The sequence below is a fragment of the Chryseobacterium sp. JUb7 genome, assembly GCF_024806495.1.
Classification (GTDB): domain Bacteria; phylum Bacteroidota; class Bacteroidia; order Flavobacteriales; family Weeksellaceae; genus Chryseobacterium.
On record NZ_JANUFF010000007.1, the window covers coordinates 115,343 to 173,013 of the forward strand.

Below are 57,671 nucleotides of genomic sequence, written 5' to 3' on the forward strand. Positions count from 1 at the left end.
AACCGTACAGCCGATCTCTTCTTCGAGATAATCTTTCATCCAAAGATCGTGGTTTCCTACAAAAAAATAAATATGAATTCCCCGGTCCTTCAGTTCTGCAATTTTTCCTAAAACACGGACATACCCTTTTGGAATCACATGCTTCCACTCATGCCAGAAATCAAACAAATCACCCATTAAAAACAAAACCTGAGCATCCTGCTTGATCTCATCCATCCAACGGATAAATTTCTCCTCACGCACTTTACTTTTTTTCGGATCAGGAGCACCAAAATGCTGATCTGAAGCAAAATACACTTTTTTACCAGGTTCTAAATTGATGGTTGTTTTTAACACCGTTTTGAGTTTTTATTGAGTAAATTACTGATTATCTTCTGCAAACCACTCTCCGTAAGAGTTTTCTGTTTCGTGAAGTTTAAGATAGGCCAAAGAAATTCCTTCCGGAAGTTTTGACTTAATTTTTGCTGCGATCGCGTATAACATATTCTCGCAAGTAGGCTGAAAAGTACAATAAATCACTTTATGCCCCTGATCTTCTAAACTTTCACCCAGTTCTTTATGAGGTGACAGTCCGTTGATCAACACGGCATGATCCCAGACATCCACAATTTCAGACTTTACGATGCTTTTGATATCTCCAAAATCCACTACCATCCCATTCTTAGGGTTCTCCAAATCATTTACAGGCTTCCCTTTCACTGTCACAAACAGCTTATAAGAATGCCCGTGCATATTTTTACATTTTCCGTCATAATTATACAGCACATGTGCCGTTTCGAATGTAAAAATTTTTGTAATACGTATCATAATGCAAAGATAGGATAAAAGAGGTTAAAAGAAAAAAGCTTAACATATATGACTTTTTCCTGAGTCAGGTTATAATGTATCCAACCAATCACCTTCCAGTCTTTTCACTCTTTTAGTTTCTTTATCCACAAAAACCCAAAGTGTCAGAGAATCCACAACCAGCTGGTCATTGCAGTAAAACTCTACTTTTCTTGGCTGACGAATTCCTTCGGGAGATTTCGGATATGTTTTTATCGTCATAATATCTCCTAAATACACCTGCTTTTTGTATTGAATATGATGATCGAGAAGCATCCAGATATCATTAGGAAAATCGGTTTTATGTTTCACAAAATCCCAATGCTCACCTGCAATTTCTTCTACCCAATGAACATACTGAACATTATTCACATGATTATTTCCGTCAATATATTCTTTTGTTACCTGTATTTGTTTTTCAAAAATCAAACTCATCTTCGTCAAATATTTACTCAAAAATAGCTATAAAAAGGAAAAACCTCCCCAAAACAGAGAGGTTTTAACAATAAAATTTATTTAAAATGGAACTTTTTAATAACCTTTTATGACTGTTGGTAAATCGCAAAGGCGCAAAAATATTATAAATTGTATATTTTAAGGCGCAAGGATTTTATCTTCGATAAAATTTACACTTATCTTACATTGACAATCATTGATTTTCTTGTGTTAAATCCCGGCACTTATACTTAATGAAACTGTGCTGTTTCTGTAGAGTCCTTCATCGCAACTGTTGCAGAAGAACCATTGGTTACAACATTCTGCACCTCGTCAAAATATCCTGTCCCTACAAAAGACTGATGCTTCACCGCTCTGAAACCCTGTTTTTGCAAAGCAAATTCTCGTTCCTGCAATTCAGAATATCCAGCCATTCCTTTTTCTTTATATGCTAAAGCCAGTTCAAACATCGCCGTATTCAATGCATGAAAACCTGCTAAAGTGATAAACTGGAATTTGTACCCCATTTTTGCCAATTCTTCTCTAAAATTTAACATTTCATCGACACTTAATCTCGCCGCCCAGTTAAAAGAGGGTGAACAGTTATAAGCCAACATTTTCCCTGGAAATTTCGCATGAATTCCTTCAGCAAATTTTCTGGCCTGTTCCAGATCAGGATTTGAAGTCTCCATCCAGATCAAATCCGCATACGGAGCGTAGGATAAACCTCTGTCAATTCCCTGCTCTACTCCATTTTTCACCATATAAAAGCCTTCGGAAGTTCTTTCACCTGTTACAAATTTTTTGTCCCTTTCATCAATATCTGACGTCAGTAAATCTGCTGCATCGGCATCTGTTCTGGCTATAATTAAACTTGGCACACCCAAAACGTCTGCTGCCAAACGGGCCGCAATCAATTTATTAATTGCTTCCTGAGTCGGAACCAGTACTTTTCCACCTAAATGACCACATTTTTTTGCAGAAGACAACTGATCTTCAAAATGGACTGCGGCAGCTCCGGCTTCAATCATTTGCTTCATCAATTCATAAGCATTCAGATTTCCTCCGAAACCAGCTTCGGCATCTGCAATAATCGGAACCAAATATTCTTTTTCAACACCACCGTTCACCGATTGAATCTGATCAGCTCTCAACAAAGCATTGTTTATTTTTTTAACGACAGAAGGCACCGAATTTGCCGGATACAGAGACTGATCAGGGTACATTTCACCTGATAAATTTGCATCTGCTGCAACCTGCCATCCTGAAAGATAAATCGCTTCCAGACCTGCATCAACCTCCTGTACGGCCTGATTTCCAGTTAATGCTCCCAATCCGGCCACAAAATCCTGATTATTGAGTTGAGTCCAGAATTTCTTAGACATTTCAGTTGCAATCGTATACTCTAATTTATAAGAACCGCGAAGTTTTAACACTTCTTCTGCTGTGTAAGGCCTTTTTACACCATTCCAACGTGGATTTTCCAGCCAGTCTTTTTCTATTTCCTGAATTTGTTCTTGTCTTGTTTTCATAATATTTTTGGTTTAGTTAATTGTTGCCAGTTGTTAGTGATTAGTTCTTAGTTGATAAATTCTCGATACGATTTTTCAAAATCTACCCGAGGTGACGGTTTGGTTATTATCTCTTTTTAAATAAAAGGATACGCTTTCAGTGTCAGAAATTCTTCAAAGTTTTCACAAAAAATCAGTTCATTGAAAAGTTCTTTAGCCAGATTGAATTTTCCATTTTTGAAACGCTGTTCACCCACATATTTTTCAATTCTTTCCAATTCTTCAAATTCCCATTGAAGAACCATCTCCCTTGTTAATGTTCGGTCATCACTTAAAACCGCTTCATTTTTCAGCCATTGCCAAATCTGCGTTCTTGAAATTTCCGCCGTTGCCGCATCTTCCATCAGATTATAAATGGCTGCTGCTCCAATTCCCATTAGCCAGGATTCGATATATAAAATGCCGACATTGATATTTTTCCGAACACCCTTTTCGGAGATTTCACCTTTGGAGATTTCCAGTAAATCATTTTCAGTAATCTGATAATTAAATTTTTTATCAATCTGATTTTTCGAAGGCATCCACTGGTCAAAAATATCTTTCGCTACAGAAACCAAGGCAGGATGTGCCACCCAAGTTCCGTCGTGACCGTTTTTCACTTCTCTTTCTTTATCATTTCTCACTTTTCCAAACGCCTGACTGTTTGCTTCATAATCATTTTTAATTGGAATCTGAGCTGCCATTCCTCCGATGGCATGAACATTTCTTTTATGACAAATTTCAATTACCCTTTTAGAATAAGCACTCATAAAAGGAGAGGTCATTGTCACCTGATCACGATCCGGAACAATAAATTCAGGAAGGTTTCTGAATTTTTTAATGAAAGAAAAAATATAATCCCAACGCCCGCAATTCAATCCCGAGCTATGATCCTTCAGTTCAAACAAAATTTCGTCAATTTGAAAAGATGCCGTGATGGTTTCAATTAAAACCGTGGATTTGACTGTTCCTTGAGGAATTTCCAGATAATTTTGAGAAAACACAAAAACGTCATTCCACCATCTCGCTTCTTTATAATGCTCTAATTTTGGAAGATAAAAATAAGGGCCACTTCCGTTTTCCAATAGCTGTTTTACATTTTTGAAAAAATAAATTCCAAAATCAATTAACGACGCCGATGCTTCTTCATTATTAATTTCAATATGTTTTTCATTTAAATGCAAACCGCGTGGACGAACCAGTAAAACAGCCGTTTTATCATTCAGTTTGTAGGATTTCCCCTGTTCCCCTGTAAAATCAATCTGTCGATTAATTGCGTCAGAAAGATTGATCTGCCCTTCCATACAGTTTTTCCAAGTCGGCGCATTGCTGTCTTCAAAATCCGCCATAAACGTTGAAGCTCCGGAATTCAGAGCATTAATGATCATTTTCCGGTCAACCGGTCCTGTAATTTCCACTCTTCTATCCAATAAATCCTCAGGAAGCGGGGCACACACCCAATCTCCATGCCTGATTTCTATTGTTTCAGATAAAAATTCCGGAAGAACTCCCTGATCGAATTCGAGCTGAGTTTTTTTTCTTTCTTCTAAAAGTTGTAACCTTCTTTGATTAAAGTTCTGATGAAGCTCAACTAAAAAATCGATTAAATCATGAGTAAAAAGTTCTTCAAACTGCTGTTGTGACTTTATTTTTAATTGCGTCTTGGTTTCCATAACGTATTGATTTTGTGATTCGACATTACAAACCTAAATAAAAATTTTCACATACAGCGAACGTTCGCTAAATTTATTTTTAAAATTATTATGCGAAAAATCGCTTCTAAATATTATATTTGAATTATGAATTCTGACAGCGACTTTATTAAAACGGTTTTCGGGCTAAAACTGAAACAGCAAAGGCAAAAAAAAAACTGGTCTCTGCAGGACCTTGCTGTAAAAACAGGATTATCAAAATCTTATCTCAATGAAATTGAAAACGGTAAAAAATATCCGAAGCATGATAAAATAATTCAGCTTTCAGAATCTCTGAATTGTACTTTCGATGATCTGGTATCTACAAAACTGGATAAAAGCCTGGCCCCTTTCAATGAAATACTGCAATCAGATTTTTTTAAAGAAGTCCCTTTAGATCTTTTCGGGATCAATAAAAATAACCTTATAAGCATCATCAGTGACGCGCCTAAAAAAGTAACCGCTTTTATTAACGCGCTGATAGAAATTTCGCAAAACTATAATTTAGGAAAAGAGCGGTTTTATTTTGCAGTATTACGTTCATTTCAGGAGTTATATGACAATTATTTCCCTGACATTGAGAAGAAAGCCATGCAGTTTTCTATAGAAAACCAACTTGAAATCAGCAAAAAATTACAATCCGACGCTTTGAAAAATATTTTGACTGAAAAATTCGGTTATACCGTTCAATCAGAAAATTTTGAACAATATGGAACGCTGGATAATCTTCGTTCTTTATTTATACCTGAAAAAAAATTACTGCTTTTAAATAAAAAGCTGGAACAAGATCAGGAAATTTTTATTCTCGCCAAAGAAACAGGATTTAATGTTTTAGAATTAAAAAACCGTCCAAATACCTATTCATGGCTCGATTTCGGAAGTTTTGAAGAGATTCTAAATAACTTTTACGCATCTTATTTCGCAGGAGCTTTATTAATTTCAAAAACAAAAACGATTGAGAAAACTTCAGAATTTTTCTTACAAAACGATTGGAAACCTATTAATTTTGAAAATTTAATTGAAGAATTTACCAATTCACCTGAAACATTTTACTACCGATTAACGAATATTCTTTCTTCTGAGCTAGGCATTAAAGATCTTTTTTATTTATGTCTGGTAAAGAAGAAAAACACCGATAAAATACAGATTTTAAAAGAGCTACACTTAAACCATCAACAGGCGCCTCATGCCAATGCGACCAATGAGCATTATTGCAGAAGATGGATCGCAGTAAAAAATCTACACCATTTAAAGGAAAATGAAACATTAACGGATGCACAGATTTCCCATTACAAAGATCAGGGAGTAAGCTATCTCGTGATTTCAACATCACAAAGAAATCCCTTTTCTGACGGCAGCAACCGAAGTTATTGTTTAGGTATCCTATTAAATTCTCAGACCATCAAAAAAATCAATTTTATAAAATCACCTACCCTTAAAACTATCAATGTTGGAGTAACCTGTGAGTCGTGCAGCATTGCTGATTGCGAAGTAAGGCAGGCTTCACCGATTCGACTGGAAAAAGAATATTTTAATGTCAGCATGAAAAATGCAGTCGAAAAAATAAAAAAAGATTTTATTGATTATTAAGCATTTTCAGGTTTAAACTTACATAAGTTCGTCAAAAAACCACAAAAACATTCTAAAATTCTAAAAAAGTATATTAGACAGAACATCATTTTTTTTAATTTATATTTTTTACCGATAAAATTAAAAAACCAAATCAAATAAATCAAAATAACACCAATTAACTAACATTAAGAAAAATATTTTAATAAAAACGATATTAAAATACGAAAATCACAAAACTTAGAAATATTTAATTTAATTTTGTAGAAAATTTTAAACACAAATGTTCCTTGATATATTTTTTCCGAATCGGTGTTTACACTGCAACAGAATTATTGAGCATAATCTAGTCTGTTGTAATGTATGCTTTGAAAAAATTCATTTCACCAATTTTGAATTTTCGGAAGATAATATTGTCAAAGAAAAATGTAAAACCTTTTTTCCGGTAGAAGCTGCCTCTGCTTTGCTGCATTTTGAGAAAAACAGTCTGACCCGGAAAATAATACACGAATTAAAGTACAGAAACAGAGAAAATATAGGAAAAGTTCTGGCAAACTGGACTACAGAGCGCTTAGATTTCAGACACAATCTACCCGATTTGTTGGTAACCATACCTTTACATGAAAGAAAATTAAGACAAAGGGGATACAATCAATTGCACACATTTACTGAAACTTTATCTGAGTTTTATAATCTTCCCTTCGATCATCAACTGATAAAAAAAAATTACAACTCTAAGGCTCAGGCTTTACAAAATAAAAAACACCGCCTAAAAACAGAAAACTTATTTTCACTCAACAAAAACCTCTCCGGCAAGCATATCCTTTTAATAGATGATGTATTTACCACAGGAAACACCATCGCATCAGTAGCATGGGAAATTCTTAAATCCGGTGATAATAAAGTAAGTGTTCTGGTGATGGCAATGGATGAATAAACAATTATTAATCAATAAAAAACAACACGTAATGAAGATTTTATTAACTATTTCGATTTTATTAACTTCTATTTTAAACGCACAAGTAGGGATAAAAACAGAAGAACCAACCAGAGATTTAGATGTGAATGGTTCATTGAGAACCAGAACAATAGAAGACAAATCAGCAGATATAAATTATGACAGAGTATTAATTGCTGACAGTAACGGTAATGTAGACTACGTTCCTAAAAGCCAGCTCCGTCAGCCTTATGCTGAATTATTTAATTTATCTAGTCTGCCAGCAGTAACTATTAATAACAACACAACCGCGAGTACAATAAGTACACAAACCATTACATTACAGAAACCGGCAATGGTAACCGTAAACTTTTCGGTTCCGATATCTTTATCCAGTGCAGCATCAGACGGAAGAGCAAGAATATTGAGAACCCATTTGGTTGTAGATAATACTGCGAGAGTGAAAGCAACCAATATATATTCTAACAACACCTCGTTTGGAACAAATCTTACCGGAGTTTATTACAACACAGGTTCATATTTTGTGGAATTGCCGGCGGGAACTCACACACTTGCCTTGGAGGGATTTTGCTTTGACAACACTCCATGTACACAAGGTGGATCACAGCCGGGAACAAATTTTCAGGCAATGGCTATTTATAACGAATTTTAGATAAATGATTAATTTCTCTATTTTTGGGAGTGTCCGATAATTTGGGCACTCTATTTTTTTACGAATTTATTAAGTAACACTATCTTATTTTTCTTAATTTTCCAGCAAACTAATTCTAATGAAAAATTTGATTCTATTGCATGGCGCTTTGGGTCACAGTGATATTTTTAAGCCTTTTACAGAAGAGCTTTCAAATTATTTTACAGTTTATGCCCCTTTATTTTCCGGGCATGGAAATATTGAAATACCGGACAATGGAATTACAATTGAAAAATATACTCAGGAACTAAAAGAATTTATTGATAACGAAAACTTAAATGATGTTTATATTTTCGGACACAGCATGGGTGGTTATGCTGCATTAAATTACGCAAGTCAATATCCTGAGAAACTAAATTCAATAATAACTTTGGGAACAAAATTCGACTGGACTGAAGAACAAGCAGTGAAGGAAAGCAAAATGCTGAATCCGGATATTATTGCTGAAAAAGTCCCCAAGTACGCCCAACTGCTGGAGCTTCAGCATGGTTCAAAATGGAAACAACTACTTCCCGCTATTGCAGAAATGATGATTTCTTTGGGCAAAAATCCTCCATTAAAAGATCAATTATCATCGATAAATATTCCGGTTCAGATTATGGTTGGGGATACAGACAATATGGTGACTATTGAAGAAAGTATACAGGCTTACAGAACTCTTTCGAATGCAAAATTAGCTGTAGTGCCAGATACAAAACATCCCCTGGACAAAGTACGACCCGGATTATTATTAGATTTAATGAAAGACTTTTGGAAAAACTCCCTTTCTTAATCTAAGAGATTTTTTAATAGAAAATGAGTATAAATTGATCGCTTATTCCCCGCTTCATCATGACATCAGCATTTATCGGAGAAGACAAAACTCATTATTTCATGAATATTAAATCAATATATGGTGACAATTTATATTAATTCTAAAATACAAATGCCCTCCCTCTCATTTTGTCGGAAATGTTGAAATGCTCAAATGATCAACTGCTTTTTTTTATAATGACAATCAATATTTAAAAACATAAGATAATACCTGACTTCATCTATTAAAAATTAGAAAAACCCTTAATAATTCACTTTTACACACCGAAAAAAAAACAATATAACACACAGGTTATTAGTAATATATACTATTTTTTCAATTTGAGTATTTCCACTGATTTAATTTTGTTTTCTAACTTCTACCTTTATCCTATCAAAATTAATAAAGACGTCTACAAACAAATTTTGACAGCGGTAACCGAAAAGCTTTTAGAGTAGGAAATACAAAATATTAATATCATGAACCCAATCAAATCATCAAAAATAGTGCTATTACAAGCTCAAGGAAAAGAAGTAGGAAAATATTTAAGCCACGGAAATGGACAAGTTTTTCTGCAAAATGGCATCCAGGGTCTGGGTGAGGTCTTTATTCTTGAAGAATTATCTAATGGTAGAGTTGCACTTAAGTGTATCAGTCGTGAGGAAGGCTTATATCTGAGTCATGCTTTTGACAAATTATGGTTACAAAACGGAATCCAGGGAGAAGGTGAAGAGTGGATACTGAAGGTACACAGCCCTAATAAAGTTTCATTTGACTGTTGCGGTAAAGAAGTTGGTAAAACACTTAGTCATGCCTTTGATAAAATGTGGCTACAGGAGGGATACCAGGGAGAAGGAGAACTATGGGAATTGTTAGATTAATCCACAAAACCCCAATAAAAAAACCATCATTTTAGTTTATTAAATGATGGTTTTCTATTTTTTAAAAGAATTATTTTAAGTCTGTTAAAATTATCTCTGAAGTTTTTCTCCGTAGCTCAAATCTCCGGCATCTCCCAATCCGGGTGTGATATAGCCTTTCGAAGTTAATTGTTCGTCAATTGCACCTACCCATATTTTAGCATTCGGGTATGCTTTTTCAATCGTTTCTACTCCTTGTTTTGAAGCAATAGCAGCAACAATATGAAGTTGAGTAGGATTTCCGTTTGTTAATAAATCTTTGATCGCTTCAATCAGAGAAGCACCGGTTGCCAGCATTGGATCAGCAACAATCAAAGGTCTTCCGTCGATATTCGGGCACGTTAAATAATCTTGTTTGATCGAGAAATAATCATTTGCATCGTGTTTACGATACGCAGCTACAAAACCACAGTCGGCTCTGTCTAAATAATTTAAAATTCCCTGAAACAATGGGACACCAGCTCTCAGAATCGTTGTAATAACGGGCTGAACAGCAATTTCATTTACTTTAATTTTATCTAAAGGAGTCTGAATTTCAATTTCTTTTTGCTCCAGTCCTTTACTGATTTCGAAAGCCGCAATTTCTCCGATTCTCTCCATATTTCTACGAAACCTCATTCGGTCATGTTGGATTTCAACATTTCTAAGTTCATTAATCCAAGTGTTAATCAGTGAAAATTGTTCTGATAAAACGATTGTATTCATTATTTTGCTAAGCTTTTATATAAATTTAATTATGAATAAAATCCCTCCTAGAAAATCTAAAAGGGATTGTAATTTATTTCTGTCTGAAATACACCTCAATTGGAACTCCGGTAAACCCGAATTCTTTTCTCAATTGGTTTTCAGTAAATCTTTTGTATGGTTCTTTTACGTACTGTGGTAAGTTACAGAAAAATACAAACTGCGGAGACGGTGTTGGAAGCTGTACGCAATATTTGATTTTAATGAATTTACCTTTGTTTGCTGGTGGCGGAGTCTGCTCAAAAATCGGAAGCATAATCTCATTCAATTTTGAAGTTTTGATTTTCTTCTTACGATCTTCATAAACAGTCATGGCCATTTCTACAGCTTTCAGAATTCTCTGTTTCGTTAATGCAGAAACAAAAAGAATAGGAATATCACTGAACTGGCCAATTTTATCTCTGATCGATTTTTCGAAATCTCTGATGGTATTGGTATGCTTATCTTCAACAAGATCCCATTTGTTCACCACGATCACGATACCTTTTCTGTTTTTCTGTGCCAAACCGAAGATGTTCATATCCTGAGATTCCCATCCAAGAGTAGCATCCACCATGATAATTACAACATCAGAATATTCAATAGAACGGATAGAACGCATTACAGAATAGAATTCCAAATCTTCATTTACTTTAGATTTTCTTCTCATCCCGGCAGTGTCTACCAACACAAACTCGTGACCAAATTTATTGTAAAGTGTCTGAATACTGTCTCTTGTTGTCCCAGCAACATCTGTTACAATATTTCTGTCGGCATCAAGCAAAGCATTCGTCAAAGTAGATTTTCCTACATTCGGACGACCGGCAATCGTAATTTTAGGAAGCCCTTCAAACGGATCTTTATAATCTGTAGTCGGGAAATCTTTAACCACATCATCTAAAACCTCACCCGTTCCTGAACCGGTAGCCGAAGATAAAGTATAGTATTTTTCGATTCCCAGCTGATAAAACTCTGTAGCAGCCAATTCTTCTTTAGCAGAATCAACTTTATTGATAACAATATAAACAGGTTTTTTTGATCTTCTCAACATCTCGTGAATCTCGTAATCTGTATCAGTAAGACCTTCTTCTACATTTAACATAAAAATGATAGACGTAGCTTCATCAATAGCCAACTGTACCTGTTTTGAGATTTCTCCCTGGAAAACATCATCATTATTCACATCGTAACCTCCTGTATCAATAACAGTGAAGTCTACGCCATTCCAGTCAGATTTCCCGTAGTGACGGTCTCTGGTAACGCCGGCAGTAGAGTCTACGATAGCTTCTCTTCTTTCCAGTAAACGATTAAAAAGTGTGGATTTTCCTACGTTGGGACGCCCAACGATTGCGACAATATTCGACATAAAAATGTTTAATAATCCTTTGCCTAAAGCTTAGGATAAGTTATTAATGGGTTTCTCCAACTTTTGGAGCCCAATTTTTTTGCAAAGATAAGGTTTTTATTTCATTCTGATTTTGACGATAAGAATGAAATAAGAGATCATCAGAAAATATAAAATGGAATATGAATTAAAATAACGGATACTGAACACCTATTTTAATATTTCCCCTAAAAAAACATTAAAAAATAATTCTTTGAATATCAATAAATAAGGGTTTAAACAAACATTTTCCGTTAATTATTTTTCCAATTCTATTTTTATTTTTAAAATAAATTATATAGATTTGCACCACCAAAAAATACAGACCTATAGTGTAACGGTAACACTCCGGTTTTTGGTACCGTCATTCGGGGTTCGAATCCCTGTGGGTCTACAAACCATCCTTTTTTAAGGATGGTTTATTTTTTTAGTAGCCCAAAATAAAAAAGGCAGCTTTAAAAATAAAGCCACCTTAGATTAATATTACGTTTTTGATTATTTTAAATCAAATCTATCTGCATTCATTACTTTCACCCAGGCAGAAATAAAATCATTTATAAATTTATCTTTCGCATCAGAACTGGCATATACTTCTGCAATCGCTCTCAATTCAGAATTTGATCCGAAAACAAGATCTGCACGAGTCGCGGTCCATTTTTTATCTCCAGTTTTTCTGTCAATACCTTCGTAAAGTTCGTTATCATTTGAAGCAGCTTTCCATTGGGTATTCATATCCAGAAGATTGACAAAGAAGTCGTTTGAAAGGACTTCGGTATATTTTGTAAAAATCCCGTGGGAAGAGCCGTCAAAATTTGTATTCAAGGCTCTCATTCCTCCTATCAATACTGTTAGTTCAGGAGCAGTGAGATTTAGCAACTGTGCTTTATCAATTAATAAAGACTCCGTAGAAACAGAGAATTTTTTCTTTGCATAATTTCTAAATCCATCAGCATGCGGTTCAAGATACCCCATTGATTCTACATCCGTTTGTTCCTGAGAAGCATCCATCCTTCCTGGTACAAAACCAACTTTCGCATCGCTACCGGCATTTTTTGCTGCTTTTTCAATGCCAACACCTCCCGCAAGAACAATTAAATCAGCTAATGAAACTTTTTTATTTCCAGATTGAGAATTATTAAAATCATTCTGAATATTTTCCAGCACAGATAAAACTTTTTGCAATTGCGTCGGATTATTCACCGCCCAATATCTTTGAGGAGCCAAACGAATTCTTGCTCCATTCGCGCCACCTCTTTTATCACTTCCTCTGAATGTTGAAGCTGAAGCCCAAGCTGTTGAAACCAATTCTGAAACACTTAATCCTGAATTTGAAATTTTATCTTTTAAAGAATCAACATCCTGATTATCAACTAAATCATGATTTACTTCTGGGATAGGATCCTGCCAGATCAATTCCTCTTGTGGAACATCCGGTCCTAAATAACGGGCTTTCGGCCCCATATCTCTGTGTGTCAGCTTATACCAGGCTCTTGAAAATGCATCTGCAAATTCTTCAGGGTTTTCGTAAAATCTTCTTGATATTTTTTCGTAGACCGGATCCAGTCTTAATGATAAATCCGTTGTCAACATGGTCGGTCTGTGTTTTTTAGCAGAGTCAAATGCATCGGGAATAATCTCTTCGCCATTTTTCGCAACCCATTGATGTGCTCCTGCCGGACTTTTAGTCAATTCCCATTCATTTTCGAAAAGGTTTTTAAAGAAATAATTACTCCATTCCGTCGGTGTTTCTGTCCAGGTCACTTCCAAGCCGCTGGAAATTGCATCGGTCCCTTTTCCTGATTTATAAGAGCTGTTCCAACCCAATCCCTGTGCTTCAATTCCGGCTGCTTCAGGTTCTTTTCCCACATGATCTGCAGGTCCTGCGCCATGCGTTTTTCCAAAAGTATGCCCACCAGCAATTAAAGCTACCGTTTCTTCATCATTCATAGCCATTCTTCCGAAGGTATCACGAATATCTTTTGCTGCAGCAATAGGATCAGGATTTCCATCCGGACCTTCAGGATTTACATAGATCAGTCCCATCTGTACAGCAGCCAATGGTTTTTCAAGATCTCTGGAATGTTTAACCTCAGAATCATCTTCTGCAGGAAGAACTCCATGCCCTTCTACTCCCGGCGAACCGTGAGCATAACGAAGATCTCCACCCAGCCACGTTTTCTCTGTTCCCCAATATACATCCTGATCCGGTTCCCAGACATCTTCACGACCTCCCGCAAATCCAAAAGTCTTGAATCCCATTGATTCTAAAGCAATATTTCCGGTAAGAATCAATAAATCTGCCCAGGAAATACTTCTTCCGTATTTCTGTTTGATCGGCCATAATAATCTTCTCGCTTTATCTAAACTTACATTATCCGGCCAGCTGTTCAAAGGAGCAAAACGCTGCTGTCCAGCTCCTGCACCACCTCTTCCGTCACCCACACGATACGTACCTGCACTATGCCAGGCCATACGAATAAACAACGGACCATAATGTCCGAAATCTGCCGGCCACCAATCCTGAGAATCTGTCATTAAAGCATGAAGGTCTTGTTTTAACGCTTCCAGATCGAGGTTTTTAAATTCTTCAGCATAATTAAAATCTTCATCCATCGGATTTGAAAGATTAGAATGTTGACGCAAAATATCAACCCTCAGTTGCTCGGGCCACCAATCTTTATTTTGAGTGCCCCCGCCTGCTACATTTTCTTTTTTCATAGTTCCGTTGTGGAACGGGCATTTACTGATGTCATTAGAATTATTTTCCATATCGTTTAATTTTTTTATGTTGATTTTTTTAGTTTAATTTTCTTCTTTAAGACTGAGCAAACTTACAACTGTTACAAAATAAATACAATCTATCGAAAATATTTTTACGATAGTTAAAAACAATAACAAATCTTAAATCATTGATTTCCCGACTGCATAGAGACAAAAAGTACAATAATGCAATTAAGGTAGTAAAATTTTACATTAAATTAAATAAGAATCAAAGACAAACAAACATATTTAGAATTATTCAAGCCAGTGTTAACAGTTTCATAAATTTTAGACTTTTTAATTATCAAAAATTTAATTAACTTTATCTGTTTACAAAACTTGAAATTAAGATATGAAAAAAGTATTAGTTGTATTTCTTGTGGCATTTATTATTATTCAGTTTTTTCCAATTGATAAAACCAACCCCGCTCCTACTCCGGGAATGGATTTTTTAACCATAAAAAATACCCCACCTGAAATTGCAAAACTGATCAGTACTTCATGCTACGACTGTCATTCCAATGAAACAAAATATCCCTGGTATTCAAATTTTGCTCCTTCCTCCTGGTTTCTGAAAAATCATATCAGCGAAGGGAGAAAACATCTTAATTTCTCTACCTTTGCAACTTACGAGCCTAAAAGACAGGCTCACAAATTAGAGGAATGTATTGAAATGGTTGAGAAAAAAGAAATGCCTCTGGAGTCTTATTATATAGGACATCAGGATGCAAAACTCACCGATGAGCAAAGAAAATTGTTAATTGACTATTTCAAGAAAGAAAAATCGGAAACCGAAAGAAAAATGGCATTTTAAAATTAATAAATCATGAAGGAGATCTGGCAGGAAAAACATATCGTATTTTTTGATGGAGACTGTGGAGTCTGCAATTTCTGGGTACAATGGATTTTAGAGAGAGATACAAAAGATCAATTTATGTTTGCATCTCTTCAGTCGGATTTCGGTCAAAATTTTTTATCCGAAAGAGGTTTAAAAACCAATGTTTTTAACACCATGTATCTTTGGAAACCCAATCAATATTATTTAATAAAATCTCAGGCAGTTTTGCAAATCGCAAATTTGCTGGGTGGCATTTATAAGCTCTCCGGAATTGGAAAAATGATTCCAAAAGCTATAAGTGATCAGGTCTATGATATAATTTCAAGAAACAGAATGAAACTGGCGAATCAGAAATGTTATCTGCCGACACCTCATCAAAAGAAGAAATTTATTGAGGTGTGATACTTACATTATAAATGCTTCGACAGGCTCAGCATAACATCGCTACAAAATAGCCGCAAAATATAAGAATATAGTATTAGAGTTGTCATGCTGAACTCGCCGAAGCATCTCTTCTAAAAAAAACAAAGACTGCTTCTGCATAGAAACAGTCTTCTTTATTTAGATATATTTTACATTTTTATTGATTCAAAGACCAGACAGAATAAGAATTTGGCGCACATTGAATTTTCACCCATTTATCAGCCTGTGTGGTTGGATACCAGCTTGAACTTCCCGTAAAATCTTTAATCTGCTGGCTCGTCCAATTCGTCTGAATCCATCTTTCCTGCCAGCTTGAAGAATTATTAATATAAACGACCAATCCGGGATTTCCATTGTAACCGTTTCTTCTTGCAATATATTCATCATTGTCCGTATACAAAATTGAAGTTGTTCCCGTAGCCTTATTGTTGTGAATCCAGATCAGATTGTTCAGCCTTTCTTTATTCAGCCACTCTTCATAATCCCTGTAGAATATTGTAGGATACCCTTCATGAGTCAGAATATAAGCATAGGCCAGCATTTTGTTGTAAATGACATCTGTATCGTGATTGGCAACAAAGGTTACGGCTTTATAAGGATTTCTTTTCCACATCATATCGTCATTGAGAGCATTTAAGTTTCCATTGTCAAATGCTTCATCCATTTTATAATACGCTGCAAAATCGAATACGGAACTGTTGGCATTATTGGCCCACCATTCCAAAGTATTGACATTAGAATCCCATAATTCACCAACAGAAAATCCACCTACATTGGAATTCCAGGTATTCACCACCCAAGGTCCGAAACCCTTCACATAATCAAACCTCCATCCATCAAACTTCATCACATTCTTATAATACTTCCCTACAGAATCATCTCTTCCCCACAACCAGTCCTGAACATAAGGATTCGCATGACACAGATCCGGGAAGCCGCCAAAAGCTCCTTCATCATTATTTCCGTAAGCATTTTTGTAAAAATCATTATAACTTCTTGGAAACTTTCCTGAAGCAATTCCTGAAAAATCAGTCCAGGTATTGGTTCCGGTAAAAGGATTGGCTTGCGATTGCCCGCCACTGTTGTGATTAATAACAATATCTGCATACACCTGCATATTTTCTGCATGAGCCTTTGTGATCAATGCTTCAAGTTCTGTTCTTGAGCCAAACCGGGTTTCCACACTTCCATTTTGGTTAAAATTTCCAAAATCATAGTAATCCGTCGGATCATATCCCATTGAATAGGCTCCGTTTTGTGCTTTTGAAGCCGGCGGCAGCCAGATGGCACCAACTCCTGCATTTGACCAGTCGGTTACTTTTCCTTTCACCGTATTCCACCAGTTCCCACCATCGGGAACATCCCAATAAAACCCTTGCATCAGAACACTTCCCCCCGGTCCGGCAACAAATTTTGCCTGAGCTGAAGTTCCTGTACTGAAAGGTCGCCCGTCATGTTTGGTAACATTCACTATTTTATCATGAATCTCCATTTGTTTTGGAGTTTCAGTAATGGCTTCATCCGCATTCTGACACGAATTTATAAAGCCCAAAGCCAGTAATGAAATTAATAAATGTGTTTTTTTCATATCGAAAGTTTTAATTATTAAAGCATTAACTAAATTACAATTTTATTAAATAAAATTCTATTCCGAGTGAAATATTTTCTTGAATCAATATTGATATTCATAAAATTATTATTTAAATCTTCATTAAAAAATTATAAACTTTAAAGATTTTCGGTACAATTTTTCCATTAATCCATATATTTGCAGACTATGGAATACAATACCCAAAAAACTCAGCTTCATTTGCCCGAATACGGCAGAATTATACAACAGTTGGTTGAACGTTGCAAAGAGCTTTCTACAAAAGAAGAAAGAAGCGAAATGGCAATGGCAATCATTGATTTTATGGGTCAGAGAAACCCTCAACTTCGCGATGAAGAAAATTATAAACATAAACTTTGGGACCATCTTTTTATTTTAGCCAATTATGATCTGGATGTAGATTCTCCATATCCTTTTCCAACGAGAGAAGAACTGGCAGAAAAACCAAAAAGAATGGAATATCCAAAACTTCAGGGTGATTTTAAATTTTACGGGAAAAGTATTCTTCAATTAATAGAAAAAGCAATTGAACTTGAACAAGGTGACGAAAAGGAAGCCCTGATCGAGGTTATTGCCAACAATATGAAGAAATCTTACAACGTATATAATAAAGAGCATGTAACGGATGATGTAATCTTCCGCCACTTGAAAGAACTTTCGGAAAACAGATTGGATCTTACCGGAATAGACTCTCTGGAAAAGAGTAAAATCTATTACACGACCAATAACAACAACCGAAATAATAACAACAATAACAGGAATAACAACCGAAACAACCAAAATAACAAAAGAAGACACAACAACAATAACAACAACAATAATCATAATAAAAACAGAAAGTAGACATGAGTGGAACATTTCAAATACGAGGAGGAAAAAGATTGCAAGGTGAAATCACTCCACAAGGAGCAAAAAATGAAGCTCTACAAATTCTTTGTGCCGTTTTATTAACTGATGAGGAAGTAAGGATTAAAAACATTCCTGATATCCACGACGTTAATCGATTAATTGAAATCTTAGGGGATTTTGGTGTAAAAGTGACTAAAAACGGGCACGGAGATTATACTTTCAAAGCAGATAAAGTTAATTTTGATTATATAAAATCAAGCGAGTTTAAAAAAGACGGAGCAAAACTGAGAGGTTCAATCATGCTGATGGGACCTATGCTGGCAAGATATGGTGAAGCCTACATGCCGACTCCGGGTGGTGATAAAATCGGAAGAAGAAGATTAGATACCCATTTCCAGGGACTTGTAGAATTGGGTGCAGAATTTCATTATGATGAAGACGAGTTCTTTTATTCCTTAAAAGCAAAAGAACTTAACGGTAAATTTATTTTACTTGAAGAAGCTTCTGTAACAGGAACAGCCAATATTGTAATGGCTGCAGCGCTGGCAAAAGGAAAAACAAGAATTTACAACGCAGCTTGCGAACCTTACCTTCAGCAGCTTTGTAAGATGTTGAACAGAATGGGAGCTAATATTTCCGGAATCGGGTCCAACCTTTTGACCATCGAAGGGGTTGAATATCTTCACGGAACTGAACATACAATGCTTCCGGATATGGTAGAAATCGGATCATGGATCGGGCTTGCAGCCATGACAAAATCTGAAATCACCATTAAAAACGTAAACTGGAATCAACTTGGCGTTATTCCCAATACATTCAGAAAACTGGGTATTGAACTTGAACAGAGCAATGATGATATTTTCATTCCGGCTCAGGAAAATTATAAAATCCAGAAGTTCATCGATGGCTCTATCCTAACTATTTCTGATGCTCCATGGCCAGGATTCACTCCTGACTTGTTATCCATCATTTTAGTGGTTGCTACACAGGCAAAAGGTAGTCTTTTGGTTCACCAGAAAATGTTTGAATCAAGATTATTTTTTGTAGACAAATTAATCGATATGGGTGCTCAGATTATCCTTTGTGATCCGCACAGAGCAACCGTTATCGGACTCAACCAGGAAACTCCGCTGAGAGGAACAACAATGGTTTCTCCGGATATCAGAGCCGGAAATGCCCTTCTTATAGCAGCGCTTTCTGCTGAAGGAAAATCAATTATCCACAATATCGAGCAAATCGACAGAGGATATGAGAATATTGACGGAAGACTGAAAGCTATCGGAGCAGATATTGAAAGAATTTAATTTTTTATGTTAAAATATTGAGACCACCTTTTTGGTGGTCTTTTTTTATAATACAAAGTTGCTTTGTCGGTTTTTGACACCATTCCATTCTGCCCTGCTTTAAGCCGTCAATTTCAGGACTCCTTCTTATTGAAATATTTTAAACGAAAGCTTTATTAAAATAAAAACGACTACCACAATAATTGTGACAGCCGTTTTTGTAATTAAAACTATATGAATCTCCCTCAGGAGTATTTTCTGCAGATATATTCTACAGTTGTACTCAAGAGTTTATTTTTATTCAGATAAAATTCCAGTTTTTCGAAATCATCTGAATTTACATTGATGTATAACTGAACGGATCCGAAACTAAGCCCATTCACATATTCTACGTTTGCTGACAACACCCGATGACATATCCCAAACTGATTATAAATGGTATTCATCAAATGTTCAAACTTCATTTTTCCATTTAATTCTACTTCAAGTATCAGTTCTTTTTTGGGCAGGTTTAGGTTGTTTTGTAAAACCTGCAGGTTTGGATTTGGTGTAATCATAACAAAACATTTTTTTGGTTAAACACTAGGATTTGCGCTCTGTTGCGTTAAATCTTTGACAAAAATATAAAAAATTATTAGTCCACCAAATTAGTAGACTAATATTTTTTAATTTTAACATAATTATTTTCTTTTTTATTTAAGTTTTGGTTAAAAACCTCACTTTACAGGAACAAAAAAGCGGACTAATGCCCGCTTATCTCCTGATATAATTATTCAAGCCTACTTCAATTCCTCAATTCTTTCCAGTTTATCAGAAGCTGCAAGACCGTTGGGATTGCAGCCAGGCTCACCTTCAGGAACCTTTAGACCTTTCTTTTGATAAAACTGCTCCCAAAAAACATTAGTTTTTCCTGTTTTAGGATCGATAAAAGTCATAGGTTCCAATTTGAAAATATGATCTTTTCTGAAAGCTCTTTCAATAAAATCTGAGCAGTAATAAGAGTTCTCATCTAAAATATAATTGAAATTATAGGGCTTTCCCAACATCGAATTGGCTTTTTCTATAGCAGAAGAAACCGTTTTCTGATATTCAGGCTTTAAACGATAAACCACTACTATCTGTCCGTCATCAGCCTGATCCTGTAAAAAATCTTTTAACAATTGTCTTTGGGAGCCTCCTTTTGGGGCAGCATGAAGAACAAAAAAGCCATTTTTACTTTTTTCAACAATTCCGATATGGTCAAAAGAGGCGTCTTTCTGTTTTTGGGTAACATTATTAATCGCACCCGAAAGCCCCGTTTCTTTTGCAGTAACAAAGAGTAAATCGCCATTTTTCAAACCTCTATTTTGATTTGAAGCACAAGAACTCAGCAGTAAAACTGTAACTAAGAAAAATACGGTCAGAATTTTATTTGTCTTAAAAAAGAAACCCTTTTTATTATTAATTTTCATGGTCTAAAATTACAAAATAGAATTCATTACTTTTGTGAAGCTACAGCAACCGCTATTTTAAATTTCAAAAACACGCTGATTTTATGCCTCATATCTTATTAGTTGAAGATGATAAAAGACTTTCGCGGCTTATCGCCACAGGTTTGCTTGAGCAGGATATGGATATCAGTTTTGCTTACGATGGCGAAAAAGCATACGAGCTCGCCTCTACAGAATATTTCGACCTCATCATCACCGATATCATTGTTCCTATAAAAAACGGATTGGAATTCTGTAAAGAAATTAAAGCCCTAAAACCTAATATTCCCGTTATTATGCTGACGGCATTGGGAACAACAGATGATAAACTAACAGGATTTGATTCCGGAGCAGACGATTATCTTACCAAACCCTTTGAAATGCGTGAATTGATCGCCAGAGTAAAAGTTTTGCTTAAAAGATTTTTACCGGAAAACCGTCTTACCTCAAGTATTTTAAAATATGACGGACTAGAAATGGATCTTAAGCTTAAAACGATTCACCGGGACGGAATAATTATAAAACTTACTCCAAAAGAATTCAACTTAATGCAATTCTTACTGGAAAATCCCGAAAGAGTACTTTCCAGAGCTGAAATAGCAGAAAATGTTTGGGAAACACGCTTTGATACCGGCACCAATTTCATCGATGTATACATTAATTATATCCGGAAAAAAATAGATAAAGATTTTGAAACCAAGCTTATTCATACAAAATTAGGCATGGGTTTTATTCTTAAAAAAGGCTACGAGGATCACTTATAGTAAAATACAAGGCAATGAAAACCAGAACAAAACTCACTTTACTTTTCACCATCGTAACCGCCGTTCTGGTAAGTATTTACGGGGTTGCTATCTATTATTTTTCAAAAGAAGCCAGAGAAGTTTCGTTTTATTCTGAATTAAAAAGTGAAGCCACTGCAAAAGCCAATCTTTTCTTCGAGGGAGCTCTGACGGAAAAGGAAATGCACAGACTTTACAAAACCAATATCCAAACACTGACTGAAGTACAGGTTGCTATCTATAATTCTGATTTTAAGCTTGTTTATCATGATGATTCCAAAGTAGATTATGTAAAAGAAGATCCGAGAATGCTTTCTTCCATTTTCAAGGAAAAACAAATTAACTTCTTCATCAATAAACTTCAGGCAACAGGAATTGTCTACACTCACAACGGAAAACAATATGCAGTCACTGCAGCAGCATATGACCAATATGGTTATCATTCAATTCTTAATCTACTGACCATCAGCATTATTATTTTCATCATTATTTTAATCCTCGTTTATCTTGCAGGCCTTTTTCTTTCTAAAAAAGCACTCCATCCTGTCGTGGAAATGGTCAACCAGATTAAAAACATCTCAGCTGGAAAACTTCAGTTACGATTAAACTATCAGACAGAGAAAGATGAATTTTATGAGCTTTCAAAAAGCTTTAACCAAATGCTAGAACGACTTGACCATTCTTTTTCTTCACAAAAAAATTTCGTTTCCAACATTTCTCATGAGCTTAATACTCCATTGGCGGCTATGACTGCCGAACTGGAACTGACTCTTCAAAAGGAACATAATTCAGAACAATATCAAAAAATTATTCAAAATACTCTGCAGGATGTTCAGAATATGAGTAAACTTTCTGCAAGCCTGATGAATCTGGCTAAGGCAAGTTATGATCCGTCAGAAATAAACTTTGAGGAAGTCCGAATTGATGAAATTTTGCTGGATTCTTACACTAAAATTATTAAAGAAAACCCTCATTATAAAATACAGCTCAACATCAACACTTCTATTGAGGAACAGCATCTCCTCCATAAGGGTAATCCTTATCTTTTGCTTGTTGCTTTTACCAATCTTATGGATAACGCCTGTAAATATTCTACAGATCATACATGCACTGTTGATGTCACTCTTATTTCTGAGCGTTTATCTATTGAATTCATCAATCAAGGTTCAAATATTTCAGAAAAAGATTATCAGAATATTTTCAAACCTTTCTACAGATCTGAAAACTCCCTTACTGCAAAAGGGTATGGAATAGGTTTATACTTAACTGAGAAAATCATCAATTTACATTACGCTCAGATTTCAGTATTGTCAAAAGAAAATTTTACAGTTTTCAGAATAATCTGGTAAATATTAAGAGTCTGTTTAAATATTTATCAGTCTCCGACGGCTAAAACTGATAAATTCAGACCGGAAAATCTAATACCTAATATATGAAGTGACGGTATCAGCCTAATTTCTATGATAAAACTATTTATATAGATCTTTTATTAGTTCATTACGACAAAACTCGGTGAATAATTTTATTTCTCAGCCCCATTTTCGCATCATTTTTCAATTCTAATGGGATTCTAATAGGATTCTAAAACAGCTCTAACCGTTTCCCGGAGATGCTATTTCTATTTTTGCAGCAAATAATAAAACCTATGGATCCTGATCCTTACAGTCAGTATAAACATTAAGCTTTTCTAAGCATACTTTTTCTGTATGCCTAAAAAGGCACGCAAAAAAAGAAAAAGTTATGAATACATTAGAATTTGCTATTCGCCTGCTTACGGCTCTTATTTTGGGAGCGAGTATCGGTTTCGAAAGACAATGGCATCAAAAAAGCGCAGGGCTGCGAACAAATACTTTGGTATGCCTAGGTTCAGCAGCATTTATTTTACTTTCTATTAAAATTGGCGGTGATGCCACCGGAAGAGTTGCTTCTTATATAGTAAGCGGCATTGGCTTTCTTGGCGGCGGTGTTATCATGAAAGACGGACTCACCGTCCGCGGTCTGAATACCGCAGCAACTCTATGGTGTTCGGCAGCAGTAGGCTCTTTGTGTGCCTCCGGCTTTCCTGTGGAAGCGTTTATTACCGTAGCATTCATTGTATCAACCAATTTATTTCTCAGACCGGATTTTTCTTCCCAAAAATCAGTCCGTAAAAAGAAGCTGATTGAAAAAAACAAAATAAATCCCCCTACAGAAATCAGTAAAAATACTCAATTCAATTAAGGTTATGAAAAGAATACACTTAAGCATTATCATTGCTTTAACAATGACTTCATGCAAAGAAAAGAAGTTTGAAAAAACAGAAGAAAACAACCTCATCATAAAAGAAAACATCATTACTATCCCCCAAAACAGTCCTATTTTAAAACAAATTCAGTTAAAAAAGGTAGAAAAAAAAGAATATTATAACACTATAACTTCAGTGGGTACAATAGAAGCTATCCCAGGTAATTATGCCGAGATCGCAAGTCCGTTTTCCGGAAGAATTATTAAATCTTTTGTGAAATTAGGCCAGAGAGTATCTGCGGGAAGTCCACTTTTCGAAATGCTTTCGTCAGATTATTTATCCGTTCAGAAAGAGTATTCCCAAGCCTTAAATGAATCTCAATTGGCAGAAAAAAAATATAAACGTCAACAAGACCTCGTGAAACATGGCGTAGGCGTGCAAAAAGAACTTGAGGAAACCGAAACAGAATTTAGAAATACAAAAAATTCATTATCAACTATTTCTTCAGCTTTAAGAGTTTACAACAGTAAAAATAAAAGAACTCTCGTTATTAGCTCACCCATAAACGGAACTGTAATGTCGAGCAAAATCGTCAACGGACAATATCTTCGAGAGGATGCAGAACCCGTAATGATTATCACTGAGCTTTCTAAAGTCTGGATTTCAGGCGAAGTGAAGGAAAAAGACATCCGTTTTATAAAAATCGGTGACGAAGTATCTGTAAAAGTCAACACTTATCCAGATCAGCAAATTATCGGGAAAGTATATCACATCAATGATTGGGTGGATGAAAGTACTAAAAGTATTAAAGTCTTAATAGAATGTGATAATCCGGACAGAAAATTAAAACCGGGAATGTTCAGTTCCATCACCTACTCTACGGATTCCGAAGAAGCAATCATCATTCCTACCAAAGCATTGATGCAGAACGGAAATCAACAGTATATATGGATAAAAACAGGCAAAAACCAGTTTAAAAAACAAAATGTTATCACTAAAGAATTCTCCGACACAGAGGTAAAAATAATTTCAGGCTTACAGTCCGGAGATATTATGATGACCGTTGGAGGCATTTATTTACTGGACTCTTTGAAATAATTAATAAGGAATTTATCACTCCTCACATACTTTTAGAAAAAATGAAAAAGTTATTAACACTCTCTATACAAAAGAAGTGGCTAATCTTAGCCCTCTTCATATTGCTCGGTTTTTTCGGATATTATTCATGGACAAAACTTTCCGTTGAAGCCTATCCTGACATCGCCGACACAACATCACAGGTTGTCACTCAGGTTCCGGGATTGGCGGCAGAGGAAATTGAACAGCAAATCACGATTCCGCTGGAAAGAGCTATCAATGGCTTACCCGGAATGCACATCATGCGAAGCAAAAGTACGTTTGGACTTTCCATGATCACCATCGTTTTTGAAGATGGAACTGATGATTACTGGGCACGACAAAGAATTCAGGAAAGACTGACAGAAATATCTCTTCCCTACGATGCCCAACCCGGATTAGATCCCCTCACCTCTCCTACAGGCGAAATCTACCGTTATATTATTGAAAGTAATAATTACAGTTTGAGAGAACTTACCGATCTTCAGAATTTTGTCATTATTCCGAAAATAAAAGAAGTTTCAGGAATTGCTGATGTGACAAACTTCGGGGGAATTACCACTCAATTTCAAATCGAACTTGATCCCAGTAAGCTTGAACAATACAACGTATCACTATCAGAGGTTACAGAAACAATTAACAAAAATAATATAAGCGCCGGCGGAAGTATGCTTCCAAGGGGTGATCTGGCGTATGTTGTCCGTGGAATCGGTTTAATTAAAAATCTTGAAGATTTAGGAAAAACAGTTATTAAAACAGAAAAAGGAGTTCCTGTTTATCTAGATGACATTGGAAATTTAAAATACGGAAATCTCGAGCGAAAAGGCATTCTTGGTTTTACAGACAGAACACGAAATTATAATGAAAGCGTAGGCGGAATTGTTCTTTTATTAAAAGGACAAAATCCCTCAAAAGTTTTAGACGGAGTACATGAAGCAGTGAATGAGCTTAATTCCAGTCTTCTGCCTGCAGGTGTAAAAATACACCCTTATCTTGACAGAACTGATTTGGTAAAAACTACCCTCACAACGGTTTCCCATACCTTAACAGAAGGAATTGTTCTGGTCATCATCGTTCTGATTGTTTTCCTCGGAAGTTGGAGAGGAGCATTGCTGGTGGCGATTACCATTCCGTTTTCTATTCTCATTGCATTTATATTAATGTATTTTACGAATATTCCTGCTAATCTTCTATCCTTGGGAGCTATTGATTTTGGAATTATTGTAGACGGTTCCATTGTGATGCTGGAAACTATTTTAAAGAAAAGAGAAGAATCTCCAACAGCAGATTTAAAAGAAAAGACAATCACACAGACGGTTATTGAAGTGGCAAAACCTATCTTTTTTTCCGGCATCATTATTACCACAGCTTATCTTCCTCTGTTTGCCTTCGAAAGAGTTGAAAAAAAATTATTTACCCCTATGGCATTTACAGTGGGTTACGCATTGCTCGGGGCTTTAGCCGTAGCATTACTGGTTATTCCGGGATTGGCATACATTATTTACAGAAAACCAAGAAAAATATATCATAACCGCTGGCTTGAAAAATTAAGCAACATCTATGAGAAAAAAATAGAATTCATCTTGTCAGCACCCAGAAAAATATTAATTCCGATTGCCGCCGTACTCATTGGGGCAGGAGTTTTATCCCTTACGGTCGGGAAGGATTTCTTACCCGAGCTGGATGAAGGTTCAATTTGGCTGCAGGTTCAGCTTCCACCGGGAATTTCATTAGACAAAGCTAAAGAAATGAGCGATTCATTAAGAGCAAAGACCATGAAACATTCGGAAGTTACCTACATCATGGTTCAAACCGGACGAAATGATGATGGAACCGATCCATGGACCGCCTCTCACTTTGAAGTTTCGATAGGAATGAAACCTTACAAAGAATGGAAATCCGGAAAGACAAAAGCAGATTTAATTAAAGAACTTTCGGAAGATTATAAAAAAATGCCCGGTTTTACGGTAGGATTTTCACAACCGATGATAGATGGTGTGATGGATAAAATTTCCGGAGCACATAGTGAATTGGTAGTAAAAGTATACGGTGACGATTTTAAAGAAACCAGAAATATTGCAGAGCAGATCCTTTCAACTTTAGAAAAAGTTCCGGGCTCAGCAGATCTGGCGATTGATCAGGAACCACCGCTTCCTCAATTGCAGATCGTCGCTGACAGAGACAAAATTGCCCAATACGGTTTAAACATATCGGATGTTACAGATTTAATTGAAGTTGCCCTTGGCGGAAAAGCCATTTCGCAGGTTTTCATAGGGAATAAAGTCTATGATATCTCGTGCAGATATACCGAAACAAGCAGAAACAGTCCGGAAAAAATCAGTAATCTGATGCTTACCTCAGCGTCAGGAGCTAAAATTCCACTTTCACAGGTTGCTGATATTAATTTGAACACTGGAGAAAGCACTATTACCAGAGAAATGAATAAAAGGCATCTTACCGTAAAATTAAATTTACGCGGAAGAGATTTAACCTCATTTTTAGATGAAGCCCAGAAAAAAATTGAGCAAAATGTACATTACAATCATGAAAAAAATCAAATCAAATGGGGTGGCCAGTTTGAAAACAAAAACAGAGCGTATTCCAGACTGGCGGTGATTGTTCCTGTGGTTTTATCCTTAATGTTTTTATTGTTGTATGGGGCTTTCAAAAGTTTCAGACAGGCATTGGTATTGATGACCATCATTCCATTAGCTTTATTTGGAGGAATGCTTGCTTTAAACATCAGAGGAATGTCATTAAATGTTTCTTCAGCTGTAGGCTTCATCGCATTGTTCGGGGTGGCCATTCAAAATGGAGTTATTATGGTTTCGCACATCAATACACTTCGAGAAAAAGATTACAATCTCAAATTATCCGTTATAAAAGGAGCAAAAGACCGCTTCAGACCGGTTCTAATGACGGCTTCGGTTGCGGTTATAGGGCTCCTTCCCGCTTCTTTAACTACAGGAATTGGTTCCGATGTGCAAAGACCTTTAGCCACTGTTATTGTCTATGGATTAATGTTTTCAACACTTTTAACCCTGTTTGTTCTTCCCGCCATTTATTATTTAACGGAATTCCGATTCCAAAATAAAACTCGACAAAATGAAATTTAAAACCATATATATCACGTTCTGCATATTGGGCATTGGTATAAAAGCTCAAACTACAGAATCAACCTTCAGTGAATACTTAAAGAATGTCAAAGAGAAAAACCTGAATATTGCGGCTCAAAAATATAATATCAACATCGCTGAAGCCTCTATATTAACGGCAAGTATACTGCCCGATCCCCAAATCGATATAGAAACGTCAAACAACGGCGTCGCTGCAGATTTGGGTTATACCATCGGAGCAGGAATAAGCTGGACACTGGAACTTGGACAAAAAAGAAAGGCCAGAATAAATTATGCGAAAAACGAATCAGAGCTGACCAAACTGCAATTTCAGGACTATCTGAGAAATCTTTTTGCCAATGCCACCATTGGTTATATTGAAGCTTTAAAATCCAAAGTTTTACTGGATGTTCAGAAAGATTCTTATGAAAATATGCTTCAGCTTGCTAAATCCGACAGTATACGGTATCAACTGGGAGACATTTCAAAAGTAACTTCTCAACAAAGTAAATTGGAAGCTTCTTCTCTGTTAAATGAAGTTTATCAACAGCAAAGCATTCAAAAACAGAGTGTCACCGCATTATCTGATTTTACAGGAGGTGATGTTACCGAAGAATTGCTTACTGGAAATTTTAATGCTTTTAACCGAAATTTCAGTCTGGATGAGCTTATCACCGAAGCACTGGCTCAAAGAGCGGATTTATTATCATCAAAGCAGAATATAAATTTAGCTAAAAGTCTTATTAATCTGGAAAAAGCAAACCGCGTCATTGATTTAGGCCTAAGTTTAGGTGCGCAACATAATACAGTTGCCAATAACGAAATTGCTCCGTCTCCGGTTTCCAATGCTGTAAACCTTGGAGTAAGTATTCCTCTGAAGTTTTCTAACCGTAGAAATGCAGATTTAAAAATAGCTCAGATGAAGCATACACAAGCCGAAACAGAGTATAAACAGATAGAAAATATCATCCGAATAGAGGTGACTCAGGCTTATCACCAATACAAATCCACTCAAAAGCAGATTCAGCAATTTGATAACGGAATACTGAACGATGCTAAAAGTATTCTGGATGGAATCAGTTACAGTTATCAACGTGGAGAAAGCTCAATATTAGAAGTTTTAAATGCCCAAAGAACGTACAATGAACTGAGAAAAAATTATTTTGAAATCCTCGCAGAAAATGCTGTTTCACTGATTGAACTGGAACGAAAATCGGGAATCTGGGATATCGATTTTTAATAAAAAATAAGCTCTGAATATTTTTAGAGCTTATTTTTTCAGTTTACTTTTAAATTGTGTTTCGTAGATCGAAATCCACTCTTCAACAGTCATTTTTTCAGCCATTTCAGCTAATAATCCGAAAGGGATATCCTCCATTTTTTTGAAACGGACACATGATTTCCCCATGTCCAGTTTTCTTTTTGAATGCTTGGGGAATTCTTCTACAAACCAGTTCAGCAATTCAGGCTTGGCATACATTCCCATATGATACAGGGCAATAAAATTCTTTTGAGAAGCCAGTCCCATAAATGGTAACGGAGATCCGGGCGTGCAATGATATCCTTCAGGATAAGTCTCCAACGGAACATCCCAGCCGATCATTCCATAGCTGATCCCTTGCTGAAAACCTTGCGGCAGATTTTCATTGATAATATCAAACATTTTTTTGAAAACCGCCTGTCTCTCTTCAGGAATTTTTGAAATATAGTCTTCTACAGAAATAGCAGGAATTTGCATTTTTTATATGTTTTTATCAGATTACTAATTTAAACTTTTCCATACATCAAACAAATAGTTTTTTACAAAAAAGGCAGCTATACATAGGGTACAGCTGCCTTTGGTTATATAAATCTAAAAATTAATTCTTAATAGCCTTCGTTGTGAACTGAGATCCGTCTTTAAATTTCAATGTCACTAAATACAGTCCTGAATTCAAGAATCTTAAATCGATTTCTTTTGTAGGACGATCAATCGTTCTCACTATTCGTCCTGAAACATCACTGATGGTAACAGCTGTTACTTTTTCAATTTCAGAAACATACAATACATCTTTAAAAGGATTAGGATGAATCGCTAGTTTTTTCTTATTGGCATCAACTTCAGAAGTAGATAGCTGAGCTGTTTCCCAATATACATCATCCCAGTAATAAGACTTGCTGTCGTTACCTCCTCTGATAGCCAATCTTGCATCTGCAGGAACGGTATTCGGAACAGCAACAGTATATTCAGAGCCTGCCGCCGTGTAACTTGTATTATTAATTGTTAAAGCCTGTATTGCTACAAAAGTACTTGCATCAGCCGTATTCGTTACGTATCCTACCGTTAAAGTTCCCGGGGCTCCACTGCTTACTCTTGCTTTAAGTCTTAGCTGATTGTTTCCTGAATTGATATTACTGAAAACAGGAAGTACAGTATAAGTCGGAGTCTGAGTTGCAGTCGTAAATTGATAAATATTTCTTGTCCCCGAAGCAGGAGTTGTAGACGTAATAGTTTGTGAACCTGTTCCTGCTAATCTGATCCAGCAATCCGGAACAATAGATCCTGTTGCATACGAATCAAAATTCTCAAACAGTGAAGTTACCGCTCCACAAGCTGTTTTAAAGTTTCCTGAGAACGACCATGCGCTTTGGCTCGTCGCGGAGCTGCAATTTGATCTTACCCAGTAATAATAAGTCGTATTCGGATTTAAGTTATCGATTAATCTTGTCGTTCCCACTACTCCCTGAATTGTAGGTGGTGTACCTGCTGTAGGAGCCGTATTGGTAGTGCTGTAATAAATATCATAGCTTACAGCTGACGCTGAATTAGGCGTCCACGAAACCTGAGCCGAAGTAGAAGTTAAAGTACCTACAGGCTGTAAAGTAGGGGCTACACAGTCTGAATAGGCATCAGCAGAAAAAGCAAAAATATTCGAAACCCCTGTTCCTCCTGTTTTTGTTACCATTACACTTTGGATCGGTTTTGTCTGATTGCCGGCATCCAACGTCAATAATGTCTGATATAATCTTGGGTTTGTCGTATTTGGTTCTAAAACATCATTCGTTCTGTTGATTCTTCCAATCCCCTGAATGGCAAAATTTGTTCCTCCATACCAGTCAGAAAGAGCCACCCCAGAAAAGGTCTGGCTTGTATTATCTGTAAAATTAACCTTTACTTCAACAGTAGAAGTACCACTTCCGCTTGTTGATAGCATATATAGTTTAAAAGCTGCTTTTGGAGAAGCAAAAGTCAATAATCCATTATCAGAAGTAGCAACCAGTTTCAGAGAGTTATTTGCACTTAAATTTCCCAGTTGAAAACTTAATCCCGGAGTAGAGGCTACTACAGTATTGATAATTCCGTCAGCTGGTATTCCGTAAGTAAGCGGAGTGCTGGAAGACGTCAACTGGTAATCTCTTGCTACAAAAGCAAATGAAACGCCATCCACATCCGAACTGGTAGATAAAGAAGAAGACCCTACACCATTAGCTATAACATCCGCTGTATATCCCGATTGTACAGGCATTGTCTGAAAATTTTGAGCCATCATCAGAGAGGCAGAAAAAAGAGCCGCAATATTCAAGGCTCCACAAAGTAGTTTTATTTTCATATTACTTATTATTAATGCCCTAAATTTATAAAAAAAATAATATAAAAACCATTTAGATAAACATTTTTCAAATAAAATTTACATTAATTAAAAAATCAAACAACCATTTAAATCAATTAAAATATATAAACAAAAATAATAAACAAATAAAACATAAAAAACATCAACAAAAACAAAGTATAAGTAAGAATATAAAAAACCAACACAAAACAGTAAAAATGAGCAGTATTTTAATATTGAGAAATTAAATCTTATTTTTGTCATACAAATTTTTGAACAATGCCGAATATTTCAAACAGAGCACAGCATATGCCAGCATCGCCGGTAAGAAAACTAGTTCCTTTTGCGTTAAAAGCAAAACAAAAGGGAATTAAAGTATATCATCTTAATATAGGGCAACCGGATATTGAAACTCCGGAAACGGCTTTAAATGCTTTAAAAAACATAGATTTAAAAGTATTGGAGTATGCTCTTTCTGAAGGAAATATCGAATACAGACAGGCACTTACCGAGTATTATCACAGTTTGGATTTCACAGATTTAACGCCTGACAACTTTATTGTAACCAATGGAGGGTCAGAAGCTTTAAACTTTGCGATTTCTACATTATGTGATGATGGTGACGAAGTGATCATTCCGGAACCTTATTATGCGAACTATAATGGTTTTACCAATGCATTCAATGTAAATGTTGTCGCTGTTCCTTCAACAATTGATACAGGATTTGCTCTTCCTCCGATCGAGGAATTTGAGAAAAAAATCACAGAGAAGACAAGAGCTATCGTTATTTGTAATCCTGGGAATCCTACCGGATATCTTTACACTCGTGAAGAGCTTCAAAAATTAGCCGAAATCGCTTTAAAATATGATATCGTTATTATTTCTGACGAAGTATACAGAGAATATGTTTACGATGGAAAACAGCAGATTTCAATGCTTGCATTTCCTGAATTAAGCGAAAATTGCATCATTATTGATTCAGAATCAAAACGTTACTCAATGTGTGGTGTAAGAATCGGATGTTTAATCACCCGCTCTAAAAAAATACACGATGCGGCAATGCTTTTTGCACAGGCAAGACTAAGTCCGGTTTTACTGGGACAGATTGCAGCTACAGCAGCTCACCAAAATGACGGTGCTTACATAAGAGCAGTAAGAGAAGAATATACACACAGAAGAAATATTCTGGTTGATTTGCTTAATGCAATTCCCGGAGTTATTTGTCCTAAACCCAAAGGAGCTTTCTATTGCGTTGCCGAACTTCCGGTAGATGACACTGAAAAATTTGCCCAATGGCTGCTTGAAAAATATTCTTTCAATAACGAAACGATCATGGTAGCCCCTGCAGGAGGCTTTTACAGCAACCCTGAGTTAGGAAAAAAACAGGTAAGAATCGCTTACGTTCTAAAAGAAGAAGATTTAAAAAGAAGTGCAGCTATTTTAAAAGATGCCCTTGAAAAATACAAATTAGAATTCAGCCTTTAATTTAAAACGATACAAAATGTCAGCAATAAAAAATCTTGGTTTGAAAATTTTCTCTCCGATGCTTTTATTGCTGATATTTTTTTCTTGTGATGACAAGAAACCCGAAAACACTGGCTCAAAAAATCCAAACGATATTATTTTTATACGTTACTCAGACATTGGAGGTGAGCTCGGAAACTACAAAATTATTAAAATCACAAAAGATTCTATTCAATTAGAAACGGGAATTACCAACAATAAAACCCATAAAGAATGGAAGTCTTCTATAAATTCTCAAGTTTGGAATCAACTTACATCAACCATTGATGTAAAAACTCTAGACAAAATAAAAAGTTCACCAAGCAAACAATCTGTCGACGGATTTGATGAAACTTTCCAGATCAAGACTGTTAAAAAATATCATGTTTATGTAAATGCATATGCTGACACCATTTATTATAAACAGCTTCAAAAATTAAAAGACCAAATTCAAAATATTCTTCCAACCGAATATAAATAAACCAATGCAAGAAAATTTTTCTCTAAAACCATACAATACATTCGGTGTTGATGCAAAAGCAAAATATTTCGCTGAAGTCAGCACTACTGATGAATTAAAAGATGTTCTTAGTTTTTCAAAAACCAACACTCTTCCTCTTTTATTCTTAGGTGGCGGAAGCAATGTATTGCTGACAAAAGATTTTGACGGCTTGGTTATTCAGCTTAATTTAAAAGGAATTTCAGAAGAAGTCCTGAATGAAAACGAAATTCTGATCACCGCAAAAGCCGGAGAAAACTGGCATGAATTTGTGATGCATTGTTTAGATAAAAATTTTGGTGGATTAGAAAACCTTTCTTTAATCCCCGGAAATGTAGGAACATCACCAATGCAGAATATCGGCGCCTACGGAACCGAAATTAAAGATATATTTGTATCATGCCGAGTTTTAAATCTGAAAACTCTGGAAATCGCACTATTCAACCTTAAGCAATGTCAATTCGGCTACAGAGATTCTATTTTTAAGCAGGAAGGAAAAGGAAAATATGTGATTCTCGAAGTTTCATTCAGATTAACGATGAAAAATCACAGAATCAAAACGGAATACGGTGCTATAAAAACCGAACTGGAAAATCTGAATATTGAAAAACCCACCATTCAGGACGTTTCAAGAGCGGTTATTAATATCAGACAAAGCAAACTACCCGATCCGAAGCAAATCGGAAACGCGGGAAGCTTTTTTAAAAACCCTACCATTCCTTTGACTCAATTTCAGGAATTGCAGAGAAAATTCGAAAATATTCAGGGTTATCCGAATGGAGATTTTGTGAAAGTTCCTGCCGGCTGGCTCATTGAACAATGCGGCTGGAAAGGAAAACAGATCGGCAATGTTGCTTCGCACAAACTACAGTCACTGGTAATCATCAATGCAACCGGAGAAGCTACAGGAAAGGAAATTTTTGATTTTTCAACAGAAATTATCAACTCTGTAAAAGAGAAATTCGGGATTGAACTGGAAAGAGAAGTAAACATTATATAAAATGAATAAGATGGCAAAAGATTTAACCGAAAAAGAATTCGGAAAACTCATTCAGAAACATATTTCTAAGATTAATTTCGTGAAGATCAATCTTGAAAATGAATCCTCAATATTTGGATTTATTACCAAAGCCTCTGATGATTTTTTAATGATCGAAGAAACAAATGACTTTTCCCTGGCAGGAATCAAAATTGTTCCTTATGCCAAAGTTACCAGTATTCGTAATGGTATTTCAGATAAAATTTCAAAGGTAATTTATTCAGAAGAGGGACTGATCAAGTTCAATCATAAAATTATTGACAATACATCTTTAAAAAACTACGAATCTCTTTTCAAGTCTATTAAAAAACAGGATTTCCACTGTATTGTTGAGAGTAAGAAAAAAGACAAAGATTTGTTTTCAATTGGGGAAATTTTGGAAGTTGGAGAAAAATCAGTTACCATTAAAAATTATGATCCAACAGGAAAATTCAACAAAAAACCTCATAAAATTTCTTTTAAAAACATTGAATTAATTAATTTTAATGACAACTACTCTACCATTTTCAAAAAGTATTTAAGAAAATAAATACAGAGTTAAAAAATAAAAAGACAGCTAAAATAGCTGTCTTTTACTGTATTATTGCTTATTCACATATAATATGCAATGCATTGGTAGGATCTGCTTCCACTAAATCTTCGAAACCTTGAATAGTACAGGCATCTAAACCATCCAGCTCTATCGTCCCAGTTCCCGTTACCGAACCTCCCGCATAATAAATGGTGATATCTCCCATCCCCACTTCAATACTAATTCCACAAAAACTCGAAGCCGTACCCGGTCCCGCCCAATCAATATAATTATCTACATCAACAATGAATCTACACCCATGATGTTTTCCTGAAGATTGCGCCGAATTCAGATTTATCTTAACATGTTTTCCCGAAGCTTTTACAAATCCAGTTTTTTCATCAATTGCAAAGGTATCAGCTGTGATCATTTTACCATCTTTTGTCTGTACGGTTCTTCCTTCTGTCTGTAATGAACGTTTTTCCGTGTGAGTATCTTCAATAGAATCATTGGAAACCGAGCACGAAACAATTAATAACGCTGCTATAGCCGAAAATAATAACTTTTTCATAGTATTAGGTTTAATTTATTTCGCTAAATTAATTTATTCTAAATAAAATTAATTATATATTTTACACATATGAAAAAAATTATCTCTTATAATTATGTAATAAATTAGAACAAAACCCTATTTTAGCTTTAAAATAAACACAATATGAAAATTGCTATCATCGGAGCCGGAAATATGGGGCTGTCATTTTCAAAATCATTTTTGAAATACGAACTGATAAAACCTGAAAATCTTCATTTAATTACCCGAAATGAATCTAAAATTTCTAAAATATCCGAAAGTTTTCCACATTCCAAAATTTCAACATTTGACAACCTTAGTGAACTCGATGCTGATTTAATTATTATCGCTGTAAAACCTCAGGATTTCAAAAATATTGCAGAGAATTTTCAGTTCAGGCTAAAGGAAAATCAAATGGTCCTCTCCATCATGGCCGGAATCAAAATCGAGAAAATTCAAAAATTATTAAACCACCCTTTGGTTGTAAGAGCAATGCCCAACTCTCCCACCCTTCTCGGAATGGGAATCACCGGCTACACTTCTGCAGAGGGGATTTCTTTCAGTCAGCTGATCAACATTGAAAGACTATTAAACTCCACCGGAAGATCTGTTTATCTGGAAAATGAAGATTTATTGGATGGCGTAACGGCACTTTCAGGCAGTGGTCCTGCCTATTTTTATTATATTATTGATGCCATGATCAAAGCAGGAATAGACATGGGAATTGATGAAAATCTATCTAAATTATTTGTAAAACAAACCATGCTTGGCGCCTATCACCTGATTAATAATTCCGATAAAAACTTGGAAGAACTGATCAAAGATGTTGCATCAAAAGGAGGAACCACGGAAGCTGCTCTGAAAACTTTTGAGGAAAATAATTTTAAAGAAATTTTAAAAAAAGGAATTTTAAATGCTGAAAAACGCGCTAAAGAACTAAACGGCTAAACCTTTTCTCCAGAAACTTACAGATCAACCATCCTAAATACACTCCAAGGGTATTTAAGATAATATCATCGACCTCAAAAATACCCATTCTTGTAAAATACTGCAGTCCTTCCGCAATCACAATAGCCGAAACAAATGTTATTATCAACTTTTTTAAATCTGAAAGCTGAAGAAGAATCCAGCCTAAAAAACCAAAAGGAATAAACATCACCACATTCCCAAGAACAATAATGATAATCGCCCTCCAGGAAATAGTTTCTTTGATAAACTTAATCGTTGTAAAAATAGGCTCTATGGTAAGAAGATTATCTTCATACTGAAACCTGCCCATCCCCCAAAACATGAGATAGAGCAAAAAGAAAGTATAGGGAACAATAATAATTTTATAAAATTTCTTTAACATCAATTGCAAATTTATTCATTTCAAAAACATTAAATTTGTGTGTTAAATAAATTTAATGAAATACGTTTTACTTACGCTCATTTCAGCGATGCTGTTGTCTATATCCTGGCCAACTTACGGTGTTCCGTTTTTTATATTTTTTGCACTTGTTCCATTATTGATGATGGAACACGGTGTCTCAAAGTTTTCAAATTACAGTAGAAAAAGCTGGGTCGTTTTCGGACTATCTTATCTGTGTTTTATCATTTGGAATATCGTCACAACAGGTTGGCTGTATGGTTCAAAAAACCCGGATGGAAGCCATTCCATGATGGCCGTTCTATTTCCTGTCTTGGTAAATTCTTTCTTATACTCATTGGTTTTTCAATGCTACCATTGGTACAAAAATGCTCAGGGAACTTATTGGGGACTTGGATTTCTGATCGCTATATGGATGAGTTTTGAAAAATTCCATCTGAACTGGGAACTGACATGGCCTTGGCTGAATCTCGGCAACGTATTTTCAGAATATCCGAAATTTGTTCAGTGGTATGACACCCTAGGAGCAACAGGAGGAAGCTTCTGGATCTTACTGATCAATGTTCTTATATTTTATACCGTGAGAACCTGGGAAGCCGGAAGAAAGAGAAAAGATTTGATCAGAAATACTTCAATCGTAGTAGGATTAATTGTATTTCCAATGATTATTTCTTTGATCAAGTATCAAAATTTTGATGAAAAACCTATCGGACAGGTTAATGTTTTAATGCTTCAACCTGACCTTGATCCGTATGCCGAAAAATATTCCAAAGACAGCTTAACAATTTTAAGTGATCTCTTGAAGCTCGCTGAAGACAATTCAAAAGGAAAAATAGATTATTATATCGCTCCCGAAACTGCTATTCCGGGAAGAGGATCTATTTCTGAAAATGCATTTGAGAAGAGTTTTCTACTGAATAACATCAAAGGATTTTTATCAAAACATCCGGGCTCTGTTTTTGCAACAGGAATTTCTTCGCACCGATTTTATACCCGTCAGGAAAACCTTCCAAAAGAAGCCTATCAGCTAAATCCGGGACTTTGGGTTGAAAGTTATAATTCAGCAGTGCAGATTGTTCCGAATAAAAAAGTAGAAGTTTATCATAAAGGAAAATTGGTTCCGGGCGTTGAAATATTCCCTTATATGAGTGTTCTGAAGCCTCTTTTAGGAGATGCCATGATTAATTTGGGCGGAACTGTTGCATCCCTGGGGACAGACAAAGAAAGAGTCGCCTTTTCCAACCCTTACAATAAAGGAAAAATAGCTCCTATTATCTGTTATGAAAGCATTTATGGAGAATTTGTAGGCGATTATGTAAAAAAAGGAGCCAACTTTTTAGGAATTATGACCAACGACTCATGGTGGGGCGTTACGGAAGGACATAAACAACTTTTATCATATGCCAAACTCAGAGCTATTGAAACCAGAAGAGAAATAGTGCGTGCAGCCAACAGTGGAATTTCTGCTCATATTAATGCAAAAGGAGAAACTACAGCCGATACTTTCTATGGAGATCAGACGGCTTTATTTTCAAAAGTAAATTTATACGACCAGCAGACTTTTTATACCAGAGCAGGAGATCTTCTTTCCAGAATTTCAATTTTTGCACTGGGCTTTTTATTATTCTATTTCCTGATTAAAAGAGCTCAGAATAAGCTGAAAAAAGCTTAATTTCATCTAAAAATTGCATAGAATTTCTTACTTAACATATTAAATTTTTAAATAATTAATTTAACCGAATTAAAATCATTCCTAAATAAAAAAGCAGCTTAGAAAATACAAGCTGCTCTTTGAAATAAAACTAGTTAGAGAAAAGCCAGCTGGACGTCTGGCTTTTCTCATGTGATTGGATGGATGTTCAATTATTTAATGATGAGTTTTTTGGTGACTTGTTGATTTTTTATGGTTAGTTTTAAAATATATATTCCTTTTGGCAAGTCTGATACGTTAACCGACTGATCATTATTTAAAATAACATTCAGTTTTCTTCCATCTGCAGAATACATTTCCAGATTCGAAATTTTTCCGCCTTTAATAAAAACTTTTTCAGTTGCCGGATTCGGATAAACTGAAAATTCTTTCTCCAGATTCACATCCTGTGCAGCTAATACATTCTGAACAGCAGGATCTGAGTAGGTTTTTGACGCATCAATAGACCGTACACTCCAATATACATTCTGAATTGAAGGATCAAGATCTAAGTACCAAGAAGGAGTTGTTACCACATATTTGGCAAGATCCTGTGCTCCGGGAGTAGATCCAACTTTTATTTCGTACCGTAAAGCACTGACTGGTGTTTTATCATCCGAAGCTCCGTTCCATGAAAAATCAAATCGATTATTGTTTTTGGAAACATTAAGGTTTGTAGGAGGCGAAGGTTTCTGATTGGCTTCCAGAGAAGCATTTTTAAAGATTTTTGTTAATGAAGGCATGTCCGAATCTGCCCAATCAAATCCGGACAAGAGAACATCAAGATGATGGTCATTATTATAGTCAAGTAGATGCACAAAACCAGGGCCTCCTAAATTATGCAAACCTGTAATTGTATTTTCTGTAAAATTTCCTGCTGAAGGATTAAAAATAAATGTTTTTACAACCCCGTCATTATTGTCATCATTTCCGGATACGATAAAATCATAATATCCATCATTGTTCAAATCTCCTGTACTCACTGAAGTTTCCGACATTTCAGGAACGACAATCTGTTGAGGAACCAACTGACCGGTCCCGTCATTCATTAACACGGCAAGATATCCCGCATAATTGTCATCCTGTGCAGAAACTACAATATCCTGATATCCATCGGCATTGAAATCAGCAAAATCCATTTTTCCATTAGCTAAGGGATTAAGCGTCTGAGACAATGTTAAAGTTCCTGCTACATTAAGGTAAGTTTTAAAAACAGCATTGCTATTTCCGTCATACCCCAGGATGATGAGATCCAGAAGATGGTCATTATTAAGGTCAATTACTTTGAAACTGCTGTTTTGAGTTCCTTCCAGCCATCCCGGAAATTTTTGAAATCCGGTTCCTGAATTTTGATAATAATCCAGATTATTGACAAAGCCTATCCCGTCAACATATTGAGTTCCGTTAATCGCATAATCCTGCTTTCCGTCATGGTTAAAATCAAAAACCTCCATAGAACCATAAATCTTTCCGGCAGCTTCTTCTTCCTTTACAAATCCCGAACCTGTATTTCTGAATCTGTAGTGTTTGTAATTTACTATATCTAAATAACTCAGCCCTGTCGAGATGATATCTGCCAGGCCATCATTGTCAAAATCAATAAACTTGATGTCTCCCAAATGATTGGCATTCACGCCAAGATTCGCATATACTGTAAAATCCGTCCCATTGCCTTTATATACTTCATTGTAGGTTGTATCTACACTTCCATCACCATCAGAATCAATTGCTCCGTTCATAACAATATCCTGAATACCATCTCCGTCTATATCTGCGTAATCTGCTGCAGGATAATAAAAATTAGCTGTATTAGACTGAATCTCAGTAAAATTCTGTGCCATCATTCCAATTGGAAGCATTCCCAAAAGAATATAAATCTTCTTCATGTTATTTTTATTTAGATTAATTAAAAACAAAGATATGCTTTTAATTCTCCTTCAAATGATTATCTTTACATGAAATATATCATTGCAAAGCGATACAGGTATTAAACAATATTTTTATTTTTAAATTCAATATTATTAATCAGCCACTTATTTGCAAATATTTTCCAAAAGATTTGTCTATCTAAAAAATTCTTCGTTATTTTGCAACCTCAAATATTATACAAATAAGAACATCGAGATATGTCAAGAATTTGCCAAATAACAGGAAAGCGTGCAATGGTTGGTAACAACGTTTCTCACGCTAATAACAAAACGAAGCGTCGTTTTGAAATTAACTTATTGGAGAAGAAGTTTTACCTTCCGGAGCAAGATAAGCACGTAACACTGAAAGTATCAGCTCATGGATTGAGAGTGATTAACAAGATTGGAATCGAGGAAGCTATTGAAAGAGCTACTAGAAACGGATTGATTAAAAAGAATTAATAAATCATGGCAAAAAAAGGAAACAGAGTTCAAGTAATCCTTGAATGTACAGAGCACAAAGAAAGTGGTATGCCAGGAATGTCTAGATACATTTCTACAAAAAATAAAAAGAACACTACAGAAAGATTAGAGCTTAAAAAGTATAATCCGGTTCTTAAAAGATCTACCCTTCACAAAGAAATCAAGTAATTTATAAAATATAATTTACCATGGCAAAGAAAGTAGTAGCAACCCTACAAAGCGGACAGTCAAAAAAAATGACTAAAGTTGTGAAAATGGTTAAGTCTTCTAAATCAGGAGCTTACGTTTTCGAAGAAAAAGTAATGAATGCAGACGAAGTAGACGGATTTTTAAAAAAATAATCCCTGCTTTATTTACAATATAAAAAACTACTCATATTTTGGGTAGTTTTTTTGTTATCTTTGCTTTAATCTAGCTGGAAGTCAGAAGCTGGATGCTGGAAGTTAATGGCAAACTTAGAAGCTAAGTTTGTAAACTTCACGCCTCCATCCCCCAGCTTCCATCATTAATTAAAATTCCGTAATTCATAAGATGAGTTGGTTTAAAAATATTTTTAAAAAAGAAGAAAAAGAAACTTTAGATAAAGGATTGGAAAAATCCAGTCAGGGTTTTTTTGAAAAAATGACGAAAGCCGTAGTCGGCAAAAGCAAAGTAGATGATGAAGTTCTGGATAATCTGGAAGAAATACTTATTGCTTCTGACGTAGGCGCATCCACCACCATCAAAATCATAGAAAGAATTGAGGAGCGTGTTGCAAGAGATAAATATGTAAGTGTAAATGAACTCGACAATATTCTTCGTGAAGAAATTTCAGGTCTTCTGCTTGAAAACCCTCATGCAAGAACAGGAAATATAGATACTTCTAAAAAACCATATGTAATTATGGTAGTGGGAGTAAATGGGGTTGGAAAAACAACAACCATCGGAAAGCTGGCTCACCAGTTTAAATCCGAAGGGAAGAAAGTAGTATTAGGGGCTGCAGACACATTTAGAGCTGCCGCAGTTGATCAGTTAGTTATTTGGAGTGAAAGAGTCGGTGTACCGATCGTAAGACAGGATATGGGGTCTGATCCGGCTTCCGTTGCATTCGATACTGTACAGAGTGCCGTTGCTCAGGATGCGGATGTTGTTATTATTGACACCGCCGGAAGACTTCACAATAAAATCAACCTGATGAATGAGCTTTCAAAAATTAAAAGAGTAATGCAAAAAGTGATTCCTGATGCACCTCATGAAATTTTACTGGTTCTTGATGGCTCAACAGGGCAGAATGCTTTTGAACAGGCAAAACAGTTTACAGCCGCTACTGAAGTGAATGCTTTGGCAGTTACAAAGCTGGACGGCACTGCAAAAGGCGGTGTTGTCATAGGAATTTCCGATCAGTTCCAGATTCCGGTAAAGTACATTGGTGTAGGTGAAAAGATGCAGGATCTGCAATTATTCAATGGTACGGAATTTGTTGACTCGTTCTTCAAGAAAAGATGATTTTAATCATGTTTTCCCTATATTAGTAAAAACAAACTCATTAAATATTCATCATTTAAAAAATTTACAACTATGGGATTCATAACATGGATTATTTTCGGGCTTATAGCCGGAGCAATCGCTAAACTTATTATGCCGGGAACTCAGGGAGGAGGCTGGCTTATCACTATTATCTTAGGAATTATAGGAGCATTCGTAGGAGGAGCAATCGGAGTATATATACTTCATTGGGGAGATGTAACTTCCTTCTGGAATCCGCGAAGCTGGATTCTGGCCATCGGAGGAGCACTGATCATCCTTTGGATTTACGGAATGGCAACAAAGAAAAGTAGTTAAATCTATTTTTTGATTATAAAAATGAAGCGGCGGATTTGAAATTCAAATCCGCCGCTTTCGGTACAATAATATAATTTAGTTAGTTTATTTTAATCTCGTAAGGCATTTCCATTTTCACTTCAGATTTTAATTTCTCATCTGTAATTTGCTGGAAGATTTCATAATTAGCCTTTCCTATTTTATTCTTAATTACTCTTGCAGAAATATCATCTTCATTTAAATCCTGGAAAATCTGCTCAAATGCTGTCATTTTCTTTGGATAGGTAGCAACGTTATAAGATTTTACACCTGCCTTTTGTGCAGCAAATTTTACAGCATCAGCAAGGCTTCCCAATTCATCTACAAGTCCGATCTGCTTTGCACGGGTACCACTCCATACTCTTCCGCCTCCTACACTGTCAATTTGTTCGAAAGTCTGTTTTCTGTTTTGGGTAACAAAATGAACAAATCTTTTATAAGTACCTTCTACACTTTTAGTCATCATAGTTACTCCATGAGGCGTAAGACCGTTTAAGCTTGAAAAATAAGCAGAATTGGCATTGGTAGCAACAATGTCGGAACGTATCCCGTTTTTATTAGCCACTTCTTTAAAATAAGGCATTACTCCGAAAACCCCGATAGATCCTGTAAGCGTATTCGGTTCAGAATAAATCTTGTCAGCAGCCATTGCAATATAATATCCGCCGGATGCAGCATAATCACCAAAAGAAACGACCAAAGGCTTCTTCTTCTTTAACTGCTGCAGTTCAAATAAAATCTCGTCTGATGCATTTGCACTTCCACCGGGAGAGTTTATTCTAAGTACAACCGCTTTCACTTTATCATTATCCTGAAGATCCTTAATATATTTAACGTATTTCTTAGAGTTAATATCATTATAGTCGTCACCACTGTTGATCGATCCTGAAGCATATAATACTGCTACTTTATCTCCAGATCCGCTTTCTTCTTCATAAGAAGCAATATATTTACCTAAAGAAATTTTATTCAGCTTATCTTTTTCTTTTAACTGCAGCTTAGATTTAATAATCTGATCATATTCGGACTGCTGGATTAATTTATCTGCCAGTTTATATTTTAATGTCAGCTCGGGAATCATTCCATATAAGCTATCAACTGATGTTCTGAACTGAGCTGTATCAATTTTTCGGGACACAGCCATCTTATCTGCTGTATTTTTCCAGAGATCATTCAAAAGCACACTTAGCTGCTCTTTGTTCTCAGGAGAAATATCGTTTCTTAAAAACGGCTCTACTGCAGATTTAAATTTCCCATGACGGATAACTTCTATTCCAATACCATATTTTTCAGCAAAGTCTTTAAAAAAAGTCACCTCTGTAGCCAATCCCTTTAATTCAATCATTCCTGATGGATTTAAATAATACTGATCAGCAACTGATCCTAAATAATAAGAACCCTGAGAAACATTATTTCCGTATGCATAAATGAATTTTCCACTTTTCTTGAAATCTTCAAGAGCATTTCTTAAATCATCGATTTGTGTAAGTCCGGCATTCAGATCATCTGCCTCGATACTGATTCCTTTAATATTATCATCTGTCTTTGCTTTATTGATTGCTTCCAAAGCTTCATAAATCAAAATACTTTTATTCTGATTGCTCATATTAAATATTCCGCCTTGCTCTTCAGTAGGGCTATCAATAATATGAGTATTTAAATTAATGGTAAGAACAGAATTCTTCTTTACCACTACAGATTTATCACCACTCATAGAACTAAATACGAGTAACATAATAAAAAAGAAGAAAAATACCACGCATAGTAAGACAATTGCCACTATATTTGCTAAGACATTTTTAAAAAAACTTTTCATAAATCAATCATTTTTCAATATGTCGCAACAAATAGCCGTTTTGTTACTGGGAAGTAACTTGGGAGATCCAAAAAAAAATATAGAAACCGCGCTGAAAAAGATCGAAAGTGGTGAAAATGAGATATTAAAATTAAGTGAATTTTTAATATCAGAACCCGTAGAATTTGTTAGTTCCAATATTTTTTGTAATATTGCAACAATAATATCCACAGACTTTTCGCCTATTCAACTACTTGATTTTATTAAAAGTATTGAAATTGAGATGGGAAGAATTAATGATTCAAAAATATCAGGAGGCTATACAGATAGACTAATAGATATTGATATCATTAAATATAATGAATTAAAATTTTCATCAGAAAGGTTAGAAATCCCTCATAAAAAACATCTTTTTGAAAGGGAATTTTCCAGGATTTTATTAAAAAATTTATTTGAATAAAACATAAAACATATTGTATGAAATTAGGTTTATTATTATTGGCCGCTTTGCCTATTGCTACTTATGCTCAGGACAGTATCGCTGTAAGTTCCACAAACGAATATCCGAATACTTTTTCCTCAGGTTCTGCCAATGTCCAACCTTTTAATACCAAGGCTAAAAGATTTAACGATTGGTCTATTTCAATCGGTGGAGGTGCTGCATTTATGGCTCACGCTGACCTTACGTCATTCTATGACAAAAAGATCAACTGGGGTTATAATTCATATGTCAGTTTAGACAAGCAGATCAGCCATACTTTTGGATTAAGCCTTATGTATCAAAGAGGAGAGACCAACCAAAAAGCTATGCTTGACGGACCGGCAGGAATTGCTGCAGGTGTTGCTGAAGCTAATACAAAGTACAACCAGGTTGCCTTATTGGGAGACATTAATTTGTCAAACCTTTTAAGAAGAGTTGATAACCACTCTACTTACAGATGGGCTTTCCACGGATATGCAGGTATTGGTGTTCAGGGATACAAAACTTCTTTGCATGACAACAACGAATTCAGATGGAGCGACGATCCTAAAAGAGTTCCTCTTTTTATCAAGCAAGATCTTGACATTAACTCCATTTTCTACCAGTTAGGAATTGGTTTAAAGTATAATTTATCTAACCGTGTCGACATTGAAGCAAGAACAATGTACATGATCAGTGGGGATGACGAATTTGATGGTGGCGGATGGGCTGGTCCAGCGGACTATGATCCAGCATCACAGGTTTCTAAATACAACATGATCAGCAAAAGAAGAACTGATAATGCTTGGACTGTCAACCTGGGAGTTTCTTTCAAATTAGGAAAACATCAGTCTCACTTAGCTTGGCATGATCCTTTACAAGAGGCGTACTACAGAGTCAATGTTCTTGAAAATGCATCAACAGACTTTGTTGTTTGTGAAAAAGGAGATCTTGATAATGACGGAGTATGTGACGATTGGGACAGAGAGCTTAATACTCCTGCAGGTGCAAGAGTAGATGGATCTGGTAAAGCCTTGGATATGGATCTTGACGGTGTCATCGATTTATACGATAAGTGTGTAACAGTTCCGGGACCTGTTGAAAACAATGGCTGTCCAACAAATAAATAAAAATCATTTAATTAACTAAATAAAAAATACACTATGAAATTAAGTTTAGCAATTGTAGCATTAGCTTTATCCGTACCAGCGGTAAGTTATGCGCAAGACTCAACTGCAGTAGTTTCAAATGGAGAGTACCCTAATACGTTCTCTTCGGGCTCTGCGAATGTTTCCCCATTTACAAACAAATCTAAAAGGTTCAATGATTGGGCGATCTCAATTGGTGCCGGTGTACCATTAATTCAATCTGCAGACTTAACATCTATAAAAAACGGTAACGGTAAAAACCTTTTTGGTTATTCTGCATATGTAAGTATTGATAAAGCTATTACTCATGCTTTTGGTATTAATTTACAATATGACAGAGGTGAAACCAGACAGGGTTGGTTTAATACTAAAAATGCCGCTCCTGCTAACGCTTCTGCTTACCAACAGGTTGCTGCAAGAACTCAGTATGATGCGATCTCTATTTTAGGAGATATTAACTTTTCAAACTTGTTGAGAAGAGTTGACAATCATTCTCCTTATAGATGGGCATTACACGGATATGCAGGTATCGGTACTATCGCCTACAGAGCTTACCAGAAAGATGAAACCGGACAAAAAATGGTTACTGAAATTAAACCTTTCCAGTTAGGTTCTATGTTTGCTCAGGCTGGTGCAGGTCTTAAATTCAAAGTTAACAGAAGATTAGATATCGAAGGTAGAGTAATGTATGTAATGACTGGCGACGATGAATTCGACGGTGGTGGTTCTAAATACAGTGCGATCAACCAACGTGAAGAGCAGGTTTCTGATAATTTCTTCAACGCAACTTTGGGTATTTCATTAAAACTTGGAAAACACGAGTCTCATGTAATGTGGCATGATCCACTTCAGGAAATTTATTATAAACTAGATGTTTTAGCTAACAAAAATCAGGATATCGAAGTTTGTAAGAAAGGAGATCTTGATAATGACGGAGTATGTGACGATTGGGACAGACAGCTTGATACTCCTGCAGGAGCTAGAGTTGATGGTGCCGGAGTTGCTCTTGATACTGATCTTGACGGTGTTATCGATCTTTACGATAAGTGTGTAACAGTACCTGGACCTGTTGAAAACCAAGGATGTCCTACAGTTACACCTCCAACAGGTGGACCTGTTGATGACACTACAAGGACTTTAGAAGGAATTGAATTTGATTTAAATTCTGACAGAATCTTACCATCTAACACTCCTATTCTTAACAACGCTGTTAACTATATCAATACATCGAATGGTAGCTATAATATAATTGGAGCGACTGATACGAGAGCATCTGATGCTTACAATCAAAAGTTATCTGAAAGAAGAGCAAACAGTGTTAAGAAATATCTAGTGAAGAGTGGTGTAGAATCAGGAAAGCTTAACGCAATCGGTAGAGGTGAAAAAGACCTTAAATATCCAGAATGTGATCCTGCTACTAAATGTCCGGAATGGAAAAACAGAGCAAACAGAAGAGTATACTTCGAAGCTAAATAATAAACTTTATTATCAATTATATCAAAGTCACGCCTAGCGTGACTTTTTTATTATAACACTTTTCATTATTTTTACCCTATGATTTCTCAGCAAGATTTTCAAGAGCTTAAATATAAAACCCTAAAATATTTTTGGGGTTATGACCATTTCAGAGATTCACAGGAAACGATTATTGATTCTGTGATCAATGAAAAAGACACTCTTGTTCTTTTGCCAACCGGTGCAGGAAAATCCCTTTGTTATCAACTTCCAGCTTTACTGAAAGAAGGTACATGCCTTATCATTTCTCCTCTTTTGGCATTGATGAAAGATCAGGTCAGCCAACTGAAATCAAAAGGAATAGAAGCAGAATATCTATCTTCAGAATTAGATGAATATGATGCCGAAACTATTTACGACCGCTGTAAGGAAGGTTTAACAAAAATGCTTTATATATCTCCTGAAAGATTGACAAATAAGCAGTTTATTCAGAATATTGAAGAAATACAGCTTTCATTTATTGCGGTAGATGAAGCGCACTGTATTTCAGAATGGGGTCAGGATTTCCGTCCAAGTTATCAGAATATAAAGGAATTCAGAAAAAATAACCCTAATATCCCTTGCCTTGCCCTCACGGCAACGGCTACTCCAAAAGTTCTGGAAGAAATCAAAACAAAACTGGAACTTAAAAATGTAACTATTTTTCAAAAAAGCTTTAAAAGAGAAAATATTAAAATTTTCTCAGAAGAAGTTTCCGATAAATTCCAACGAGTTTTTAATATTCTGAAATATACCAATGAGTCCGGAATTGTATATGTACGAACCAGAAAAGAAGCCGAACTTCTAACCGAATTTTTACATAAAAACCAATTAAAGCATGTTGATTTTTTTCATGCTGGGTTAACAACCAAAGAAAAAAATACAAGACAGCAAACCTGGAATGCCAGTAATAATAATGTATTAATTTCCACTAATGCCTTTGGAATGGGAATTGATAAAGACAATGTTCGTTTTGTTATCCACTACTCTCCTTCTCCGTCGATTGAAAATTATTACCAGGAAATCGGAAGGTCAGGAAGAGACGGCAAAAAAAGTTTTGCTTTTCTTTTATGGAACCAGCAGGAACTTCAGAACTTTGATCAGATATTAAAAAATCAGATTCCCAATAAAGCTGAATTTTTAAAAATCATCACCTACCTGTACTCCATTTTTCAGGTGGCCGAATTTGAATTACCCGAAAAGGTTTTCCAGTTGAATTTTAATGGGATTCAAAATTTCACAAAATTTTCAACAGCAAAAATTAAAAATGTCTTAAATTTCCTTCATAATCAGGAAATCATTTATTTTAATGATAATAAAAGTCTGTCTTCTTTACAACTCTTGATGCAGGCTGATGAAATTGACCAATTGCCTCAAAAAGACGCTTATTTTATCGAATTAATGCTTCGTTCTATTTCGGGAATCACGACTCATAAAGTAATGTTCAGCGAACAGCAAGTAAGTAACAAAATAGGAATAAGCATACATTTAATAAAAGAAAGATTAAAAGAGTTACAGCAAAAAAATTATCTTGAATACGTAGATGGAGCTCTGTCAAGCATCAAGTTTTTAAAACCCCGAGATGAGAGAATCATCAACAGTTCTTACTGGAAGCTTTTCGAACATATTCAAAAAAATAAAATTCAAAAGTGGGAAGAAATGAAATTTTTCATTGAAGATAATCAGTATTGTAAAATGAAATTAATTCTTGCTTATTTTGGAGAAAAAAATTCTAAAAACTGCGGTCAATGTACCGTTTGTGAAAAGAATAAGCAATCTATTTTCGGAAAAAATATTTCCGCACAATTACTTAATGCTTTAGCAAAAAGGCCCGCTACAATCGAAGAATTATCCATTCAGATGAGTTTCCACTCAAAAGAAAGTATTCTAGAAAATTTAATATTTCTGCTTGATTCCGGAAAAGTAAAAATGTTGAATTTCAGGACCTATTCGTTGACATAAGCAATGAGTAATCGGTCTCTGTAATTAGATCTCAATTTTTAATTTTTAAATCTTTTAATCCTTTAATAAAGACCTTATCTTTGCATTATGAAATCATTGAAAGTCGTATTCTTGGGTACTCCGGAGTTTGCAAAAACTTCTTTGGAAGCCATTCACCAATCCCATCATAAAGTGGTAGGCGTTGTAACAGTTGCTGATAAGGCTAGCGGACGCGGACAAAAAATAAATCAGTCTCCGGTAAAAGTATTTGCCGTAGAAAACAATATTCCGGTTTTTCAACCTGAAAAGTTAAGAAATCCAGAATTTTTAGAGGAATTGAGAAAATTAGATGCTGATGTTTTTGTGGTAGTTGCTTTCAGAATGATGCCTAAAGTTTTATTTGAAATGCCTACAATGGGAACTTTCAATCTACACGCATCTCTTTTACCCGACTATAGAGGAGCAGCACCCATCAATTATGCAGTAATCAACGGAGAGGAAAAATCAGGAGCAACCACTTTCTTTATTAATGAAAAGATAGATGAAGGTAACATTTTATTACAGGAAGAATTAATCATTTTGCCTGATGAAAATGCAGGAAGTCTTCACGACAGATTAATGGAAATGGGTTCCAAACTGGTAGTAAAAACTCTGGATGGACTGGCAGAGAATTCAATTATTGAAAAACCTCAGCCTCATGTTGAACATCCGAAAAATGCTTTTAAAATTTTCAAAGAAGATACCAGAATCGACTGGGCAAAAAACTCAAAAGAAGTTCATCAGTTTATCCTGGGAATGTCACCATATCCGGCTGCATTTACTACTTTAAAAATCGGAGAGGAGGAAAAAGGTTTAAAAATATTCGGCGGGAAATTTGAAATTTCAAATCATAATAAACCAGTCGGCAGTTTAGATATTTCAAAAAATGAATTTAAAATCTATACTCCGGATGGCATTTATTTTCCTCTCGAATTGCAGCTAGAAGGAAAGAAAAGGATGAATATCAAAGACTTTCTGAATGGTTTCAGAAATTTTGACGAAATAAAAATGGCTTGATATATCAAGCCATTTTCTATATTTTAATACAATCAATTGTTATAACTGTACCATCTCTGTCACCTCAACATCATATCCTCCAACCTGAGGTTTGATATCCGGATTTTGAGTGATTACTTTAAACTTATTAATTCCAAGATTCTTTAAAATCTGAGTTCCGATTCCGTAATCTCTATAATTGAAAGCGGCTGTCGGATGTTTTTGCTGTCCATCCTGATAATTGATAAACTGTTGTAGCTTTCTCAATGTATTTTCAGAATTCGAAACGTTATTAATGAAAATTATCGCCCCTTTTCCAGCTTCATTCACCATATTGGTAACTTTCTCCAATAAAGGTTTTTCACCATTATTCAGTCTTGTCAATACGTCGAAATAAGAATCAGAGGACTGAACTCTTACCAAAACAGGCTCATCAACAGTCCAGCTTCCTTTCGTTAAAGCAAAATGAATCTGATCATTAGAAGTTTCTCTGAAAGCACAGAAATCATAATCTCCATAAGCAGTTTTCACTTTTCTTTCTTCAATTCTTTCGATAAGATTTCCTTTTTTAAGCTGATAATGAATCAAATCTTCAATAGAAACGATTTTCATATCGTGCTTTTGAGCAAAAACCTGTAAATCCGGCAAACGAGACATTGAACCGTCTTCATTCATGATTTCACAGATCACACCACCTTCTTTCAAACCTGCCAAACAGGTAAGATCGATCGCAGCTTCTGTATGTCCTGCTCTTTTCAAAACACCTCCTTTTTTAGCACGAAGCGGGAAAATGTGTCCTGGTCTCATGAAATCTGTAGGTTTGGAATTTTCATCCATTAAAGCTAAAATAGTTTTTGCTCTGTCACCTGCAGAAATACCTGTAGAAGTTCCGTTTCCAAGAAGGTCAACCGAAACGGTAAAAGCTGTTTCTTTAGGATCGCTGCTTCTGCTTACCATTACTTCCAATCCCAGCTCATCACATCTTTTTTCAGGAAGCGGCATACAGATAAGCCCTCTTCCGTGAAGTGCCATGAAATTGATAATCTCAGGTGTCGTCAGTTCTGCAGCACAAAGAAAATCACCTTCGTTTTCTCTGTCTTCATCATCTACTACTATGATTATTTTACCATTTTTAAGGTCTTCAATAGCCTCTGGAATAGTATTTAATTTAATATCAGACATTTTTACTTTAAATTTTTGCAAAGATACTCATAAAAAAAGGCATCTTCCAATTAATATTACGCTTTGAATATTGAGTTTTTTGCATTTCTGAAAATATGATAAGACTCCAGTCTTTTCTGATGGTCGTAGATATGAGAGTTAATCATCAATTCATCAATATTAAATGTTGACTGAAAACTTTTAAGCTTTTCTTCAATTTCTGATTGATCACCGATAAAAGTATATCTTAACTTCTGTAAAACCATTGATTTTTCCATAGGTGACCAGATATCATCCATGTCATCAACCGGCGGAGCAAAAGGTTTCCTGTCATTTCTTACAATATTGATAAACGCCTGAAACAAAGTGGTTGACATTTTATGAGCCTCTTCTGATGTTTCTGCAGCAATTCCGTTGACACAGGCTAGAATATAAGGTTGAGCCAATTGTTTTGAAGGTTCAAAATGTTCTCTGTAGATACTGAACGCCATTTCCATTTGTTCTGGAGCAAAATGGCCGGCAAAAGCATACGGAAGCCCCAGCTCTGCCGCCAGCCACGCACTGTCTGTACTTGAGCCAAGAATATACAGTGGAATATCCAATCCTTCTCCTGGAATAGCACGAACTAAAGCATTCGAATTGTCTTTGGAAAAATATTTTTGTAGTTCTAAGATTTGTCTGGGAAACTGTTCGTTGATAATTGCTGGATTTCTACCCAAAGCCTGAGCAGTTAATCCGTCGGTTCCGGGAGCTCTTCCCAAACCAAGATCTATCCTGTTGGGAAAAAGAGATTCTAATGTTCCGAACTGCTCGGCAATCACTAGTGAGCTGTGATTCGGAAGCATGATTCCCCCCGATCCTACTCTTATTTTTTTTGTTCCGTTAGCTATAAAACCAATCAGAACTGAGGTAGCAGAACTCGCAATACTTTCCATATTATGATGTTCGGCAAGCCAGAATCTTTTATAATCTAAATTTTCAGTATAGTTTGCTAAAGATAAACTGTCCTGAAAAGTATCGTGAATCGTCTTATCCTGTTTTACAGGCGCAAGATCCAACACTGATATTTCAAAATTTTTCATATTTTAAATTTTAGGTCTAAAAACCTCACAAATTTAAAGCTAATATTTTGCATTAGTTACTTTTTGTAATTGATAGGATTGATTGTGTAGTTCAGGGAAAAACTATCATTATTTTTCAAACTATATTTTATAAATTTGAATATTAACAGCTCAAATATGAAATTTCTTTACACAGCAAGAGGAAAATATGATCAAAATAATTTTGATACCTTTACTTGGAATCAATATAAAGAATGGTCCGGAATTCATCATTTAGAAGAACTTGTCTCGTTAGATGGTATGCTCAACGAAGTTTTGGTAGAGCCTGATTATGATAATGAGGATGACTGGAACTTTATTCACATATCAGAAAACTTGCAAACAGGTTTTTTTACGGAATTAGATTTTGTATGTAAAAGGTTGTCAAAAACTGAAAACTATAATTTGCTTGCTGTTGTTATTGAACCTGCAGAACCATGTGAAAAAATAATATTACCTGATTATGAATTTATAGGTTACGACTTATTAGATCAAGATTTTTCAATAAGTGCATTAACGAATTGTGGAGGTTATTTTAATGAAACTTTTCTGCCATCTGAACTCAACAAAAAAGGATTACTCAATAATTATAATAAAGCATATTATATAAAAGAACAGCTCTTTAAAAATAATCCTGAAGAACATCATGCAGATACCAATGTAATTGCGGTGTGGCGTCATGAAATAATCGGATACTAAATAGAAAAGGATCCAGGCAAACGCTGAATCCTTTTTATATTTTACTTCCCTTTCTCCTTCTGATAATTAAAATGATTGATTAAAATTCTGATCTCGTTAAATTCAAACTTACTTGGCAATGCATTTTTCCATTCGGTCAGCGTTTCGTGCGGAGTTTTGTAGAATACATCTTCAAAAGCTTTAATCTTATCCGAAGTGATGACTCTTGAAATATCTAATAATCCCTGTTCAGCAAATTTTGCCAAATGCCCGATCACAGTTTCTTTTACCAAGCCTCTTTCCAGTGCAATTTCACCAATTGTTTTTCCCTGTTCGAACAATTGAAATGTCAGAACCTGAGACGGAACTTTTGCAATCTTCATGCTGATCTCCTTATCATTTTTTTCGTCTAAAAGTTTAGTTTCCAATAAATGAATCTCCTTCAGACTGTTCAGATACTCTTCGATATCTTCCAGCCAGACTCTGAATTCTTCGTTGTATTGTTTTAAACCTTTTGCCCCTTTAATTTCAGCATAAAATTCTTTCAGAGGATTAAAAACTTTATCCCGGATTTCTGTAAAAAAGAAATTAACGGCGCCTTTTGTTTTATTTTCAATTTCAGACCATTGTTCTTTCTGGTCAATAAACATATTTACCTTCTGAGAAATGACCCTTTCTAATTTTTCGAAGATTTTTCCCAGATTGACAATCTCGTGTTTCAGCTGAACATACAGCTGTTTTGTTTTTACATGATCAATGCTTTTCGTAACAATAGAAAGATTATTCCAGTCTTCCACTTCCTTTAAAAGCCATTGAGAATCTACTGTCCGAAGTACTTTTCTAATGCTGTAATCGTATTTTTCCTGATTTAAGATGGCTTCAACATTATCATTCGCATGCGTTTCACCCTGGAATTTTAAAATTCGGTTATCTTTAAAAATAACTTCGGGAGTAATTTTAGATTTTAAGACAATTCCTTCCAGAGTCCGGCAACGTGACAATGCTACATACACCTGTCCTGCCGTGAAACTTTTTCCGGCATCGATAATCACTTTATCAAAGGTCAATCCCTGGCTTTTATGAATCGTAACCGCCCAAGCCAGCTTTATAGGAAACTGTTCAAAACTTCCAAGTACTTCTTCCTTGATATTTTTATCCGTATCAAGAAAATATTTTTTCTGCTCCCAAACTTCTCTTTTTACAGTAATTTCTCTTTCGCTGCCATCAAGAATTACCTTAATTTCGTTTTCATCCAACACCGAAATCTCACCCAGTTTTCCGTTAAAGTATCTTTTTTCTCCGGAAATATCATTTCTTATAAACATGATCTGGGCCCCAATTTTTAAATCTAAAAACTGCTCATTCGGAAACTGATTTTCTTTAAACTCACCGAAAAGTTTGGCTTCATAGGTTTTTGAGGTAACCGTAATTTCATCCAGTTTTTCCTGATTGATATCGTCCGCCATTTTATTGTGTGAGCACAGATAAACATAAGGCTCATCACCAGAATCAAATGTTGGATTATATCTTTCATTTAAATGATCAAAGTCGATATTGGCAACATCACCATCGCGAATAGCATTGAGAATAGCTAAAAATTCTTCATCAGACTGACGGTATACTTTCGTTAGCTCGATTGTTATCAGAGGAATTTCTTTAATAGCATGACTGTCAAAAAAGAATGGAGAATTGTAACACATTTTTAAAATATGTTCGTCTCTCACCACTGGCGGCAGCTGATACAAATCTCCGATGAACAACATCTGAACCCCACCAAAACGCTGATTATTTCTTCTTATGAATCTCAGAGAAAAATCCATCATATCCAATACATCTGCTCTTAACATCGAAACCTCATCAATGATCAAAACTTCAACCTCACGAAGAAGCTTCAGTTTGTCTTTACGGTATTTGAAATGAGGCATCAGGTCGGCAATATTATTCGCCAAACTGGTATCAATCCGATCTGTGGTCGGTAAAAAAGTTCTCAGAGGCAGACCAAACATCGAGTGTATGGTAACGCCACCCGCATTGATTGCAGCAATTCCCGTAGGTGCCACAACAATATATTTTTTTCGGGTTTTCTTCACAAATTCGTTAAGAAAAGTCGTCTTTCCTGTTCCTGCTTTTCCTGTAAGAAAAATGCTTCTGTTGGTATGTTCTATTAAGTCAAAAAAATGATTGTTCATCGTTGTCAAAATTACGTAAAATGAAATTTAAATCCATATCTTGGCATAACTTTTGGAAATAATTCAACATAACCTGAGAAAAAAAATTATGAAACTCCCTATCCTAGCTTTTTGTACAGTGCTTTTTCTGGCATCATGCTCTTCAACAAAAAATAACAATACCAACTTACCGAAGGATATTGCAGAAAGACCTGCTGATGAAAACAGTCAGAAATATGACGCCGCTCAACTTGATAAATTAAAAGCTGCCATCGAAACTGAGATTGCCAAAGAAAAATGTAGTGACGCCAATGAATGGACATTTGCACCGATGGGAGCAAAAGCTTGTGGTGGACCTCAGCTTTATATTGCATATCCTAAAAAAAATGAAGCTGCAATTTTACCAAAGATCAATGACTATACAGAAAAAGTAAAGGCATTTAATGAAAAATACAAAGTAATGTCCGACTGTATGGTGGTAACCCCACCTGCTTCAATCAAATGCGTAAACGGAAAGGCAGAGCTTGTAAATTCTTAATTTAAATACAAATAACACAACATTATGAAAAAATTTTTTTTACAAATCTGCACATTAAGTTTATGTGCTACACTTAGCTTGGTTTCGTGTAATACAACTGCTCATGCAGGCAAAAAGCCGGCTGAAAATATCAGCAATACAGGTAACAATCAAAAAGCAGAGAGAGACGAACTTGATAAATTAGAGAAAGAAATTAGGACAGAAGTTTCAAAAGTAAAATGTACAGAAGAAAAAATCGCAGACTGGAAACCAGCTGCGATGGGTTCAAGATCTTGTGGTGGTCCAAAATATTACATTGCCTATCCTAAACAAATGGCATCTTCTATTTTACCAAAGATCGAAAAATATAATACCAAAGAAAAAGAATTTAATAAAAAATACAATATTATTACACAGGATTGCACTTTTATAGGAAAACCAGAGGCTATCAGATGTATTGGTGATAAAGCTGAAGTGATCTACGCTGTAGAATAATACTTTTAAATAATACATTAACTCTCAGGAGTTTTTTCACTAAGGATTTTTTAACACAAAAGCTCTGTCGTAAGGCAGAGCTTTTTCAATAATATTTTTAAGGTATCATTTACTTTCTTAAATTATCCTTCAACGTGTTTTACATTTTCTTTATACCAGGAAGAATATTTCACATAATTATCCGCAATTCTGTTAACTTCTCCTTCCAGCAATTGAGAGTTGATATCTTTAATTTTTCTTGCGGGTACACCTCCCCACACTTCCCCGGACTTAATGTGAGTTCCCTGTGTTACCACAGATCCTGCTCCCACAATTGAGTTTTCCTCAACCAGACAGTCATCCATAACGATAGCTCCCATTCCGATTAATACATTGTCTTTAATTGTACAACCATGAACAATGGCATTATGCCCGATTGATACGTTATTTCCGATGTTTAAAGGATGTTTTTGATAGGTACAGTGAAGCATTGCATTATCCTGAACATTCACCTTATTCCCCATTTTAATATAGTGAACATCACCACGAATTACTGCATTATACCAAATACTGCAGTCTCTTCCCATCGTAACATCTCCGATAATCGTAGCAGTTTCTGCCAGAAAAGTATTTTCTCCGATTTGTGGTGCTTTTCCTAAAAGTTCTTTTATAAGTGCCATATTTTTTAATT

The 57,671-nt window shown here is 35.4% G+C and carries 56 protein-coding genes and 1 tRNA gene (2 of these 57 running past the window's edge); 35 read left to right on the forward strand and 22 right to left on the reverse strand.

The genetic code is table 11. From position 1 onward, the window contains the following. The 5 genes from M2373_RS14290 to aceB all read right to left on the reverse strand — a co-directional run. Nucleotides 1-336, reverse strand: the beginning of a protein-coding gene (locus tag M2373_RS14290) for a UDP-2,3-diacylglucosamine diphosphatase (protein WP_259111722.1). 477 nt of this gene lie to the left of the window's left edge; only the first 336 of its 813 coding nucleotides appear in the window; it begins with the start codon at nt 334-336; the stop codon falls past the left edge of the window. A gap of 24 nt (nt 337-360) precedes the next feature. Beyond that, complete coding sequence (locus tag M2373_RS14295) at nt 361-807, reverse strand: 6-carboxytetrahydropterin synthase (RefSeq protein WP_259111723.1); 447 nt, start codon at nt 805-807, stop codon at nt 361-363. 69 nt (nt 808-876) lie between these two features. Beyond that, complete coding sequence (locus M2373_RS14300) at nt 877-1,260, reverse strand: thioesterase family protein (RefSeq protein ID WP_259111724.1); 384 nt, start codon at nt 1,258-1,260, stop codon at nt 877-879. A 251-nt stretch (nt 1,261-1,511) separates the two neighbouring features. Further along, complete coding sequence (gene aceA / locus M2373_RS14305; RefSeq protein WP_409013205.1) at nt 1,512-2,795, reverse strand: isocitrate lyase; 1,284 nt, start codon at nt 2,793-2,795, stop codon at nt 1,512-1,514. Between the two features lie 113 nt (nt 2,796-2,908). Further along, the gene (gene aceB / locus M2373_RS14310; RefSeq protein ID WP_259111726.1) at nt 2,909-4,483 is read right to left on the reverse strand and encodes a malate synthase A; all 1,575 of its coding nucleotides are present in this window, start codon (nt 4,481-4,483) and stop codon (nt 2,909-2,911) included. 126 nt (nt 4,484-4,609) lie between these two features. On the opposite strand from aceB, the gene M2373_RS14315 reads away from it, so the two are divergent. From M2373_RS14315 to M2373_RS14335, 5 genes are all read left to right on the forward strand, one after another. Next, nucleotides 4,610-6,091: a helix-turn-helix domain-containing protein gene (locus M2373_RS14315; protein WP_259111727.1), complete on the forward strand. Its 1,482-nt coding sequence runs from the start codon at nt 4,610-4,612 to the stop codon at nt 6,089-6,091. Nucleotides 6,092-6,353: 262 nt separating this feature from the next. Then, nucleotides 6,354-7,007, forward strand: a complete 654-nt coding sequence (locus tag M2373_RS14320; RefSeq protein ID WP_259111728.1) for a ComF family protein — start codon at nt 6,354-6,356, stop codon at nt 7,005-7,007. A gap of 31 nt (nt 7,008-7,038) precedes the next feature. Next, nucleotides 7,039-7,680 carry a hypothetical protein gene (locus M2373_RS14325; protein WP_259111729.1) on the forward strand — a complete coding sequence of 214 codons (642 nt, stop codon included), beginning with the start codon at nt 7,039-7,041 and terminating at the stop codon, nt 7,678-7,680. 118 nt (nt 7,681-7,798) lie between these two features. Beyond that, the gene (locus tag M2373_RS14330; RefSeq protein WP_259111730.1) at nt 7,799-8,491 is read left to right on the forward strand and encodes an alpha/beta fold hydrolase; all 693 of its coding nucleotides are present in this window, start codon (nt 7,799-7,801) and stop codon (nt 8,489-8,491) included. Between the two features lie 500 nt (nt 8,492-8,991). Beyond that, nucleotides 8,992-9,393 carry a hypothetical protein gene (locus tag M2373_RS14335; protein WP_259111731.1) on the forward strand — a complete coding sequence of 134 codons (402 nt, stop codon included), beginning with the start codon at nt 8,992-8,994 and terminating at the stop codon, nt 9,391-9,393. 90 nt (nt 9,394-9,483) lie between these two features. Here M2373_RS14335 and upp read toward each other — a convergent pair whose 3' ends face one another. Further along, nucleotides 9,484-10,137: a uracil phosphoribosyltransferase gene (gene upp, locus M2373_RS14340; RefSeq protein WP_259111732.1), complete on the reverse strand. Its 654-nt coding sequence runs from the start codon at nt 10,135-10,137 to the stop codon at nt 9,484-9,486. A gap of 73 nt (nt 10,138-10,210) precedes the next feature. Continuing rightward, on the reverse strand, nt 10,211-11,521 hold the full coding sequence (der, locus tag M2373_RS14345) for a ribosome biogenesis GTPase Der (protein ID WP_259111733.1): 1,311 nt from the start codon (nt 11,519-11,521) through the stop codon (nt 10,211-10,213). A 341-nt stretch (nt 11,522-11,862) separates the two neighbouring features. Between der and M2373_RS14350 the strand changes: the two genes are divergently transcribed. Beyond that, a tRNA-Gln gene (locus tag M2373_RS14350) sits at nt 11,863-11,933 on the forward strand. Between the two features lie 101 nt (nt 11,934-12,034). Here M2373_RS14350 and katG read toward each other — a convergent pair. Then, nucleotides 12,035-14,308: a catalase/peroxidase HPI gene (gene katG / locus M2373_RS14355; protein WP_259111734.1), complete on the reverse strand. Its 2,274-nt coding sequence runs from the start codon at nt 14,306-14,308 to the stop codon at nt 12,035-12,037. A 343-nt stretch (nt 14,309-14,651) separates the two neighbouring features. Here katG and M2373_RS14360 point away from each other — a divergent pair, with 343 nt between their 5' ends. Next, complete coding sequence (locus M2373_RS14360) at nt 14,652-15,113, forward strand: heme-binding domain-containing protein (protein ID WP_259111735.1); 462 nt, start codon at nt 14,652-14,654, stop codon at nt 15,111-15,113. Nucleotides 15,114-15,125: 12 nt separating this feature from the next. Beyond that, on the forward strand, nt 15,126-15,539 hold the full coding sequence (locus M2373_RS14365) for a thiol-disulfide oxidoreductase DCC family protein (protein ID WP_259111736.1): 414 nt from the start codon (nt 15,126-15,128) through the stop codon (nt 15,537-15,539). A gap of 178 nt (nt 15,540-15,717) precedes the next feature. On the opposite strand, the gene M2373_RS14370 is transcribed toward M2373_RS14365, so the two are convergent. Next, nucleotides 15,718-17,148 carry an alpha-amylase gene (locus M2373_RS14370; RefSeq protein ID WP_259111737.1) on the reverse strand — a complete coding sequence of 477 codons (1,431 nt, stop codon included), beginning with the start codon at nt 17,146-17,148 and terminating at the stop codon, nt 15,718-15,720. Between the two features lie 189 nt (nt 17,149-17,337). On the opposite strand from M2373_RS14370, the gene M2373_RS14375 reads away from it, so the two are divergent. Further along, nucleotides 17,338-18,012, forward strand: coding sequence for a DUF4290 domain-containing protein (locus M2373_RS14375; RefSeq protein ID WP_259111738.1), 675 nt, complete (start codon nt 17,338-17,340; stop codon nt 18,010-18,012). Nucleotides 18,013-18,014: 2 nt separating this feature from the next. Then, nucleotides 18,015-19,322 carry a UDP-N-acetylglucosamine 1-carboxyvinyltransferase gene (murA, locus tag M2373_RS14380; protein WP_259111739.1) on the forward strand — a complete coding sequence of 436 codons (1,308 nt, stop codon included), beginning with the start codon at nt 18,015-18,017 and terminating at the stop codon, nt 19,320-19,322. A gap of 224 nt (nt 19,323-19,546) precedes the next feature. Here the strand turns inward: murA and M2373_RS14385 are convergent, their stop codons facing one another. Together M2373_RS14385 and M2373_RS14390 are read right to left on the reverse strand one after the other, a co-directional pair. Beyond that, nucleotides 19,547-19,858, reverse strand: a complete 312-nt coding sequence (locus M2373_RS14385; protein ID WP_259111740.1) for an NIL domain-containing protein — start codon at nt 19,856-19,858, stop codon at nt 19,547-19,549. Nucleotides 19,859-20,080: 222 nt separating this feature from the next. After that, the gene (locus M2373_RS14390; RefSeq protein WP_259111741.1) at nt 20,081-20,752 is read right to left on the reverse strand and encodes a YiiX/YebB-like N1pC/P60 family cysteine hydrolase; all 672 of its coding nucleotides are present in this window, start codon (nt 20,750-20,752) and stop codon (nt 20,081-20,083) included. An 83-nt stretch (nt 20,753-20,835) separates the two neighbouring features. Here M2373_RS14390 and M2373_RS14395 point away from each other — a divergent pair, with 83 nt between their 5' ends. The 6 genes from M2373_RS14395 to M2373_RS14420 all read left to right on the forward strand — a co-directional run bounded on the left by M2373_RS14395 (nt 20,836) and on the right by M2373_RS14420 (nt 29,248). After that, complete coding sequence (locus M2373_RS14395; protein ID WP_259111742.1) at nt 20,836-21,534, forward strand: response regulator transcription factor; 699 nt, start codon at nt 20,836-20,838, stop codon at nt 21,532-21,534. A gap of 14 nt (nt 21,535-21,548) precedes the next feature. Then, on the forward strand, nt 21,549-22,901 hold the full coding sequence (locus tag M2373_RS14400) for a HAMP domain-containing sensor histidine kinase (RefSeq protein ID WP_259111743.1): 1,353 nt from the start codon (nt 21,549-21,551) through the stop codon (nt 22,899-22,901). 391 nt (nt 22,902-23,292) lie between these two features. Next, complete coding sequence (locus M2373_RS14405; RefSeq protein WP_259111744.1) at nt 23,293-23,772, forward strand: MgtC/SapB family protein; 480 nt, start codon at nt 23,293-23,295, stop codon at nt 23,770-23,772. A gap of 4 nt (nt 23,773-23,776) precedes the next feature. Further along, the gene (locus M2373_RS14410) at nt 23,777-24,874 is read left to right on the forward strand and encodes an efflux RND transporter periplasmic adaptor subunit (protein ID WP_259111745.1); all 1,098 of its coding nucleotides are present in this window, start codon (nt 23,777-23,779) and stop codon (nt 24,872-24,874) included. A 41-nt stretch (nt 24,875-24,915) separates the two neighbouring features. Then, nucleotides 24,916-28,008 (forward strand): efflux RND transporter permease subunit, encoded by a 3,093-nt coding sequence (locus tag M2373_RS14415; protein WP_259111746.1) that lies wholly within the window; start codon nt 24,916-24,918, stop codon nt 28,006-28,008. Then, nucleotides 27,998-29,248: a TolC family protein gene (locus tag M2373_RS14420; protein ID WP_259111747.1), complete on the forward strand. Its 1,251-nt coding sequence runs from the start codon at nt 27,998-28,000 to the stop codon at nt 29,246-29,248. Before M2373_RS14415 ends, M2373_RS14420 begins: the two co-directional genes overlap by 11 nt. A 30-nt stretch (nt 29,249-29,278) precedes the next feature. Here M2373_RS14420 and M2373_RS14425 read toward each other — a convergent pair whose 3' ends face one another. Beyond that, the gene (locus M2373_RS14425) at nt 29,279-29,746 is read right to left on the reverse strand and encodes a DUF1801 domain-containing protein (RefSeq protein WP_259111748.1); all 468 of its coding nucleotides are present in this window, start codon (nt 29,744-29,746) and stop codon (nt 29,279-29,281) included. Between the two features lie 121 nt (nt 29,747-29,867). Beyond that, nucleotides 29,868-31,598, reverse strand: a complete 1,731-nt coding sequence (locus M2373_RS14430) for a T9SS type A sorting domain-containing protein (protein WP_259111749.1) — start codon at nt 31,596-31,598, stop codon at nt 29,868-29,870. A gap of 279 nt (nt 31,599-31,877) precedes the next feature. On the opposite strand from M2373_RS14430, the gene M2373_RS14435 reads away from it, so the two are divergent. The 4 genes from M2373_RS14435 to M2373_RS14450 are packed head-to-tail and all read left to right on the forward strand — an operon-like array spanning nt 31,878 to nt 35,168. Continuing rightward, a complete protein-coding gene (locus tag M2373_RS14435; RefSeq protein ID WP_259111750.1) occupies nt 31,878-33,083 on the forward strand; it encodes a pyridoxal phosphate-dependent aminotransferase in 1,206 nt (401 codons plus the stop codon). A gap of 16 nt (nt 33,084-33,099) precedes the next feature. Continuing rightward, on the forward strand, nt 33,100-33,582 hold the full coding sequence (locus tag M2373_RS14440; RefSeq protein ID WP_259111751.1) for a hypothetical protein: 483 nt from the start codon (nt 33,100-33,102) through the stop codon (nt 33,580-33,582). A gap of 4 nt (nt 33,583-33,586) precedes the next feature. Beyond that, nucleotides 33,587-34,600: a UDP-N-acetylmuramate dehydrogenase gene (gene murB, locus M2373_RS14445; RefSeq protein WP_259111752.1), complete on the forward strand. Its 1,014-nt coding sequence runs from the start codon at nt 33,587-33,589 to the stop codon at nt 34,598-34,600. A gap of 10 nt (nt 34,601-34,610) precedes the next feature. Continuing rightward, a complete protein-coding gene (locus M2373_RS14450) occupies nt 34,611-35,168 on the forward strand; it encodes a hypothetical protein (protein ID WP_259111753.1) in 558 nt (185 codons plus the stop codon). A 58-nt stretch (nt 35,169-35,226) separates the two neighbouring features. On the opposite strand, the gene M2373_RS14455 is transcribed toward M2373_RS14450, so the two are convergent. After that, on the reverse strand, nt 35,227-35,721 hold the full coding sequence (locus M2373_RS14455) for a YgdI/YgdR family lipoprotein (protein ID WP_259111754.1): 495 nt from the start codon (nt 35,719-35,721) through the stop codon (nt 35,227-35,229). Nucleotides 35,722-35,865: 144 nt separating this feature from the next. Here M2373_RS14455 and proC point away from each other — a divergent pair, with 144 nt between their 5' ends. Then, on the forward strand, nt 35,866-36,669 hold the full coding sequence (gene proC, locus M2373_RS14460; RefSeq protein ID WP_259111755.1) for a pyrroline-5-carboxylate reductase: 804 nt from the start codon (nt 35,866-35,868) through the stop codon (nt 36,667-36,669). Here proC and M2373_RS14465 read toward each other — a convergent pair. Next, a complete protein-coding gene (locus M2373_RS14465; protein WP_259111756.1) occupies nt 36,650-37,072 on the reverse strand; it encodes a VanZ family protein in 423 nt (140 codons plus the stop codon). The genes proC and M2373_RS14465 overlap by 20 nt on opposite strands. 55 nt (nt 37,073-37,127) lie before the next feature. On the opposite strand from M2373_RS14465, the gene lnt reads away from it, so the two are divergent. Next, on the forward strand, nt 37,128-38,762 hold the full coding sequence (lnt, locus tag M2373_RS14470; RefSeq protein ID WP_259111757.1) for an apolipoprotein N-acyltransferase: 1,635 nt from the start codon (nt 37,128-37,130) through the stop codon (nt 38,760-38,762). 191 nt (nt 38,763-38,953) lie between these two features. On the opposite strand, the gene M2373_RS14475 is transcribed toward lnt, so the two are convergent. Continuing rightward, nucleotides 38,954-40,666 (reverse strand): T9SS type A sorting domain-containing protein, encoded by a 1,713-nt coding sequence (locus M2373_RS14475; protein WP_259111758.1) that lies wholly within the window; start codon nt 40,664-40,666, stop codon nt 38,954-38,956. Nucleotides 40,667-40,906: 240 nt separating this feature from the next. On the opposite strand from M2373_RS14475, the gene rpmB reads away from it, so the two are divergent. The 5 genes from rpmB (at nt 40,907) to M2373_RS14500 (ending at nt 42,991) form a co-directional block, all read left to right on the forward strand. Further along, nucleotides 40,907-41,149 (forward strand): 50S ribosomal protein L28, encoded by a 243-nt coding sequence (gene rpmB, locus M2373_RS14480; protein WP_002976757.1) that lies wholly within the window; start codon nt 40,907-40,909, stop codon nt 41,147-41,149. A gap of 6 nt (nt 41,150-41,155) precedes the next feature. Next, nucleotides 41,156-41,338 carry a 50S ribosomal protein L33 gene (gene rpmG, locus M2373_RS14485; protein ID WP_027373683.1) on the forward strand — a complete coding sequence of 61 codons (183 nt, stop codon included), beginning with the start codon at nt 41,156-41,158 and terminating at the stop codon, nt 41,336-41,338. Nucleotides 41,339-41,358: 20 nt separating this feature from the next. Next, a complete protein-coding gene (locus tag M2373_RS14490) occupies nt 41,359-41,511 on the forward strand; it encodes a DUF4295 domain-containing protein (protein ID WP_065399141.1) in 153 nt (50 codons plus the stop codon). 190 nt (nt 41,512-41,701) lie between these two features. After that, complete coding sequence (gene ftsY, locus M2373_RS14495; RefSeq protein ID WP_259111759.1) at nt 41,702-42,655, forward strand: signal recognition particle-docking protein FtsY; 954 nt, start codon at nt 41,702-41,704, stop codon at nt 42,653-42,655. A 72-nt stretch (nt 42,656-42,727) separates the two neighbouring features. Continuing rightward, a complete protein-coding gene (locus M2373_RS14500; RefSeq protein ID WP_259111760.1) occupies nt 42,728-42,991 on the forward strand; it encodes a GlsB/YeaQ/YmgE family stress response membrane protein in 264 nt (87 codons plus the stop codon). A gap of 79 nt (nt 42,992-43,070) precedes the next feature. Here M2373_RS14500 and sppA read toward each other — a convergent pair whose 3' ends face one another. Further along, on the reverse strand, nt 43,071-44,825 hold the full coding sequence (sppA, locus tag M2373_RS14505; protein WP_259111761.1) for a signal peptide peptidase SppA: 1,755 nt from the start codon (nt 44,823-44,825) through the stop codon (nt 43,071-43,073). Nucleotides 44,826-44,844: 19 nt separating this feature from the next. Here sppA and folK point away from each other — a divergent pair, with 19 nt between their 5' ends. From folK to fmt, 5 genes are all read left to right on the forward strand, one after another. After that, nucleotides 44,845-45,264 carry a 2-amino-4-hydroxy-6-hydroxymethyldihydropteridine diphosphokinase gene (folK, locus tag M2373_RS14510; RefSeq protein ID WP_259111762.1) on the forward strand — a complete coding sequence of 140 codons (420 nt, stop codon included), beginning with the start codon at nt 44,845-44,847 and terminating at the stop codon, nt 45,262-45,264. A gap of 17 nt (nt 45,265-45,281) precedes the next feature. Beyond that, nucleotides 45,282-46,394, forward strand: a complete 1,113-nt coding sequence (locus M2373_RS14515; RefSeq protein WP_259111763.1) for an OmpA family protein — start codon at nt 45,282-45,284, stop codon at nt 46,392-46,394. 33 nt (nt 46,395-46,427) lie between these two features. Further along, nucleotides 46,428-47,888: an OmpA family protein gene (locus M2373_RS14520; protein WP_259111764.1), complete on the forward strand. Its 1,461-nt coding sequence runs from the start codon at nt 46,428-46,430 to the stop codon at nt 47,886-47,888. A 78-nt stretch (nt 47,889-47,966) separates the two neighbouring features. Further along, a complete protein-coding gene (locus M2373_RS14525) occupies nt 47,967-49,868 on the forward strand; it encodes an ATP-dependent DNA helicase RecQ (protein WP_259111765.1) in 1,902 nt (633 codons plus the stop codon). 87 nt (nt 49,869-49,955) lie between these two features. Beyond that, complete coding sequence (fmt, locus tag M2373_RS14530; RefSeq protein WP_259111766.1) at nt 49,956-50,903, forward strand: methionyl-tRNA formyltransferase; 948 nt, start codon at nt 49,956-49,958, stop codon at nt 50,901-50,903. 39 nt (nt 50,904-50,942) lie between these two features. On the opposite strand, the gene ribB is transcribed toward fmt, so the two are convergent. Both ribB and M2373_RS14540 read right to left on the reverse strand, forming a co-directional pair. Continuing rightward, nucleotides 50,943-52,064 carry a 3,4-dihydroxy-2-butanone-4-phosphate synthase gene (gene ribB / locus M2373_RS14535; protein ID WP_259111767.1) on the reverse strand — a complete coding sequence of 374 codons (1,122 nt, stop codon included), beginning with the start codon at nt 52,062-52,064 and terminating at the stop codon, nt 50,943-50,945. A 56-nt stretch (nt 52,065-52,120) separates the two neighbouring features. Further along, nucleotides 52,121-53,125 (reverse strand): LLM class flavin-dependent oxidoreductase, encoded by a 1,005-nt coding sequence (locus M2373_RS14540; RefSeq protein WP_259111768.1) that lies wholly within the window; start codon nt 53,123-53,125, stop codon nt 52,121-52,123. Between the two features lie 156 nt (nt 53,126-53,281). On the opposite strand from M2373_RS14540, the gene M2373_RS14545 reads away from it, so the two are divergent. After that, complete coding sequence (locus M2373_RS14545) at nt 53,282-53,842, forward strand: hypothetical protein (RefSeq protein ID WP_259111769.1); 561 nt, start codon at nt 53,282-53,284, stop codon at nt 53,840-53,842. A 41-nt stretch (nt 53,843-53,883) separates the two neighbouring features. Here M2373_RS14545 and M2373_RS14550 read toward each other — a convergent pair whose 3' ends face one another. Beyond that, entirely contained in the window at nt 53,884-56,010 is a 2,127-nt protein-coding gene (locus tag M2373_RS14550) for a helix-turn-helix domain-containing protein (protein WP_259111770.1), read from the reverse strand. A gap of 88 nt (nt 56,011-56,098) precedes the next feature. Here M2373_RS14550 and M2373_RS14555 point away from each other — a divergent pair, with 88 nt between their 5' ends. Together M2373_RS14555 and M2373_RS14560 are read left to right on the forward strand one after the other, a co-directional pair. Next, the gene (locus tag M2373_RS14555; protein ID WP_259111771.1) at nt 56,099-56,527 is read left to right on the forward strand and encodes a hypothetical protein; all 429 of its coding nucleotides are present in this window, start codon (nt 56,099-56,101) and stop codon (nt 56,525-56,527) included. 24 nt (nt 56,528-56,551) lie between these two features. After that, the gene (locus M2373_RS14560) at nt 56,552-57,001 is read left to right on the forward strand and encodes a hypothetical protein (protein ID WP_259111772.1); all 450 of its coding nucleotides are present in this window, start codon (nt 56,552-56,554) and stop codon (nt 56,999-57,001) included. A gap of 122 nt (nt 57,002-57,123) precedes the next feature. Here M2373_RS14560 and M2373_RS14565 read toward each other — a convergent pair whose 3' ends face one another. Both M2373_RS14565 and M2373_RS14570 read right to left on the reverse strand, forming a co-directional pair. Continuing rightward, nucleotides 57,124-57,660: a gamma carbonic anhydrase family protein gene (locus M2373_RS14565; protein WP_029294496.1), complete on the reverse strand. Its 537-nt coding sequence runs from the start codon at nt 57,658-57,660 to the stop codon at nt 57,124-57,126. A gap of 5 nt (nt 57,661-57,665) precedes the next feature. After that, nucleotides 57,666-57,671: the 3' portion of a hypothetical protein gene (locus tag M2373_RS14570; RefSeq protein ID WP_259111773.1), read on the reverse strand. 531 nt of this gene lie beyond the right edge of the window; only the last 6 of its 537 coding nucleotides appear in the window; its start codon lies beyond the right edge, outside the window; the stop codon is at nt 57,666-57,668.

What these genes read in the sequence shown, in the direction of transcription:
- M2373_RS14420 (WP_259111747.1), top strand. Translation starts at nt 27,998, where the DNA reads ATGAAATTTAAAACCATATATATCACGTTCTGCATATTGGGCATTGGT.
- M2373_RS14525 (WP_259111765.1), top strand. Translation starts at nt 47,967, where the DNA reads ATGATTTCTCAGCAAGATTTTCAAGAGCTTAAATATAAAACCCTAAAA.
- M2373_RS14375 (WP_259111738.1), top strand. Translation starts at nt 17,338, where the DNA reads ATGGAATACAATACCCAAAAAACTCAGCTTCATTTGCCCGAATACGGC.
- M2373_RS14335 (WP_259111731.1), top strand. Translation starts at nt 8,992, where the DNA reads ATGAACCCAATCAAATCATCAAAAATAGTGCTATTACAAGCTCAAGGA.
- M2373_RS14300 (WP_259111724.1), bottom strand. Translation starts at nt 1,260, where the DNA reads ATGAGTTTGATTTTTGAAAAACAAATACAGGTAACAAAAGAATATATT.
- M2373_RS14500 (WP_259111760.1), top strand. Translation starts at nt 42,728, where the DNA reads ATGGGATTCATAACATGGATTATTTTCGGGCTTATAGCCGGAGCAATC.
- M2373_RS14390 (WP_259111741.1), bottom strand. Translation starts at nt 20,752, where the DNA reads ATGAAAATTAATAATAAAAAGGGTTTCTTTTTTAAGACAAATAAAATT.
- M2373_RS14395 (WP_259111742.1), top strand. Translation starts at nt 20,836, where the DNA reads ATGCCTCATATCTTATTAGTTGAAGATGATAAAAGACTTTCGCGGCTT.
- M2373_RS14430 (WP_259111749.1), bottom strand. Translation starts at nt 31,598, where the DNA reads ATGAAAATAAAACTACTTTGTGGAGCCTTGAATATTGCGGCTCTTTTT.
- der (WP_259111733.1), bottom strand. Translation starts at nt 11,521, where the DNA reads ATGTCGAATATTGTCGCAATCGTTGGGCGTCCCAACGTAGGAAAATCC.
- fmt (WP_259111766.1), top strand. Translation starts at nt 49,956, where the DNA reads ATGAAATCATTGAAAGTCGTATTCTTGGGTACTCCGGAGTTTGCAAAA.
- M2373_RS14405 (WP_259111744.1), top strand. Translation starts at nt 23,293, where the DNA reads ATGAATACATTAGAATTTGCTATTCGCCTGCTTACGGCTCTTATTTTG.
- ftsY (WP_259111759.1), top strand. Translation starts at nt 41,702, where the DNA reads ATGAGTTGGTTTAAAAATATTTTTAAAAAAGAAGAAAAAGAAACTTTA.
- M2373_RS14330 (WP_259111730.1), top strand. Translation starts at nt 7,799, where the DNA reads ATGAAAAATTTGATTCTATTGCATGGCGCTTTGGGTCACAGTGATATT.
- aceB (WP_259111726.1), bottom strand. Translation starts at nt 4,483, where the DNA reads ATGGAAACCAAGACGCAATTAAAAATAAAGTCACAACAGCAGTTTGAA.
- M2373_RS14365 (WP_259111736.1), top strand. Translation starts at nt 15,126, where the DNA reads ATGAAGGAGATCTGGCAGGAAAAACATATCGTATTTTTTGATGGAGAC.
- M2373_RS14455 (WP_259111754.1), bottom strand. Translation starts at nt 35,721, where the DNA reads ATGAAAAAGTTATTATTTTCGGCTATAGCAGCGTTATTAATTGTTTCG.
- M2373_RS14410 (WP_259111745.1), top strand. Translation starts at nt 23,777, where the DNA reads ATGAAAAGAATACACTTAAGCATTATCATTGCTTTAACAATGACTTCA.
- rpmB (WP_002976757.1), top strand. Translation starts at nt 40,907, where the DNA reads ATGTCAAGAATTTGCCAAATAACAGGAAAGCGTGCAATGGTTGGTAAC.
- lnt (WP_259111757.1), top strand. Translation starts at nt 37,128, where the DNA reads ATGAAATACGTTTTACTTACGCTCATTTCAGCGATGCTGTTGTCTATA.
- M2373_RS14465 (WP_259111756.1), bottom strand. Translation starts at nt 37,072, where the DNA reads ATGTTAAAGAAATTTTATAAAATTATTATTGTTCCCTATACTTTCTTT.
- upp (WP_259111732.1), bottom strand. Translation starts at nt 10,137, where the DNA reads ATGAATACAATCGTTTTATCAGAACAATTTTCACTGATTAACACTTGG.
- M2373_RS14450 (WP_259111753.1), top strand. Translation starts at nt 34,611, where the DNA reads ATGGCAAAAGATTTAACCGAAAAAGAATTCGGAAAACTCATTCAGAAA.
- M2373_RS14490 (WP_065399141.1), top strand. Translation starts at nt 41,359, where the DNA reads ATGGCAAAGAAAGTAGTAGCAACCCTACAAAGCGGACAGTCAAAAAAA.
- M2373_RS14295 (WP_259111723.1), bottom strand. Translation starts at nt 807, where the DNA reads ATGATACGTATTACAAAAATTTTTACATTCGAAACGGCACATGTGCTG.
- M2373_RS14540 (WP_259111768.1), bottom strand. Translation starts at nt 53,125, where the DNA reads ATGAAAAATTTTGAAATATCAGTGTTGGATCTTGCGCCTGTAAAACAG.
- ribB (WP_259111767.1), bottom strand. Translation starts at nt 52,064, where the DNA reads ATGTCTGATATTAAATTAAATACTATTCCAGAGGCTATTGAAGACCTT.
- M2373_RS14385 (WP_259111740.1), bottom strand. Translation starts at nt 19,858, where the DNA reads ATGATTACACCAAATCCAAACCTGCAGGTTTTACAAAACAACCTAAAC.
- M2373_RS14475 (WP_259111758.1), bottom strand. Translation starts at nt 40,666, where the DNA reads ATGAAGAAGATTTATATTCTTTTGGGAATGCTTCCAATTGGAATGATG.
- M2373_RS14415 (WP_259111746.1), top strand. Translation starts at nt 24,916, where the DNA reads ATGAAAAAGTTATTAACACTCTCTATACAAAAGAAGTGGCTAATCTTA.
- M2373_RS14565 (WP_029294496.1), bottom strand. Translation starts at nt 57,660, where the DNA reads ATGGCACTTATAAAAGAACTTTTAGGAAAAGCACCACAAATCGGAGAA.
- murB (WP_259111752.1), top strand. Translation starts at nt 33,587, where the DNA reads ATGCAAGAAAATTTTTCTCTAAAACCATACAATACATTCGGTGTTGAT.
- M2373_RS14520 (WP_259111764.1), top strand. Translation starts at nt 46,428, where the DNA reads ATGAAATTAAGTTTAGCAATTGTAGCATTAGCTTTATCCGTACCAGCG.
- M2373_RS14560 (WP_259111772.1), top strand. Translation starts at nt 56,552, where the DNA reads ATGAAAAAATTTTTTTTACAAATCTGCACATTAAGTTTATGTGCTACA.
- proC (WP_259111755.1), top strand. Translation starts at nt 35,866, where the DNA reads ATGAAAATTGCTATCATCGGAGCCGGAAATATGGGGCTGTCATTTTCA.
- katG (WP_259111734.1), bottom strand. Translation starts at nt 14,308, where the DNA reads ATGGAAAATAATTCTAATGACATCAGTAAATGCCCGTTCCACAACGGA.
- rpmG (WP_027373683.1), top strand. Translation starts at nt 41,156, where the DNA reads ATGGCAAAAAAAGGAAACAGAGTTCAAGTAATCCTTGAATGTACAGAG.
- M2373_RS14545 (WP_259111769.1), top strand. Translation starts at nt 53,282, where the DNA reads ATGAAATTTCTTTACACAGCAAGAGGAAAATATGATCAAAATAATTTT.
- M2373_RS14360 (WP_259111735.1), top strand. Translation starts at nt 14,652, where the DNA reads ATGAAAAAAGTATTAGTTGTATTTCTTGTGGCATTTATTATTATTCAG.
- M2373_RS14555 (WP_259111771.1), top strand. Translation starts at nt 56,099, where the DNA reads ATGAAACTCCCTATCCTAGCTTTTTGTACAGTGCTTTTTCTGGCATCA.
- M2373_RS14400 (WP_259111743.1), top strand. Translation starts at nt 21,549, where the DNA reads ATGAAAACCAGAACAAAACTCACTTTACTTTTCACCATCGTAACCGCC.
- M2373_RS14425 (WP_259111748.1), bottom strand. Translation starts at nt 29,746, where the DNA reads ATGCAAATTCCTGCTATTTCTGTAGAAGACTATATTTCAAAAATTCCT.
- folK (WP_259111762.1), top strand. Translation starts at nt 44,845, where the DNA reads ATGTCGCAACAAATAGCCGTTTTGTTACTGGGAAGTAACTTGGGAGAT.
- M2373_RS14440 (WP_259111751.1), top strand. Translation starts at nt 33,100, where the DNA reads ATGTCAGCAATAAAAAATCTTGGTTTGAAAATTTTCTCTCCGATGCTT.
- M2373_RS14435 (WP_259111750.1), top strand. Translation starts at nt 31,878, where the DNA reads ATGCCGAATATTTCAAACAGAGCACAGCATATGCCAGCATCGCCGGTA.
- M2373_RS14315 (WP_259111727.1), top strand. Translation starts at nt 4,610, where the DNA reads ATGAATTCTGACAGCGACTTTATTAAAACGGTTTTCGGGCTAAAACTG.
- murA (WP_259111739.1), top strand. Translation starts at nt 18,015, where the DNA reads ATGAGTGGAACATTTCAAATACGAGGAGGAAAAAGATTGCAAGGTGAA.
- M2373_RS14320 (WP_259111728.1), top strand. Translation starts at nt 6,354, where the DNA reads ATGTTCCTTGATATATTTTTTCCGAATCGGTGTTTACACTGCAACAGA.
- M2373_RS14550 (WP_259111770.1), bottom strand. Translation starts at nt 56,010, where the DNA reads ATGAACAATCATTTTTTTGACTTAATAGAACATACCAACAGAAGCATT.
- M2373_RS14325 (WP_259111729.1), top strand. Translation starts at nt 7,039, where the DNA reads ATGAAGATTTTATTAACTATTTCGATTTTATTAACTTCTATTTTAAAC.
- M2373_RS14370 (WP_259111737.1), bottom strand. Translation starts at nt 17,148, where the DNA reads ATGAAAAAAACACATTTATTAATTTCATTACTGGCTTTGGGCTTTATA.
- sppA (WP_259111761.1), bottom strand. Translation starts at nt 44,825, where the DNA reads ATGAAAAGTTTTTTTAAAAATGTCTTAGCAAATATAGTGGCAATTGTC.
- M2373_RS14515 (WP_259111763.1), top strand. Translation starts at nt 45,282, where the DNA reads ATGAAATTAGGTTTATTATTATTGGCCGCTTTGCCTATTGCTACTTAT.